47 protein-coding genes, 1 pseudogene and 1 riboswitch are annotated in these 52,488 nt (G+C 54.9%); of the genes and pseudogenes, 20 read left to right on the top strand and 28 right to left on the bottom strand.

Annotated elements, in window-relative coordinates; translation table 11 throughout:
* A pseudogene (locus IBT46_RS24875) lies at positions 1–161 on the bottom strand (Rhs element Vgr protein); the annotation flags it as partial.
* 777 nt (positions 162–938) lie between these two features.
* Here IBT46_RS24875 and IBT46_RS24870 point away from each other — a divergent pair.
* Entirely contained in the window at positions 939–2,054 is a 1,116-nt protein-coding gene (locus IBT46_RS24870) for an ABC transporter substrate-binding protein (protein WP_234480287.1), read from the top strand.
* A 57-nt stretch (positions 2,055–2,111) separates the two neighbouring features.
* Here the strand turns inward: IBT46_RS24870 and IBT46_RS24865 are convergent, their stop codons facing one another.
* Together IBT46_RS24865 and IBT46_RS24860 are read right to left on the bottom strand one after the other, a co-directional pair.
* Positions 2,112–4,103: a TonB-dependent siderophore receptor gene (locus IBT46_RS24865; RefSeq protein WP_234480286.1), complete on the bottom strand. Its 1,992-nt coding sequence runs from the start codon at positions 4,101–4,103 to the stop codon at positions 2,112–2,114.
* A gap of 372 nt (positions 4,104–4,475) precedes the next feature.
* Positions 4,476–4,982 (bottom strand): ATP-binding protein, encoded by a 507-nt coding sequence (locus IBT46_RS24860; RefSeq protein ID WP_200547849.1) that lies wholly within the window; start codon positions 4,980–4,982, stop codon positions 4,476–4,478.
* Between the two features lie 582 nt (positions 4,983–5,564).
* Between IBT46_RS24860 and IBT46_RS24855 the strand changes: the two genes are divergently transcribed.
* Positions 5,565–6,548 carry a DUF1852 domain-containing protein gene (locus IBT46_RS24855; protein ID WP_200547848.1) on the top strand — a complete coding sequence of 328 codons (984 nt, stop codon included), beginning with the start codon at positions 5,565–5,567 and terminating at the stop codon, positions 6,546–6,548.
* 27 nt (positions 6,549–6,575) lie between these two features.
* The gene (locus IBT46_RS24850) at positions 6,576–7,604 is read left to right on the top strand and encodes a methionine synthase (protein WP_200547847.1); all 1,029 of its coding nucleotides are present in this window, start codon (positions 6,576–6,578) and stop codon (positions 7,602–7,604) included.
* A gap of 445 nt (positions 7,605–8,049) precedes the next feature.
* Here the strand turns inward: IBT46_RS24850 and IBT46_RS24845 are convergent, their stop codons facing one another.
* From IBT46_RS24845 to IBT46_RS24820, 6 genes are all read right to left on the bottom strand, one after another.
* Positions 8,050–9,486: an ABC transporter ATP-binding protein gene (locus IBT46_RS24845; RefSeq protein WP_200547846.1), complete on the bottom strand. Its 1,437-nt coding sequence runs from the start codon at positions 9,484–9,486 to the stop codon at positions 8,050–8,052.
* A complete protein-coding gene (locus tag IBT46_RS24840) occupies positions 9,483–10,283 on the bottom strand; it encodes an ABC transporter permease (RefSeq protein ID WP_200547845.1) in 801 nt (266 codons plus the stop codon). The genes IBT46_RS24845 and IBT46_RS24840 overlap by 4 nt, the downstream gene beginning before the upstream one ends.
* The gene (locus IBT46_RS24835; protein ID WP_200547844.1) at positions 10,280–11,215 is read right to left on the bottom strand and encodes an ABC transporter permease; all 936 of its coding nucleotides are present in this window, start codon (positions 11,213–11,215) and stop codon (positions 10,280–10,282) included. Before IBT46_RS24835 ends, IBT46_RS24840 begins: the two co-directional genes overlap by 4 nt.
* Positions 11,212–12,735 (bottom strand): ABC transporter substrate-binding protein, encoded by a 1,524-nt coding sequence (locus IBT46_RS24830; RefSeq protein WP_200547843.1) that lies wholly within the window; start codon positions 12,733–12,735, stop codon positions 11,212–11,214. Before IBT46_RS24830 ends, IBT46_RS24835 begins: the two co-directional genes overlap by 4 nt.
* 124 nt (positions 12,736–12,859) lie before the next feature.
* Positions 12,860–14,341 carry a melibiose:sodium transporter MelB gene (gene melB, locus IBT46_RS24825; protein WP_200547842.1) on the bottom strand — a complete coding sequence of 494 codons (1,482 nt, stop codon included), beginning with the start codon at positions 14,339–14,341 and terminating at the stop codon, positions 12,860–12,862.
* An 87-nt stretch (positions 14,342–14,428) separates the two neighbouring features.
* Complete coding sequence (locus IBT46_RS24820) at positions 14,429–15,742, bottom strand: alpha-glucosidase/alpha-galactosidase (protein WP_200547851.1); 1,314 nt, start codon at positions 15,740–15,742, stop codon at positions 14,429–14,431.
* A gap of 239 nt (positions 15,743–15,981) precedes the next feature.
* Between IBT46_RS24820 and IBT46_RS24815 the strand changes: the two genes are divergently transcribed.
* The gene (locus tag IBT46_RS24815; RefSeq protein WP_200547841.1) at positions 15,982–16,815 is read left to right on the top strand and encodes an AraC family transcriptional regulator; all 834 of its coding nucleotides are present in this window, start codon (positions 15,982–15,984) and stop codon (positions 16,813–16,815) included.
* A gap of 74 nt (positions 16,816–16,889) precedes the next feature.
* Positions 16,890–17,654 (top strand): hypothetical protein, encoded by a 765-nt coding sequence (locus IBT46_RS24810; RefSeq protein ID WP_200547840.1) that lies wholly within the window; start codon positions 16,890–16,892, stop codon positions 17,652–17,654.
* Positions 17,655–18,028: 374 nt separating this feature from the next.
* Here IBT46_RS24810 and IBT46_RS24805 read toward each other — a convergent pair whose 3' ends face one another.
* Positions 18,029–20,044, bottom strand: coding sequence for an AAA family ATPase (locus IBT46_RS24805; RefSeq protein ID WP_200547839.1), 2,016 nt, complete (start codon positions 20,042–20,044; stop codon positions 18,029–18,031).
* A 263-nt stretch (positions 20,045–20,307) separates the two neighbouring features.
* Positions 20,308–20,751 (bottom strand): NUDIX hydrolase, encoded by a 444-nt coding sequence (locus IBT46_RS24800; protein ID WP_200547838.1) that lies wholly within the window; start codon positions 20,749–20,751, stop codon positions 20,308–20,310.
* Between the two features lie 142 nt (positions 20,752–20,893).
* On the opposite strand from IBT46_RS24800, the gene IBT46_RS24795 reads away from it, so the two are divergent.
* The 4 genes from IBT46_RS24795 (at position 20,894) to IBT46_RS24780 (ending at position 24,598) form a co-directional block, all read left to right on the top strand.
* Complete coding sequence (locus IBT46_RS24795; RefSeq protein ID WP_200547837.1) at positions 20,894–21,400, top strand: GrpB family protein; 507 nt, start codon at positions 20,894–20,896, stop codon at positions 21,398–21,400.
* Positions 21,401–21,618: 218 nt separating this feature from the next.
* Entirely contained in the window at positions 21,619–22,260 is a 642-nt protein-coding gene (locus IBT46_RS24790; RefSeq protein WP_200547836.1) for a TetR/AcrR family transcriptional regulator, read from the top strand.
* Between the two features lie 115 nt (positions 22,261–22,375).
* On the top strand, positions 22,376–23,758 hold the full coding sequence (locus IBT46_RS24785; RefSeq protein WP_200547835.1) for a D-arabinono-1,4-lactone oxidase: 1,383 nt from the start codon (positions 22,376–22,378) through the stop codon (positions 23,756–23,758).
* A 12-nt stretch (positions 23,759–23,770) separates the two neighbouring features.
* Entirely contained in the window at positions 23,771–24,598 is an 828-nt protein-coding gene (locus IBT46_RS24780) for a glycosyltransferase family 8 protein (RefSeq protein ID WP_200547834.1), read from the top strand.
* A gap of 125 nt (positions 24,599–24,723) precedes the next feature.
* On the opposite strand, the gene phnE (IBT46_RS24775) is transcribed toward IBT46_RS24780, so the two are convergent.
* The 6 genes from phnE (IBT46_RS24775) to IBT46_RS24750 form a co-directional block, all read right to left on the bottom strand.
* A complete protein-coding gene (phnE, locus tag IBT46_RS24775; protein ID WP_105594887.1) occupies positions 24,724–25,608 on the bottom strand; it encodes a phosphonate ABC transporter, permease protein PhnE in 885 nt (294 codons plus the stop codon).
* A complete protein-coding gene (phnE, locus tag IBT46_RS24770; protein WP_200547833.1) occupies positions 25,605–26,474 on the bottom strand; it encodes a phosphonate ABC transporter, permease protein PhnE in 870 nt (289 codons plus the stop codon). The genes phnE (IBT46_RS24775) and phnE (IBT46_RS24770) overlap by 4 nt, the downstream gene beginning before the upstream one ends.
* A 60-nt stretch (positions 26,475–26,534) precedes the next feature.
* Positions 26,535–27,461, bottom strand: a complete 927-nt coding sequence (phnD, locus tag IBT46_RS24765) for a phosphonate ABC transporter substrate-binding protein (protein ID WP_200547832.1) — start codon at positions 27,459–27,461, stop codon at positions 26,535–26,537.
* A gap of 24 nt (positions 27,462–27,485) precedes the next feature.
* On the bottom strand, positions 27,486–28,319 hold the full coding sequence (gene phnC, locus IBT46_RS24760; protein ID WP_200547831.1) for a phosphonate ABC transporter ATP-binding protein: 834 nt from the start codon (positions 28,317–28,319) through the stop codon (positions 27,486–27,488).
* Between the two features lie 121 nt (positions 28,320–28,440).
* The gene (gene dpiA / locus IBT46_RS24755; RefSeq protein WP_200547830.1) at positions 28,441–29,130 is read right to left on the bottom strand and encodes a two-component response regulator DpiA; all 690 of its coding nucleotides are present in this window, start codon (positions 29,128–29,130) and stop codon (positions 28,441–28,443) included.
* Complete coding sequence (locus IBT46_RS24750) at positions 29,099–30,379, bottom strand: ATP-binding protein (RefSeq protein ID WP_234480285.1); 1,281 nt, start codon at positions 30,377–30,379, stop codon at positions 29,099–29,101. The genes dpiA and IBT46_RS24750 overlap by 32 nt, the downstream gene beginning before the upstream one ends.
* 322 nt (positions 30,380–30,701) lie before the next feature.
* Here IBT46_RS24750 and citC point away from each other — a divergent pair, with 322 nt between their 5' ends.
* Genes citC through IBT46_RS24720 form a run of 6 tightly spaced genes read left to right on the top strand, consistent with a single transcriptional unit; the run spans position 30,702 to position 36,525 of the window.
* On the top strand, positions 30,702–31,760 hold the full coding sequence (citC, locus tag IBT46_RS24745; RefSeq protein ID WP_200547828.1) for a [citrate (pro-3S)-lyase] ligase: 1,059 nt from the start codon (positions 30,702–30,704) through the stop codon (positions 31,758–31,760).
* Positions 31,757–32,053 (top strand): citrate lyase acyl carrier protein, encoded by a 297-nt coding sequence (gene citD, locus IBT46_RS24740; protein ID WP_200547827.1) that lies wholly within the window; start codon positions 31,757–31,759, stop codon positions 32,051–32,053. The genes citC and citD overlap by 4 nt, the downstream gene beginning before the upstream one ends.
* Positions 32,050–32,958 (top strand): aldolase/citrate lyase family protein, encoded by a 909-nt coding sequence (locus IBT46_RS24735; protein ID WP_200547826.1) that lies wholly within the window; start codon positions 32,050–32,052, stop codon positions 32,956–32,958. Before citD ends, IBT46_RS24735 begins: the two co-directional genes overlap by 4 nt.
* Before the next feature lie 9 nt (positions 32,959–32,967).
* Positions 32,968–34,485, top strand: coding sequence for a citrate lyase subunit alpha (gene citF, locus IBT46_RS24730; RefSeq protein WP_200547825.1), 1,518 nt, complete (start codon positions 32,968–32,970; stop codon positions 34,483–34,485).
* A gap of 3 nt (positions 34,486–34,488) precedes the next feature.
* Positions 34,489–35,040 carry a citrate lyase holo-[acyl-carrier protein] synthase gene (citX, locus tag IBT46_RS24725; RefSeq protein WP_200547824.1) on the top strand — a complete coding sequence of 184 codons (552 nt, stop codon included), beginning with the start codon at positions 34,489–34,491 and terminating at the stop codon, positions 35,038–35,040.
* A 21-nt stretch (positions 35,041–35,061) separates the two neighbouring features.
* Positions 35,062–36,525 (top strand): anion permease, encoded by a 1,464-nt coding sequence (locus tag IBT46_RS24720; RefSeq protein ID WP_200547823.1) that lies wholly within the window; start codon positions 35,062–35,064, stop codon positions 36,523–36,525.
* A gap of 99 nt (positions 36,526–36,624) precedes the next feature.
* On the opposite strand, the gene IBT46_RS24715 is transcribed toward IBT46_RS24720, so the two are convergent.
* Together IBT46_RS24715 and IBT46_RS24710 are read right to left on the bottom strand one after the other, a co-directional pair.
* On the bottom strand, positions 36,625–37,284 hold the full coding sequence (locus IBT46_RS24715; RefSeq protein ID WP_200547822.1) for a TenA family protein: 660 nt from the start codon (positions 37,282–37,284) through the stop codon (positions 36,625–36,627).
* Between the two features lie 76 nt (positions 37,285–37,360).
* Positions 37,361–37,474, bottom strand: a riboswitch (TPP riboswitch).
* An 82-nt stretch (positions 37,475–37,556) separates the two neighbouring features.
* The gene (locus IBT46_RS24710) at positions 37,557–38,498 is read right to left on the bottom strand and encodes an Rpn family recombination-promoting nuclease/putative transposase (protein WP_200547821.1); all 942 of its coding nucleotides are present in this window, start codon (positions 38,496–38,498) and stop codon (positions 37,557–37,559) included.
* A 339-nt stretch (positions 38,499–38,837) separates the two neighbouring features.
* Here IBT46_RS24710 and IBT46_RS24705 point away from each other — a divergent pair, with 339 nt between their 5' ends.
* The 3 genes from IBT46_RS24705 to IBT46_RS24695 are packed head-to-tail and all read left to right on the top strand — an operon-like array spanning position 38,838 to position 42,129.
* Entirely contained in the window at positions 38,838–40,229 is a 1,392-nt protein-coding gene (locus tag IBT46_RS24705) for a cytochrome c (RefSeq protein ID WP_200547820.1), read from the top strand.
* Positions 40,230–40,249: 20 nt separating this feature from the next.
* Positions 40,250–40,606: a cytochrome c gene (locus IBT46_RS24700; protein WP_200547819.1), complete on the top strand. Its 357-nt coding sequence runs from the start codon at positions 40,250–40,252 to the stop codon at positions 40,604–40,606.
* Positions 40,607–40,623: 17 nt separating this feature from the next.
* Positions 40,624–42,129 (top strand): FAD-binding oxidoreductase, encoded by a 1,506-nt coding sequence (locus IBT46_RS24695; RefSeq protein ID WP_200547818.1) that lies wholly within the window; start codon positions 40,624–40,626, stop codon positions 42,127–42,129.
* A gap of 179 nt (positions 42,130–42,308) precedes the next feature.
* Here the strand turns inward: IBT46_RS24695 and phnN are convergent, their stop codons facing one another.
* From phnN to phnF, 9 genes are read right to left on the bottom strand one after another with little or no spacing between them, the layout of a single operon-like run.
* Positions 42,309–42,872 carry a ribose 1,5-bisphosphokinase gene (gene phnN, locus IBT46_RS24690; RefSeq protein ID WP_200547817.1) on the bottom strand — a complete coding sequence of 188 codons (564 nt, stop codon included), beginning with the start codon at positions 42,870–42,872 and terminating at the stop codon, positions 42,309–42,311.
* Complete coding sequence (phnM, locus tag IBT46_RS24685; protein ID WP_200547816.1) at positions 42,872–44,008, bottom strand: alpha-D-ribose 1-methylphosphonate 5-triphosphate diphosphatase; 1,137 nt, start codon at positions 44,006–44,008, stop codon at positions 42,872–42,874. The genes phnN and phnM overlap by 1 nt, the downstream gene beginning before the upstream one ends.
* Entirely contained in the window at positions 44,005–44,709 is a 705-nt protein-coding gene (phnL, locus tag IBT46_RS24680) for a phosphonate C-P lyase system protein PhnL (protein ID WP_200547815.1), read from the bottom strand. Before phnL ends, phnM begins: the two co-directional genes overlap by 4 nt.
* 19 nt (positions 44,710–44,728) lie before the next feature.
* Complete coding sequence (phnK, locus tag IBT46_RS24675; RefSeq protein WP_200547814.1) at positions 44,729–45,487, bottom strand: phosphonate C-P lyase system protein PhnK; 759 nt, start codon at positions 45,485–45,487, stop codon at positions 44,729–44,731.
* Positions 45,484–46,326, bottom strand: coding sequence for an alpha-D-ribose 1-methylphosphonate 5-phosphate C-P-lyase PhnJ (locus tag IBT46_RS24670; protein ID WP_105594866.1), 843 nt, complete (start codon positions 46,324–46,326; stop codon positions 45,484–45,486). The genes phnK and IBT46_RS24670 overlap by 4 nt, the downstream gene beginning before the upstream one ends.
* A complete protein-coding gene (locus tag IBT46_RS24665) occupies positions 46,319–47,395 on the bottom strand; it encodes a carbon-phosphorus lyase complex subunit PhnI (protein ID WP_105594865.1) in 1,077 nt (358 codons plus the stop codon). The genes IBT46_RS24670 and IBT46_RS24665 overlap by 8 nt, the downstream gene beginning before the upstream one ends.
* Positions 47,395–47,970 (bottom strand): phosphonate C-P lyase system protein PhnH, encoded by a 576-nt coding sequence (gene phnH / locus IBT46_RS24660; protein WP_200547813.1) that lies wholly within the window; start codon positions 47,968–47,970, stop codon positions 47,395–47,397. Before phnH ends, IBT46_RS24665 begins: the two co-directional genes overlap by 1 nt.
* Complete coding sequence (gene phnG / locus IBT46_RS24655; RefSeq protein ID WP_200547812.1) at positions 47,970–48,410, bottom strand: phosphonate C-P lyase system protein PhnG; 441 nt, start codon at positions 48,408–48,410, stop codon at positions 47,970–47,972. The genes phnH and phnG overlap by 1 nt, the downstream gene beginning before the upstream one ends.
* Positions 48,411–49,130: a phosphonate metabolism transcriptional regulator PhnF gene (gene phnF / locus IBT46_RS24650; protein ID WP_200547811.1), complete on the bottom strand. Its 720-nt coding sequence runs from the start codon at positions 49,128–49,130 to the stop codon at positions 48,411–48,413.
* A 575-nt stretch (positions 49,131–49,705) separates the two neighbouring features.
* Between phnF and IBT46_RS24645 the strand changes: the two genes are divergently transcribed.
* Together IBT46_RS24645 and IBT46_RS24640 are read left to right on the top strand one after the other, a co-directional pair.
* Positions 49,706–50,365 (top strand): O-methyltransferase, encoded by a 660-nt coding sequence (locus IBT46_RS24645; RefSeq protein WP_200547810.1) that lies wholly within the window; start codon positions 49,706–49,708, stop codon positions 50,363–50,365.
* A gap of 467 nt (positions 50,366–50,832) precedes the next feature.
* Positions 50,833–51,918, top strand: a complete 1,086-nt coding sequence (locus tag IBT46_RS24640) for an MBL fold metallo-hydrolase (RefSeq protein WP_200547809.1) — start codon at positions 50,833–50,835, stop codon at positions 51,916–51,918.
* The last annotated feature ends 570 nt before the right edge of the window (positions 51,919–52,488 follow it).

The raw sequence follows: 52,488 nt of genomic DNA, 5'->3' as shown, positions 1-52,488 counted from the left end.
CTGATGGCATGCTGGCTGCTGGTGAACTCAATGCGGTAACTGAACGGCTGGCTTAATGCCTCCCGGCCTTCAAAGACCAGCACGTCCAGATCCGCATCACAGCCGCGTACCGCCAGCAGGTGGTGGCTGTGGCTGAATTTAATCGCGGGATTGCTGCTCATGATTACTCTCCTTGTATTCGGTCTGATTCCAGCCCAGCATCCTCTTTTCACACCATACCGGTCAAAGTGGCTTCAGTTCTTGCGGCCATGTGGGCCAGCAACTGCAGTCTCCTTATCGGCAAAATTTCTTGACTGGCTGTCGACCCTGTTTTTTCATCCACCCTGGCATTAAATATTCATCCCGCGTCGTTTTATTCATGGAAATAAATCCCGCAACTCAGCAATTGATTATTGTTATAGAAATACCACCATTCCAATTAACGTATTTAACCCAAAAAAACCGCCAGCAATTATTAAAAACATGCAAAGCAGCCTCCCACATTGACATGGCATTAATATCGAAAAAATACCCTAAGCATCCAAAACCACCCTCACCCAATCATTCAATACGTCATACTGATTATATTTCTTGATATTTTTTCGTGTTCCCTACCTTGAGGAAGAACACTTCACCAGCATTTTTTAAAATTAGTACGCAACTCAAGGTTGACACCTTGTCCTCACCAGGAATTGCTTATACCCCAGCAATTACTGATGCCCATCCCCTCGCCAACAAACTAAACCTCAGCAAACAAAACGCAGACAGCCAACACTCTTTACAGAAAATTATGTGACCAGGATATGCGAGGCCGAGCGGACAGGGACGTGGCAGCGGGTCCGCGTTCCGGCCGGCCCCGATACGCCGGGAGTGGAAGCTGAAGCTGAAGTGACTGAACCGCATCATACAAACTGCTATTATGTTGAGCAAATTCAGGCCGTAACAAGGGAAACCAATAATTGAACTACATCAGGCTGTTGTTGTTAAATTTAGTGCTATGGCCCCTTCACGGCTGGTCGGCCGCCGTTGAAGTCATCGATATTGCCGGAAGGCACGTTACCGTTAATGCACCGGTTTCGCGAGTGATACTGGCCGACAGCCGTATGCTACTGCCAATGAGCTTACTGCACCCTGGAGATCCCCTAAAAGGCATCGTCGCCTGGGATGATTCACTGAAAACTCGCGCGCCGGATATGGCGCGCTACTTTGCACGCAGCGCGCCAAAGCTGTCGGCTATTCCAACATTTATCAATCCCTATCGCAGCACATTCAGCGTCGAAAATGCCAGTGCACTACAGCCTGACCTTGTCGTGTTTGATATTGGCATTCTTCCCAGGCTACAGAATGAAGGTACTCTGGCGCTGCTGGAAAAAATGGGCATTCCAGCGATTTTCATCGACTTTCGCCAGCAGCCATTAACCAACACGCCTTTAAGTCTGCGCCTGCTCGGGCAGGTGACCGGTGAACAGCAGAACGCCGACAGATTTCTCAACCTTTGGCAAAGTCTGCTGGAACGGACAGCGCAGCGAGTCGCGGCAATACCACAATCACAGTGGCCGGGCGTGGTGTTTGAAAATCATGCCGGGATGACCGGCGACGGCTGCTGTGCCGTGTTCGGGCGTGAAAGCTTTGGTCAGTTTATTCCGGTAGCAGGCGGACGAAACCTGATGGCCGATAAAGTCCCACCGCAGGGCGGAGACATCAGCGCGGAACTGCTGATCGTTGCGCGCCCGGATGTTTATCTGATGAGTGGAGCGGACTGGAGCCAGCGCGGCGGCACGTCGCAGGCCGTGGCGCTAGGCTATGAAGCGACGCGAGCCAGTGCTCTGCCCCGCTTACAATCGCTCATGCAGCGGCAGGGAGTTAGCGTGTTGTCAGCAGATAAATCAATGCGGATCATGGCGATCTATCATCAGTTTTACGATAGTCCGTTTAATGTGATTGCGCTGGAAGCCATGGCCAAACTTTTCCATCCTCAGGCCTTCGCCGATGTCGATCCACAGGCCGATCTCGCCACTGCCTATCGGGAATACGTTGGCCTTCCCTATAGCGGTTTGTTCTTCTTACAGCCATAAAAAAAAGCCAGTTCACTACGAACTGGCTTCCTCAAGCTGGCGTTATTTTACCGTTAATCAGAACTTCAGGCTAAGTCCGGCAGTAACGGAACGACCCGGTGCAGGCTGGCGTCCCCACGGGCTGGTGTCGATACCGCGGAACCAGTAGTCGCGGTTGAACAGGTTATTAACGCCAACATAACCGTTAAGCAGCGTATCGTTAGATTTGTATAGGTCGCGGCTGACCTGTGCATTCCATACCCAGTAGGAAGGGAGTTGCCCAACTGAATCGGCACTGTTTTCTTCACGTGTATTGGCCGCATCAGAATACGATTTACTGAAGTAATAGCCCGCCAGCGAGAAAGTGGTGCCACGCCAGTCATAGCTACCGTCCAGGGTGACCTGAGTGCGTGAAGCATAAGGCACGTCTTTCCCGGCATTCAGACCATTACGTTGCTCAGCCTGCAAGTATGCATAACCGGCGTGCAGTTTAAGATCTTCAACCGCTTCCGGGCTCCAGAACCCTTCCAGCTCCACGCCCTGGTGACGTGTGCGGCCAATGTTCAGGTAGCTGTCGCTGACGCTGTCGTAAGAAATCTGATCTTTATAGTCGATGCGATACAACCCGGCCTGAAGACTGACATTTTTCGTCGGCGTATAGCGCACGCCGCTCTCATAGTTCCACGCCAGTTCGGAACTGACATCGCCCCCCTTCACGATCTGCGTAACCTGTGCCGGGCGCAGACTCTTTTGCATATCGGCATACAGGAACCACGTAGGGGTCAGCTGGTAGCCGACCGTCAAGCCTGGCAGCCACTGATCGTCCGGAGAAGAGAAGTGCTGACCGCTATTTTTATCGGTGTATTTCTCATTCACATGCTCAAAACGCATTCCCGGGGTGATGGTCAGCGCGTCGTCAAACAGTTTTATGGCGTTGCTGATATACCCTGCCCAGGCCCGGTCATCAAAGCTCCAGTCACGAGTGATTGCCGTGGTGCCGGTCGCCAGCGTTTTCTGACGCACCTGATAATCCACTTCTTCACTGACAAAGCGCCCGCCGATGATCCACTGCTGGTTCACGCTGTTGCCATTGATGTCCATGCTCAGGCGTGGTTCCGTGCCCCAGACTTTGAAGCTGCGTGGTGAGTTCTGCACAATGTCGGCAGGTAGCGATGGATTCCAGCTTTGACCAGCGACTTTGCTCATTCCAACGTGGAAATCACGTTTGGATTCATGGCCAAAGAACATCCAGTTAAATTCTGCCTGGTCGATGAATCCAAGGGAACCCAGCTGTTGGTTATAGACTGCACTGTAGCGTTTTGTGTGGCCATCATAGTTATCCCACGGACGGGTATTCTGCCGACGATCGCGGCGATAGTCGTCCGCGGTTAGCGCACCGGCAAGGTCGGCATGAGCATCGTAATACTGATAGGAGAGGTTAAGCGTCGTATCTTCATTGATATTCCACAGGCCGCGCACGCGCAGGTTCTGCACTTCGCTGGCGCTGTCAGCGCGGAATGAGTTCCCTTTTACCTGGTTCGCTTCCACCTGCAGGCCGAAATCATCATTCAGCATGCCGCCGGTACGCAGGTAGGTATCCCAGAGGTTTCGGCCTTTCCCATAGAAGGTTGCGCGCTCGGCGATTTCATTTTCCCACTTCAGTGGAATGGGCTTGCTGATCAGGTTGATGACGCCCCCCACGTTGTTCGGGCCGTACTGTACCGCCGCTCCGCCACGCACCACATCAATTCTATCGATGGTAGCGAAGCTGACCGGGAACAGCGACATGCCTTCCTGACCATACGGAGCCAGTACCAGCGGAATACCATCCTCCAGCAGCTGGGCCCGGCCGCTGCGACTGTCGTAAAGACCACGTACGGAAATCTGCGGAAGAATGCCAGTACCGGTCTCATCCTGAATTTTCACCCCGGGAACGCGCTGTAGCGCATCGTCCAGCGTACGGTTAGCCCCTTTTTGCAACTGATCGTGACTAATGACCGTTCGGCTTCCGGCCCAGGTTTTCACCTCTTCGGCCCGCGAATCTCCAAGAATATTGCCTGAAACGGTCATCGTTTCTTCCGCGGCCCAGGCCATGTTACTGGCCAGAATGAATGTTAAAGCAGTAGCTATTTTTGTGCGTTTCATTGTTCGCTCGGAATATTTCTAGCAATTAGTAATGAGTTTGATAGACATTACCATTATCAATGAAAGCGAAATAGCCAACGGCTGAAAGTAAATTTTTGTCAAGTCACTTAAAAGTCAGGTTTTTCCTTTATTCAAAATGGTCCGAACGGCTGGAGAGCAGGCCAGGCAACGGATGGGATAAAACTCAGATTGTTATTCAAATAAAATGAATATCTTGGTGAAATATATTAACAATGAGAAAGATCCCACCCTGTGCCAGCCAATAAAACATATCAAGCAGGGGCAAAGGAGAAGGACTTAACGGTATTCAATCACCTCGAAACCTTCATCCACTCCGGGTTCGGCGAAATAGCGGGTGATTAATTCAAACTGTGCATCCGTCGCCGCAAAATCGTGTGAACCTTCCGCATTACGAGCACACAAACGCGCTTTGCATACCTCATCAGAAACCTTCAGATAGTGCAGCCGATTATCTGCACCGGATGTCTCAACAATGCTCATCATCCAGTCGCGATTCGCCCGGGTATTTGCCGGAAAATCCAGCACCACCGAAACGCCGCCCTGAAGTAAGGAAACCAGGTGCGGTTTCATCGCCTCTTTGAGCTTCGCGGCGCAGCGCACATAGTCGGCGACGGAATGCATTTCACCGGCATAAAGTGCAGCAAGCCAGCGATCTTCACTGATGATCATAGTACCGGGAGAGGCGGATAGTTTGTCAGCCAACGTAGATTTACCGGAGGCGATTTTTCCACACAGCAGGTGGAGCGTGGCTTTTTCTGTCTTTGCTGGCGTATTGCTATTCATAACTGACCTCACTGGTTGATTACCGGTAAGGCCCGCCTTACCGGCGGGAAAATGACGTGCGTTATCCCACCTGAGTATAGGAGGTGATAATAATGATCGCTGAGTGGGATGACGCTGAGAAAATGTTGTTCATTGTTTTAACTTAGCAGAGCATGAAGGAGAAAGCAGCGGGTTTTTAGGCTGCAACTCAGAAACATGCAGGCAATCGGGGATGGGCGGATAAACGGGTCCATGGCCACCTGGACGTGCGAGGCCGAGCGGAAGGGGTTCAGTTCAGTGGCAGCAGGTCCGTGTTCGGACAACCCCGATACGCCATGCCCGCAGACTGAAGCTACCGAAGCCAGACGTTGAATCTGCCCAACATGTCCAAAACCGCATCGCTCCCACGCGATCATGAAATTTCTTCATGTTCGGTGAAATTAAATCACTTTTCCTCACGCAAATAGTCTGGCATAAAATGTGCATTAATTACTATAGACAATCATGAAGATTGCTGAAGTGAAAAGCCAGAAGAACATTGCAAATTTGAGAAGGCAATAAATAAATTCAGCTTTAATTCAGAAATCAAGACGGCAGGTTACCATGACTCAAGAATTTAATTTTTCGATTAAAAAAACGCGTTTCGATGAGAACTACAATCCATCCGAAAATACGCGCATCACCACCAACTTTGCTAACCTGGCCCGCGGTGAAACCCGCCAGCAAAACCTGCGCAATGCCCTGGTGATGATGAATAATCGCCTCAATAACCTGGCGCACTGGGATAATCCCAAAAGCGATCGTTACGCTATCGAACTTGATATTATTTCGGTTGATTTAAATATTACTGGCGAAAATCACAATAGTGCTTTCCCGGTGATTGAAATTTTAAAAACCAATATCATTGATAAAGAAACCAACGAACGCATTGAAGGTATTGTCGGCAATAACTTCTCCTCCTACGTTCGTGATTATGATTTCAGCGTGCTGCTGTCAGAGCATAATAAAGGTAAAACGGGATTCAGCACGCCGGAGAATTTCGGCGATCTGCACGGCAACATTTTTAAATGCTTCGTGAAGTCCGAAACGTATAAAGCGCACTTCTCCAAGCAGCCAGTTATCTGCCTGAGCGTCTCCAGCAAAAACGTCTACACCCGCACGGGGAATGTCCATCCGGTGCTGGGTATTGAATATCAGCAGGACGAACCGTCCCTGACCGATCACTATTTCGCCAAGATGGGCCTGCATGCGCGTTACTTCATGCCTGCAAATAGCGCTGCGCCGCTGGCCTTCTATTTCACCGGCGACCTGCTGAGCGATTACACCAATATGGAGCTGATTGCGACCATCAGCACCATGGAAACGTTCCAGAAAATTTACCGCCCTGAGATTTACAACGCGAACTCGGCGGCCGGGCAGTGCTATCAGCCAAGCCTGAATCATCAGGATCACTCATTAACTCTGATTGTTTACGATCGAGTAGAACGTAGCCAGCTAGCCGTTGAGCAAGGCAAGTTCACCGAGCTGCACTTTATCAAACCTTATCAGGCCGTTCTTGAAGAATGGTCCGCTGATTACGCTATTTGATCCACCCAATATACAAGGTCATTTTTCATGAAAATTTTGTTACCTACGTCAACCGCTGGCAGCTTACCGAAACCAACATGGCTGGCACAGCCGGAGACGCTTTGGTCACCGTGGAAATTAGAAGGCGATGAGTTAATTGCGGGTAAACAGGATGCTTTACGCCTGACGCTGGATAATCAGGTTCGTGCAGGGATTGATATTGTCAGCGACGGCGAGCAAACCCGTCAGCACTTCGTGACCACGTTTATTGAACACCTGAGCGGCGTTGATTTTGAAAAGCGCGAAATCGTTCGTATCCGTAATCGTTACGATGCCAGCGTGCCGTCGGTCATTGGTGAAGTAGTACGTAAAAAACCCGTTTTCGTGGAAGATGCGAAGTTTTTACGTAAGCTGACCGATAAGCAGATTAAGTGGGCGCTGCCGGGTCCAATGACCATGATCGACACGCTGTATGATGGTCACTACAAAAGCCGTGAAAAGCTGGCGTGGGAATTCGCTAAGATCCTGAACCAGGAAGCGAAAGAGCTGGAAGCGGCCGGTGTCGATATCATTCAGTTCGATGAGCCAGCCTTCAACGTCTTCTTCGACGAGGTGAACGACTGGGGCATCGCCGCTCTGGAACGTGCCGTTGAAGGTCTGAAGTGCGAAACGGCTGTGCATATCTGCTACGGCTATGGCATCAAAGCCAATACCGACTGGAAAAAAACGCTGGGCACAGAGTGGCGCCAGTATGAAGAGGTGTTCCCGAAACTGCAGAAATCCAGCATCGATATCGTTTCACTGGAGTGCATGAACTCCCGCGTACCGATGGATCTGATCGAGCTGATTCGCGGTAAAAAAGTGATGGTCGGCGCGATCGATGTGGCCACAAATACCGTCGAGACGCCTGAACAGGTTGCCGATGTGCTGCGTAAAGCGCTGCAGTTCGTGGATGCCGATAAGCTTTATCCATCAACCAACTGCGGTATGACACCGTTATCTCGTCAGGTTGCAACCGGCAAACTGGAAGCCCTGAGTGCGGGTGCAGAGATCGTTCGTAAAGAGCTTTCTGCCTGATAAACGGATTGTTCAGGCACAGGGATGTGCTGCCTTCGCTATTTCGCTGAAAGATCGGTGAACGGGGCGACCGTTTCGGGCAGATCGCCGGGTCGCCGTGAATCCTCCCTGGAGGCTTGGCTGCCGCATCCATGCGGCAGACACCCGGCTAACCTGTCCCGTAACGGTTCCCCTTCCAATCATTGCGTTGCTGCCAGAAGAAATCAGTTATTCAAGCAGCAACGCCAAAGCACTCAGGCAATCGGGGCTGGACGGATAAGCGGACCGTCCGAGCACAGGGAAGTGCGAGGTCGAGCGGACATGGACGTGACAGCGGGTCCGTGTTCCGGCCAGCCCCGATACGCCAGACGCTGTACATGCAGCACCTAACCAGCCCGTTCGAGTCCAGGAATGTACTCCCTCCGGCAGCAACGCCAAAGCATGCAGCACCTTAATTTAACGGCCGTCAAACGGGCTGCGCTATCGCCGACCGCCCCATCTCCTGAACCACTTCCTCACCGCCAAAACGAATCCGCCGATGGCTAATCCGATCGATTAACGCCTCATCGTGACTCACCACCAGCAGAGCGCAGTTCTGCTCCGCCGCCACCTCGACCATCAGCTCCACCGTCTGCTGCTGGGTCAACACATCGAGGCGTGAGGTCGGTTCGTCGGCAAAAAGAAACACCGGATCGAGCAGCAGCACGCGCAGCAGCGCAAAGCGCTGAAGTTCACCGCCGGAAATCTCACCGGGCAAACGATCCAGCAGCACAGGCTGCAGCTTTAACCGCGCCATCAGCGGTGCAATACGCCCGGCATCCAGCTTATGGTGGCGTACCACATCCGCCAGCGCCTGGCGCAGCGTCACCCGGGGCGCAAAGGCCGATGGCGGGTCCTGGAAGATTTTCTGATACTTCACCGCCGCCAGCTGGCGATCGCGCTGAACCTCACCGCCGTCGGCGGCCAGCAGCCCAAGCAGGATATCGCCAAAACTGCTTTTACCGCAGCCGCTCGGCCCGGTGATACCAATCACCTCTCCGGCATGCACCCTCAGCGACTGACCGGAAAAAAGCTGCCTGCCGCCGCGCGTTTTGCTCAGGTTTTTTGCCTCCAGCACCACCTGACCGCCGTACGGCCTGTGTTCGCGCAGCGGCCAGCGGCTCGGATCGGCGGCCAACAGCTGGCGGGTATACGGATGCTGAGGATGATCCAGCACCTGATCCGCCCTGCCGCGTTCGATAATCTTACCGTGCAGCATCACCGCCACTTCGCCGCCAATCTGCCGCGCCAGTTCGATGTCGTGGGTGATGGTGAACAGCCCGCCGCCCGCGCGCACCTCCTGCATCAGCAGCGCGATAACCTCATCGCGGCGCGCCACGTCCAGCCCCTTGGTCGGCTCATCGGCGACGATAATCTGCGCTCCGCCCGCCCGCGCGGCGGCGAAGGCCACGCGCTGGGCCATGCCGCCGGACAGCGCCTGCGGCAGGCGAGCCGCTGCGTGCCCCACGCCCAGCGCGTCCAGATCGTCCCTTGCCGCCCGCAGCGCCGGGCTTTTTTCCATACCACACACGTAGCGATAACCTTCCGCCACCTGCTGTTCAGCCCGCATGGTCGGATCAAGCGCCAGCCACGGCTCCTGCGGTAGTATCCCCAACCGGTGCCCCCACAGCGCCATCGCCGGACGGCCAGCCAGATCGTGCGCTTCACCGTCAATTCGCAGCGTGCCGCTGGCAGCCAGTCCGGTCGGCAGCGTGCCGATCACCGCCTGAGCCAGCAGGCTTTTCCCCGAACCGGTTTCGCCCAACAGGGTAAAGGGTTCACCGGGATTCAGCACAAATGTCAACGGTTCAACCACCACGCCGTCACCGCTGACTGCGGCATTTTCAATCTCCAGCAGGCTCATGCTTTCTCCTTCCCTGCCAGCAGCAGCAGGCTTAATACCAGTAAAAATACCACCGCCACCGGCTGCAGCAGTGCGTACGGCGCTTCGTCATAGTACGGCAGCATTTCGGTCATCATCAGCCCCAGCTCCGGGGTGGGCGGACGCACGCCGACACTGACAAAGCCCAGCGCGGCAATCGCCATAATCGCGCTGGCGGCACCGAAGGCACCGACGGTCAGCACCATGGGTGCCATTTCCGGCCACAGGTGGCGGCGGAAAATCGTCAACGGACCAAAGCCCAGCAGGCGTGAGGCCTGTACCGCCGGTGAGTTCAGTATCGGCCGGGCAATCGCACGGCTCAGACAAAAATACTCCACCCACAGCAGCAGCGAGATGCCGACATACAGCATCAGCGCCGAATCCGGCACCAGCGCGGTAAGCAGCAGCACCAACAGCAGCCCCGGCAGCGCAAGAAACGTATCCGACAGCAGGCCGATGCCGCGATCGACTATTCCGCCTCGCAACGCCGCCAGCACGCCCAGCAGGATGCCGGGAATCATCGCACTCAGCACGCTGACCAGCGCCAGGCCCAGCGACAGCCGAATGGCCGACGTCAGGCGGGCAAACAGCGAGCGGCCAAGGTGATCGTAGCCAAACGGCGACTGCCATTCCGGCCACTGTAGCGCCAGCATCAGCTGCTGACGCACCGGGTCCTGCGGCCAGATTAACGGCAGCACAAAAGCAAAGATCAGCAGGAGCAGGAGGATCGCCGCCCCAGCCAGCTGAGCGCGTGAGGCTTTTCGTAACAGCGTCATCATACGGTTTTTCTCCGTGGGTCCAACAGGTAGCACAGGCCGTCGCTCAACGCATTAAGCAACACAAACATCAGCCCCATAATCAGCGCGGTCCCCTGAATCATCGGCACGTCGCGGTGGAAAATGGCATGCACCAGCGCGTGACCAATTCCGGGCCAGGCGAACAGGGTTTCCACCACGATCACCCCTTCAACCAGATAGATGAACTGCACGCTCAGATAAGTGACCACCGGTACGCTGACGTTGCGCAGGCCGTGCCGCCAGAACAGCGTGCCCGGCTTCAGGCCTTTGGTGCGGCCAAAGCTGTACCACTGTGATTCCGTCACCTGACGCATAGCATTTCGCGCCACCCGGCTGGAAACCGCAGCCAGCCCGAGCGCCAGCGTCAGCGCGGGCAGCAGCACGTGCTCAGCATCGCCGTATCCGGCGGCGGGCAGCAGACCAAGCCCCAGCGCGAAGATCAAGACCAGGATCAGCCCCAGCACGAAGTGCGGCAGCGCACGCAGCGTGGTGGAGATCGCCAGCAGCAGGCGATCCAGCTTACCGCCGGGGGACAGCCCGGCAATAATGCCCAGCGGCGGCCCCATCAGCAGCGACAGCAGCAGGGCCACCGCCGCCAGATGCATTGTCTGCCCCAGCTGATGGGCAATCTCGCCCATCACCGGCTCGCCGGAGACCAGCGAATTACCAGGATTAAAGCGCAGCAGCTGCATAAACCAGTCGGCCAGTGCCTGCCAGGCCGGGCGATCCAGCCCCAGCTCCTGCTGTACGGCCTGCGCGGCAGCGGCATCGACGCGGTCGTAACCGTAGCGTCCGGCGGCGATGCGATAGGCGACATCACCGGGCAGCATACGCATCAGCACGAAAGTCAGACCGCCCACCAGCAGCGCCACCAGTCCGGCCTGCAGCAGACGGAAACCGAGCAGACGGATCATTCACGCCACCTCATTTTTTCCAGCCCGAAGGTGCGTTCAAACGGATCGAGCGCGGCACCGCTCAGGCGCGATGACACCGCCGCCGTTTGCTGATACCACGCCACCGGAATGGTCGGTAGCTCGGTTTGCAGAATGCGCGTCAGCTGTTGACGTTCTGCGTCGCTCTCTTGCGGATTACTGCCACGCACCAGCTGGGCCAGGGTTTGATTGAAGGTGGCGTCAGACCAGTTCATCGCGCCCCAGTCACCGCCCTGTGGCGGGTAGTCCTGTAGCAGCGTGCCGAGCGGGTCCGGCGTCAGCGCAAAGTTACGCGCCACCAGCCCCAGCTCCATCGAGCCATCGTGATGTTTTAAGGCGATTTCGCCGGAGTTGGTCGAGTTAATGGTCAACTGCACGCCGATTTCGCGCAGCTGCTGCTGGATCGCGGCGGCAATCAGCGGCAGCTCGGGGCGATCGGGATAGGTGGTCAGCGTCAGCGAGAACGGCTTGCCGTCGCGTTGCAGAATACCGTCAGCGCCCGGCTGCCAGCCCAGCTGCGCCAGCAGTTCGCGCGCGCGAGCAGTATCGGTGGTCAGCGGTGCCAGGCTGGCGTTATGCCACTGTGCCACCGACGGCGGGAACAGCTGACCGGCCGCGGCCGGGTAGCGCAGGATGGCGCGGGCAATCCCTTCGCGATCGATCGCCAGGCTCAGCGCCTGACGCACGCGGACATCGTTCAGCAGCGGATGCCCGGCGTTAACTTTTACCAGCACGGTGCGCGGAATGGACACCGCCAGCAGGGTCAGCTTAGGATTTTTCTTCAGCCTGGCGCGGCTGGCGGGATCGAGGTTAAATACCATATCGGCATCGCTGCTCTCGGCCATCAGCGCGCGGGTTTCCGCACGGCTCGCCGACATATAGCTGGCCTGTTCAATGGCCGGCTTATCGCCCCAGTAGCCGTCATAGCGGCTGACGGTCAGCTTCTGCGGCGCCTGTAATGAGGTCAGGCGGTACGGTCCGCTGCCGATCACCTGCACCACTTTATGTTCGGCATTATAGGATGCGGGGGCGAGGATCTGCGCGCGGTTCTCGGTCAGTAGCCCCAGCAGCGGAGTGAACGGCTGGCTGAGCGCAATCACCACCTCCCCCGTTTCGGCGCGGATGGCGGTAATCGGAGCCTTATCCAGCAGGCCCGGCTGGCTGCGCGCCACTTCCAGCGCGTTAACCACGCTGTCGGCGGTCAGCGGGCTGCCGTCGTGAAAGGTCACGCCGGAACGCAGGGCAAAGCGCCACGTCAGGCCATCGTCACTGACCTTCCAGCTGCTGGCCAGGCCAGGCAGCGGTTTCCCGGCGGCATCGGCATTAATCAGCGTTTCAACAATCGACATTTTCAGGAAGATGTCACCCGAAAGCGTGGGGTCGGTGCCTTTAATTTCAAACGGGGCCACCAGCTTCGCCACGCGCGGAGCATCCGCGAAGGCACCCGCCGAAACGGCAGTCAGCATCAGCGCCAGCAGCGGCGATAAAACAGTTTTGCGCATCAGAATATCAATCCTTAATCCAGAGAAAATGGAACAGCGCAGACAAACGCCTGCGCCGGGGATGATATACGTTACCTTATAACATTACAATTGGAAATCAGCGGTTACATTTCGCCATGCGGATTCAGCTGCGTGGCACCTCGGCCGCGCTGGCCGGGGAGTAATTATCGCTCTTTGCTGTAGATGGCGCTGCGCCCGTCGGGTAATCATCTGCCAGGGTGCCAGCCTGCGGCGCGGTTACGCTGGCGTGGCCATCATATTTCTGCTGCAGCGCGCGCTGCATGCGGTGCAGCAGCTCGCCATCCAGCTTGTAGTGGCGCAGGTAAATCCACAGGGTCAGCATAAAGAACATCAGCGGCAGGCCGATCATAATCCCCTGCATACCGAGCAGCGTGCTGGCCGACTGCTGTGCGCCCGGCACGTAGCCGACGACACCGAGCATCACACCGATCAGCAGTCCGGCAAACGCCGCTCCGGCTTTCACCACCATGGTCTGCACCGAGAAGGCGATACTTTCAATGCGCACGCCGAGGGCGTAATCGCCGTAGTCCACGGTGTCGGCGACCATAATCACCAGCATCACCCAGAAGAAGGCCCCGCCAACGTTGACCAGAATACCGGACAGCGAGATAAGCGTGGCGCTGCCCGGGGCAAACATCCCCACCGCCAGCAGCAGCAGGCAGCTAAGCACCGGCAGCACCGAGGCGCTGATCCAGATAGCTCGGCGCGAGAAGCGAGCGACCAGTTTCGGGAACAGCAGAATGGCGATCAGGTTGGCAATCCCGGCGTACATCATGTACCACGGGAACAGCTCGGCGCGGCCAACGACGTAGGTAAAGTAGTAGATGGCAAACGCGGTGATCACATTGTGCGCCAGGTTCCACGCCAGCGCCATCAGCAGCAGGGCAAACAGCGGGCGGTTGCGGAAGATCATGCTCAGCACCGCTTTAATCGTGGTGTACTCCGCCGCGTTCGGGGTGGCGGAAGAGGAGTATTTCTCTTCTATATTGCACAGGGTAATGATCGCCGAGAGGATAAAGAACACCACCAGTATCAGCGAGAACAGCATAAAGCCCTGCCCCTTATCACCACCGCCCAGGTACGCCACCAGCGGCAGGCCGATCACTCCGGTGGTGTAGCCCGCCAGGCTGGCAAAGAAGCGCGGCCATGGGATCAGCGCTTCGCGTTCGCGTTTGTCGATAGTGATACACGGCACCAGCGACCAGAACGGTACGTCCATCAGCGTATAGGTAAAGCCCCACAGCAGATAGGTGGCCCAGATCCAGGCAATCAGCGCCGCGCCTTCAAAGTAGTGCGCGCAGAACACCGACACCAGCACCACCGAGTTGGTCAGCGTGCCGATCAGTATCCACGGCTTAAATTTCCCCCAGCGGCTGCGGGTGCGTTCAACGATCCAGCCCATCACCGGGTCGAAAAACGCATCCAGAATACGCGCCACCAGGAACAGTGAGGCCACCATGCTGACCGAAACGCCAACCACATCGGTGTAGTAGTACATCAGGTACATATAGATAATGCCAATAGCGAAATCTTTGCCAAAGGCACCCAGCCCGTAGCTGACCTTTGTTTTCAGCGAAACGCTCATCGTGATACCCCAGAGTTGGTGTTCTCCGGCCGTGGCACCCTGCCCGGCCATGTGGGCGAACCGTCGTGGCTCGCCCGTTTATCGGGATTAATGCAGGGAGGGCAGCCAGTCGCCGTGCGCGGCGATCAGCTCGTCGCACAGCCTGACGGTGTCATCAATCGACAGTTCGGCCGAAGTATGCGGATCGAGCAGCGCGGCATGATAGACGTGCTCTTTCTTGCCGGTGATAGCCGCCTCGATGGTCAGCAGCTGGGTATTGATATTGGTACGGTTCAGCGCGGCCAGCTGCGGCGGCAGGTTGCCAACGTAGCACGGGGTGATCCCCTGCCCGTCCACCAGGCACGGCACTTCCACGCAGGCTTCTTTCGGCAGATTGGTGATCAGGCCGTGATTCAGCACGTTGCCGCCGATTTTGTACGGCACGTCGGTTTCCATCGCCTCAATCATCCACGAGGCATATTCGTGGCTGCGGGTGTGGCTGAGATTGTCGTTCTGCGTCAGGCGGTCGCGCTGCTGCTGCCAGCGGTCAATTTGCTCAATGCAGCGGCGCGGATACTCGTCCAGCGGAATGTTAAAGCGCTCAATCAGCTCCGGGTAGTTGCGCTTGATCCAGTAAGGCATGTACTCGGCGTTGTGCTCGGAGGATTCGGTAACGTAGTAGCCGAACACCCGCATAATTTCGTGGCGCACCATATCATCGTGCGTCGCCTGCTGCAGCGCGAGGGAGCGGCGCTTAATTTCCGGGTAAAGATCTTCCCCGTCGCGGGTAATGTTCAATAGCCAGGCCATGTGGTTGATCCCGGCGATTTGCCATTTCACCCCCTCGGTAGACATATCCACGGATTTCAGCAGCGTTTCGGCGCAGACCTGCACGCTATGGCACAGGCCGACGGTTTTAATGCCGGTATGCTGGAGCATCGCGCCGGTCAACGAGGCCATCGGGTTGGTGTAGTTCAGCAGCCACGCATCCGGGCACACTGCTTCCATATCGCGGGCGAAGTCCATCATCACTGGGATGGTGCGCAGCGCGCGGAAGATGCCGCCGATGCCCAGCGTATCGGCGATGGTCTGCCGCAGGCCGAATTTTTTGGCAATCTCAAAGTCGGTAATGGTGCAGGGATCGTAGCCGCCCACCTGAATCGCATTGATGACGTAGTTCGCACCGCGAAGCGCATTCAGCCGCTGTTCCACACCGGAATATTTCTCAATCCGCGCCTTTCCCTGACGAAGGTTGGCGTTGAGGTTATTTAGCATTCTCCAGGAGTCGTCCAGGCGCTGTGCATCGATATCATAAAGCGCTATTTCCACCTGCTGTAGCGCCGGGGTAGCCAGAATATCCCCCAGCACATTTTTCGCGAATACCGTACTGCCCGCACCTAAAAGGTAATTTTCATTGTCGATTCCTTGTTACGTCATGAGGAGAAGTCGACTCAACTCTAGGCAAGCCGGCGGCCGCTGCCTATGTCATTTTTTGACATTGATATGGTGAAAAATGACCGCCACAGTGAAGTGTGATCCGGCTCGCTAATTGCGCCGATGACGAAGGAGTTTTATGTTGTGACATCACACTATTTTCAGGGCATCACGCAGCCCGTTCGAAAAACATGCTGTAATAACATGAATTAAAACGGGAAATAATCGTGCAAAAAGATATCAACCCCGATGACATCACCCAGTTTGGCCTGAATATCTATCAGTACGGCCACGAAGTTTGTGCCAGCCGTCACAGTTATGGCCCGGCTGTTCGGCAGCATTATCTTTTACATTATGTGATAACCGGCAGCGGCACGCTGTATACCGAAAAACAGCGCTGGCCGGTGGTAAAAGGCGAAGCGTTTCTGATTCATCCACACGAGATCACCACCTACACGGCCGATAAACAGACGCCGTGGGAATATATGTGGATCGAACTGGATGGTCTGATCGCCGCCAGAAGTTTTGAAAAATGCGGGTTACGCCGTGAAATGCCGATCTGGCGGCCAAAAGACCCGCTTTTACCGGCCATAGAGTCGCAGCTACTTCAACAGCTGATTGCAGAAGATCCGCAGTATTCGCTGCGCATTACCGGCCTGACCTGCCTGCTGCTGGATGCGCTGATCGCCAATGCCGCCGCTGGCCGCCGCTTTGATGCCGCAAGCGGGGGCAATCGTCACCTGGACGCGGCGGTTAACTACCTTGAGCGCCACTATCACCGCAGCGTGACGATGAGCGAAGTGGCCGCCTTTTGTAATATCGACCGCAGCTACCTCAGCCGCCTTTTTCAGCAGCAGTTTGGCTACGGCCCTAAGCAATATCTGTTACAGCTGCGGATGAATGCCGCCACCTCTCTGCTTGAGGATCGCAGCCTGCCAATAAAAATCATCGCTTATTCAGTGGGATACAGCAGCCAGATGCAGTTTGCCAAAGTGTTTCATCAGTGCTTCAACTGCTCGCCCAGCGCCTGGCGTCTGGCAAAAGCAGGTTCCGGCTGTTGAGCAGAGAATAATCTGCCATACTCTGTGGCACTATCCGGCCTGAAGGCTGCGGTTTCGTCTCTGCGAGGATTCTGATGAATACAGTTCTCAGCCTGTCTCCGGCTTACGATCGGCTCCACTCTTCCCTGCTGGAACAGCGTTCACAGGTGCAGTCTGCGGAGGTTATCCAGCTGGTTAACCGCGCTCTGCTGGCGGGTGAACGCGTCAGTGCGGCCTTTTACGATCTCAGCCAGCTCAAGCTGTTACAACAGCGTAAAAGCCTGCCGCTGCGGACGCCCAAGGCGGAAAAAGAGATTGGGAAGTTTCTCGATGAGCTGAACACGGTCACCCCGAAAAAGTTGCTCGACAAAGCGCAGTTCTCCGCATTACAGAAGCAGGTTTCGCGCCTGATCGACAAGTTTCCCTGGAAGCACGCCAGCCCGATCCTGGTGCAGAATGCGCTGTTTAATCACACCTATCATCAGTGGCAGCAGGCGCTGGAAGCGCTGTTCAGCGAAGGCAATGGCGCTGACGTTTTCGACGATCTGCAACGTATTCTCAACGACTCCGCCAGAAAAATTCCGGTGCTGGGCGACACGGTTAGCCTGTTTAAACAGCTGACGAAGCTGGCTGCCGAATGCCGTGAAAAGTCGGCCCTGAGCGGTCTGGAAGAGAACGTGATGGCGGGCTATATCGCCGCCGCCGATATCGCCACCCGCGGCATTATTATTTTCGGCTCTACCGCCGAAGCCGTACTGCGCGGCGGTCCGCTCCCCGACGCCGAGCGGCAGGAAAAGCTGATTAAAGAACACTATCAGCAGGTCGTAGAGCGCATGCATCCGTGGTTTACTGCGGTGTGATCTTTGATGGGGCGCGGCGGTTAGAGACGCCGCGATTGTTGATGTGATGCAAAACGATAGCTTCACTGTGGGGCTGGAGTTTTTTTGAGTTGCTTGGTGGTTTATGGCGGGTAAGTACCAGAAGCGGAAGTACAGCATTTAGGTCCATAGTAATAAGGAACTATAGAATGTTAATTGTTAGATGAATTTCGAATTTATAGATAAATCATATAAGCCCACATTAAAAATAATGTAGTTAACCGAATAATTTAAATTTAAAAACACCTTATCTTTATCCGATGCATTAAGAGTTCTGAGCCGCTTTTCAACTTTAGAGTGAATAGTAAATTTTAGTATACCAGTCGGTGTCAATACACCGACTGTAACTTCATGAGTTATTTTAAAGAATTATTTATTTCTTTGAAAAGCTCCGTAAATCGAATTATAGTGTCGTCTGACAAGCTTTCAGGTGTGTGAGTTGCAAAAGCGGCAGCAACGGTATAATGATTATACCCACCAGATGGTCTTATTTTCACACTGTTATTTGAAAGATATTTTTCGATACGCTGAACAATGCGATCCCCTGCGGGAATATCATCATTATCAATCACAACGCCGCCCAGTTCTTTTTGATATACCATAGAGAAAATTTTCAAATAAACATCAGGATCTAGCAAATCTTCGACATCCGTTGGGATACTGTTGCTCCCTATATTAGATATGTCACGGAATTGAGAGAAATTAAATACCGCCTTTTTCTTTAGTAATTTTTGTTGGATTAGTGATTCGAGTTTCTGATCGGGTTTCCCGTTGTAATCATGCAATATTGTGAGGTTTAGGCCATTTGCCCCTAAAAGGGAGACAAATGTTGCGACATTGCTTAAGCCTCCTACTGGAACAATTGTCGCGTTATCAATTAGACCTCTACCACCTTTTATCTCAATAACTTTTGACATGGCTTGCAATATGGAAAGTTCTGATATACCTTCGACAAGTAAATTATATTTTGTGACAAACAAGTTTTGGGCCAAGTTCCATCCTAGAGCTGCTTGTAGGGGAAAGATTGTGCGCGGATCAGAGCCAGATAAATTGTCTGAAATAATCGTTCCAATTTTTACTTTATCTTCCACTACTCTGACTTGGTGTAGTCTGTCTGAATTAACCATAAAAGGTGAGTGGGTTGTATATATTACTTGGTGATCCGTTGAAAGATTATCTATGTAGTTAAGAAAATCTGTTTGAGCCAGTGCGTGCAATGCTAGTGCTGGTTCATCTAGTAACAGAATCAGGTTTTTCTTTGAGTTAGACCCACTCGGATCTATTTGATGTTGAACGCTATCGAACCACACTAAGAAACTGAAGAACCAGATAAAACCTCGGCTTCGCTGATCAAACGGAGTTGATACGCCACGGTGACGCCGGTTCTTAATGCGGAGGTAAATGTTTGGTCCGTTGTTGAAAGGACTGGCATCTGAAGAGTCCGTTCGTATATCTATCTCTACCTCCAGGTCTTCGTTTTGCTTCCAAAATTCAAGAACTTGATCGGTTAAACTTATCGATACTGCCTCAATTTGAGATTTAAGCTCCTCGTAAGAGGTATCGTTATCGAAATCCTCTAACTCAACCTCGGCCATGCGAAGCAGTGCAAGAACAGCCTTATGCTTTGGTTCAATTTGTTTGTGTGCATTTGCAGGGTCTGCATTTGCAGCTTTCAATCGCTGTTTTAAGTCAGTCAGATTGAGCTTGCCAGGTAATATGTCATAGTCACTAAAATATAAGAATTTAGGTATAAATGCCTTGAAGTGATGGTATGCTTCATATGCACATATCTGATCCCACCCTGAAGAGGAGTCTGCTGCAGCTACTCTTTTCGTCAACGATTCAATTAGGCTTTTATCAGCCTCGTTGCTAGTGCTTATAGCCAGCAAATTCGTTAACGCGGACCTAATATCAGCTGCTTTTTTTAATTCTTCCTTTACTTCATCGCTCAGGTTAGAATTTATCGCCATTTTTTTTAATGCTGGGGAGTCCTGCACATTAATAGAAATCGCTCTGCCATTTTTATAATTTACTATCGTTTTGAACGTAAATCCTTTTTGTATTTCTGACCCTACAGATGCATTTACTTTATTTATTTGTGCTTCATTTGGTTCGTAAGTTAACACAACGGCATTATCAGGTTCTTCTTCATGGCGTCGCTTATAAGCGGTGAGATCTTTCCTTGGATAATCATCTGTCACATTGAATGTTTCCTTACCTAAAGCATCACTAGATTTATGCAAGGCTTTCAAGAAAACAGTTTTACCAGCTTCATTCATGCCGACAATTACAGTTACTTCCGAATCAATTGACACTTCTTGAGGTTCATTAATGGAACGAAAGGGCCCTACTTTTGCGGTTACAAGCTTCATAGTTCATGTCCTTCATAATAACCAAGTGATTTTGCCATGCAAAATTGAATGTCAAGCAATTTTTATCTTGAAGGTTAGGTAGCTGGCGACAGTCTAGTCATATAATGACTGTGAGCTCGTAACCTCTCGCATCTAACTTAACATACAATGAAGTTATAAATGTCCGCTTTTCGCTCAAAGCCGCCCCTCAAAGCATGCATTAACCACCTGAGCGCCAAAAGCCCAAAATCAGAAAATGATCTCGCATAACACCGAAAACACCCTCAACCGCCCCCCAGTATTTCCAGGATAATATCGCGAGGGAAGACGGTTTCATGAGTTTGCATAAGTTCTTCTCGCGTCCACCAGCGGTGCCTGCTGATGACTTCCCGTTCATTTCTGCTCCACCTTGAGCAATCGATCTCCGCCTTATCCGTATAAATTAAAAAGAAACGCTCTTCTGCCAGTACGGTTTCACCATCAGGTAGCATCATTGGGAAGGTTCGGGATGCGACGGAGTCTCCAACTGCATGCCTTTCCAGCCCGGTTTCCTCCAGCAATTCGCGTAAGGCCGCCTGCTCGTATGACTCATTGTTTTCCACTCCCCCGCCCGGCGTTGCCCAGTATGACTGGCCGCTTAAGGCATCATTTTTATGGGAAAAATTGAACAGTAAGACGTGGTTTTCCTGCGATAGCACGATCAACCGTGATGATGGACGAGTACGCATCGGCGCTTCCTTTAAAACAGGATGAAAATTATTTCCGGATTATGCATGTAAACATAAAAAAACGATTGAATCTTTATAGCGTGGATTAGATTTGCCGTTAGCGTGATATTCTTGATAGTACAGGCCAATGGAGAGCGTCATTATGCGGACAATTACTGTCGTGCCATACGATAAAAAATGGCCAGAAATGTTTGAAGCGGAACGTTTATTGATTAAGACATTGCTCGGACAGGTGGCCAAAGATATCCATCACATAGGTAGTACTTCAGTTCCCGGTCTTGCAGCCAAGCCTGTAATAGACATACTGCTGGAAGTTTCCGATCTCAGTGCACTGGATAATACCGAAATGAGCCGCGCCGGATATGTTGCGCGTGGTGAGAACGGGATTTCAGGCCGTCGATATTTCATTAAAGGCGCCGATCGGCGTAGCCATCAGGTGCATGCGTTTGCAGTTGGGGATACGCAGGTCTTAAGGCATCTTGCCTTTCGTGATTACCTCATTGAAAATAATGATATTTCTGAACGTTACGCGGATATTAAGCGTGAGGCTGCCTTACTCTGTAATAACGATGCCCAGCGTTATAGTGCATTCAAAGCAAACTTTATTGAGCGCCATCTGCAAATGGCACTGATTGATCGGGAACGATAGTGACTATCCTTTTTTCTCTGAAAGAGATGTTCTCATGTGGCCACTCTGAATCGTAACCAGCCTGCATTCCACTGAGCGCCCCCTGCACTTTGTTAGCGGCTGATGGCAGGAAGTCAGCGGCGGCCGCGAAATCCGGAACTTTCTCTCTTTGTAAATCGCCGCGCCAGACGTTACTCTGGTGACGGTTTCCACGGAAAGATAATGGATATTTACAGGTTATGTCTGCCCCCGCCAAACGTAAGAACGATCCGGAAGGGTTAAAAAAACGCATTATTGCCAGCGCGCTTACCACCTTTGCCGAATTTGGCCTGCAGGGCGCGCGCATGGAACAAATCGCCGATAATGCGGGAACCACCAAACGCATGGTGGTTTACCATTTCAATAATAAAGAGCAGCTTTATATTGCGGTGCTGCATCAGGTCTATCAGCAGATCCGCGAGCATGAAACCGGCCTGAACCTCGCCGAGATGTCACCCTCGCAGGCGATTGCCTGCCTGGCCGAAGCAAGCTTTGATTATCACATCAACCATCCTGATTTTATGCGGCTGATATGCAGTGAAAACCTGATGCGTGGCCGCTATATCAGCCAGTCAGAATCGATCCGCACGCTGAACCAGAGCGCGCTGAACGTGCTGGATGAGGTGTTGAATCGGGGTAAAGAGAGCGGAGAATTCGCCAGCAGCGTCTCAACGGTGGATGTTCACCGATTAATCAGCAGTATCTGCTTCCATAATGTCTCCAACCGCTACACCTTTAACAGCCTATTCGGCAGCGAAGAGACGGAAAGCCAGAGTATTAAGCGCAACCGTAAGCTGGTGGTGGATGCCACTCTGCGTTATCTGCAACCTTCGGGAAGTTAATCTGTACAATAAAATCACGCCTGTACAAATTTCTCCGCCCGTTATCACCAGATAACGGGTTTTTTGTCTACGCTTAATAGTCCACTCTCCCGATCCAGCTTTACAGGAGTTGTCGATGACGCGTAAAAACTCTGATTTTCCTCAGCGCAATACCAGGCTGCCGCCACAGGAACCTCGCCTGTGGAACTGGGCGCAAAATGCGCCACTGGCGGATAAAAAGCAGATACTCCAGCCGGAAAGTGAGCGCCACCTGTGCGAACTGGTAGTCGCTGCGTCTGGCAAGCTGCGGGTGATGGGCAGCCGAATGTCGCCGGGCCGTATGCTGGCGCTGGGAAACGCCGATGACCGGCTAATTGATACCAGCAGGCTGCGCGGCCTGATATCCCACGATGCCAATAGCGCCACCTTCGCCGGCGGCACGCCGCTGCATGAAGTGTATGAACTGCTGACGGCAATGGGACGCATGCTGCCCGCATCGCCCGGCGTTATTGACTCGCAAACGCTGGCAGGCGCCCTGGCGACCGGCACCCACGGCCAGGGGCTGTATCAGAGTTCCATCGGTGATGAGGCGCTGCGCATCCGCATGGTGCTGGCCGACGGCAGCGTTGAAGAATTTGATCGCCAGCATCCGTGGTTCCACGCGGTGCAGCTCGGCCTGGGATGCCTTGGCGTGGTGACCGCCGTGACGCTGCGCACCCGCCCTTCTGCCGTCTATACCTGCTTTAAGAATGCCGTTAGCGGCGACACGCTGGCAGACGATCTGCTGGAGTGGAACCGCAACTATGCGCTGAGCAAAGCCTGGTGGTTCCCCGATGAGAATCAGGTGCACGTGTGGGCAGCACGGGAAGCCACCGACGAAGAGCGCGCACAGTATCACGCTAATCACGGCGATCCGCTTATCCATCAGGAAACCAGCGATGCGATGAATCAGACCATCGATCAGACGCTGGAGCATATGCGTAACGACACGCAGATCCGCGATGAAAACGGCAAGCCGTTTCGTACCGTCACCCGTTTTAAAGATTTTTCGGACGTTACCGGCGATGTCTATCAGGTATTTTGTCGCGGCATTGCCACCCCACAGATCAATGTCGAGATCGCCATTCCGTTGGCCCGCGCGGGCGCGGTTATCGCGCGTATTAAACGCTGGCACGCGGAGAATCAGCCGCATCTGCACTACCCGGTGATCCTGCGCTGTACCGGCGCGTCGGAAAGCTGGCTCAGCCCGGCCTGGCAGCAGGAGAGCTGCTTCTTCGGCTTTGTGGTCTATTACGCCGAAGACGGTTCCCTCTCCGCAGAGGGCGTGGCCTTTCTGCATGAGGTTGAAAAACTGCTGGCGGAAGAAGGCGGCCGCCCGCACTGGGGAAAATACTTTGATGCGGATCTGTACGACTGGTCAACGCTGTATCCGCAAATGGCGGCGTTTCGTGAAGTGCGCGAGGCGCTGGACCCGCAACATAAATTCAGCAACGCGTTCAGTCAACGCCTGCTGGGCTAAGGAGATATCGCCATGATGGCATGGACTACGTTACTGACCCAGCCGGGCTACCTGATTGGCGTGCGCGCGCTGGCAAAATCGCTGCAGGTGAGCGGCAGTCGCTATCTCCTGATGGTGATGGTCACCGGGAATATCGGCGCGGGGGTGCGGGCAACGCTGGAGCAGGATGGCTGCCTGGTGAGAGAGGTGGACCCGGTCAGCCCGGACCCCACGCTGGAAAATCGTTATGCCAATGCGCGTTTTGCCGAAGTGTGGACCAAACTGGCGGCGTGGACGTTCACTGAATTCGAGCGGCTGGTCTTTCTGGATGCGGATATGCTGGTGACGCAGAATATGGACGAGGTTTTTGCCCTGCCGCTGTCAGCGGATCACATTGCAGCCTGTCACGCCTGCCGCTGCAACCCCAATCGCATCGCCAGCTATCCCAGCGACTGGACGCCGGAAAACTGCTTTTACAGCTGGTGCAAGGGAGAGGAGCACGTTGAGCAGCCTGACAAGGTGGATAACTATCTCAACGGCGGCTTTCTGCTGCTGACGCCGGATAAGGCCGTTTTTGACGCGATGATGGCACAGCTGGCGGCGCTGGATGACCTGTCCACCTATCTTTTCGCCGAACAGGATTTCCTGAATCAGTTTTACCGCGATCGCTGGCAACCGCTGCCGTGGGTGTACAACGCGCTGAAGACGCTGCCGCATCAGCATCCCGACATATGGAACGATCGGCGGGTAAAAAACATTCACTACATTATCGATAAGCCATGGGAAAAAACGCCGAAGCCCGGCGATCGGTATTATGAGCTTAACCGTAAGTGGTGGCTGATTGCTGACCAGCTGAACTGATCCCGTGAATGATGCAGACTTTCGTTTCCATTCCGAAAGTCTGCATCAGACTCAATCACAGCTGGCGGTAGTTATACTCGTCAGTCGCGGTCCTGCTTATCTTCGCGCTTAACCACACTGTTCCGCTATTTCTTCGCCTCAAACAGCGGCACAGGCTGGCCCTGAATATAGCGTTTGCGCAGCTTCGCCGAGAGGTAATCCATCGTCATCACGATCACCACCATAATCAGGGTGATAAACATCACCACGTCCCAGTTCCACAGGCGCATGTTTTCGGCATAAACCAGCCCGACGCCACCGGCCCCGACAAAGCCCAGCACCGCCGCCGAACGGGTGTTCGACTCAATCTGATACAGGCTGAGCGCCAGGAAGGCCGGGAAGGACTGGGTGAAGATCCCGAAACGCTGCTTCTGCACCGCCGTGGCACCCAGCGCATTCAGCCCGCGACCCGGCGAGCGCTCTACTGCCTCATGCCCTTCGGCATAGAGTTTCCCGAGCAGCCCGACGTCCTGCATGATAATCGCCAGCACCCCGGCCAGCGGCCCCATGCCAACGGCACGCACGAAGATCAGCCCCCAGATCGCCATATCAATGCCGCGCAGCAGATCCAGCAGTCGGCGAACGATCAGCGAAACCGGGCGCAGCACCGGCGTGTTCATCACGTTGCGGGCGGCGAAGAACGACAGCGGCAGCGCGATCAGCGTGGCGGTCAGCGTTCCGGCGAAGACGATGCCGATGGTGATACCGATCTGGCCGAAGTAGTAGGCAAACGGCCAGTTGGCGACGTCGTGCCAGACAAACATCCGCAGGAAGTAGTGACCCAGCTGCCCCAGACCGATGGTCAGCTGCTGCCAGCTGATGCCAAAGTTGGCAAAGAAGAAAATGTAGTAAAGCAGAATGGCCCCGGCGATCAGGCCGGTTTTGGTCAGATAACGGCGCTGGACGGCAAACAGCGCGCTGTGCTGCTGTCGAATACTGTTCTGCCGTTCGCTGTTGATGGAGACGATCATGCGGATTTCCCCTCTACCACGCGCTTGCGTACCTTGCCGGAGAAGGTATCCAGCAGCGAGACCACCACGATAATCAGCAGCAGCGTCATACTGACCTGATCGTAGCGATCCAGTTTAATATTGGTCATCAGCTCCTGCCCGATACCGCCCGCCCCCACCAGCCCTAGGATGGTCGACTGACGGAAGTTGATTTCCAGGCGCATAAAGCCATAGGAGAGAAACACCGGCTTCACCTGCGGCCACAGGGCGAAGCGCATGCGTTGGAACGACGAGGCCCCCGCCGCGGCCAGACCGCGCACCGGTTTGTCGGACGCGCTTTCGATGGCTTCATAGAACAGCTTGGTCAGGCTGCCGATGGTGTGCAGCGCCAGCGCAAGGAACCCGGGGATCACCCCGATACCGAAGGCCATTACAAACATCACCGCCCACGCCAGTTCCGGCATGGTGCGTAAAAACGCCACCCCGGTACGGATAGCAAAACTGACGCCGCGCGGCGTCTGGGTATTGCCAGCGGCGAGGAAGGCCAGCACCCCGGCCACCATCACCGACAGCACCGTAGCCGCCAGCGCCAGCTGAAGCGTTTCCCAAATCAGCGGCAGCTGAATATGCAGGCGATAGCCCCACCACGCCAGCGAGCCGTCGGTCTTCACATCTTTAAACAGGGCATCAAAACGCAGCGCCGGAATGGTTTCGCGCAGGTAGTCAAAGAAGTGCGGCAGCGACACCCAGACGGTGTGCAGATTGAATTCAGCCAGATGCGCCGAGCCAAGATACAGACCCAGCAGCAGGAGTGACCACAGCAGCGTATCGCGCTTTTGCCTGCCGCGGATCTGCTGGTAGTAACGTTCAAAATCGGGATTTGTCATGCGGACACCTGAATTAAGGGCCGGAAGTCCGGCCCTTACAAACGGGGAGAAAGCGGCGGATTAAGAACGCTTGGAGGTCAGTTCACGTTTCATATCGATAATCGCCTGGTAATCTTTTACCGTGGCCGGGCCGATATGCTGTGCGCCACCAACGGCTTTCACGAAGCAGCTGTGCTGTTCGGTATCCAGCTTTTTGATCGCGGTGATCAGTTTGGCTTTGAAGTCCGCAGGCAGTTTGTTGCTGACCAGAATCGGGCCGTTAGGAATCAGCGGCGATTCCCAGATAATGCGAATTTTCTTCATCAGGTCCGGCTGACCGGCACGGATCATACGGGTGAAGGCACCGCTGGTATAACCGGTATTGTAGTCGCCGATCATTGAAGCCCAGGTCACTGCGCCTTCAAACTGGCCGTTCAGCACGCCCAGCACATCCTGCTCGTGGCCGCCGGAGAAGGTCACGCTGGAGAAGAAGCCGTTGTATTTGTCATCCACGCTGCCGCCGAACTCTTTCTTGAAGCTCTGGTTCGGGATCAGGAAGCCGGAAGTGGAATCCGGGTCGGCCATGCCGAAGGATTTACCTTTCAGGTCGGACAGTTTTTTGTACGGGCTGTCGGCTTTCACCACGACCACAGAGTGGTAGCCGCGTGATTTATCCGCATCGTCCACCACGATACCAACCACGTCAACCGCCTGCGGATCGGCGATGTACACGGAAGCATAAGAGGATGGAGACATGCTCAGTACCATATCCACTTTGTCACCCAGCAGGCCCTGGATCACGCCAGAGTAGTCTGAAGAGTTACGCAGCTTGGTATCAACACTCAGCTCTTTGTCGAAGAAGTCTTTGACGCACTGGTTATCACCGATCTGCTGGGTGGCGTTCTGGCCGCCGAGAATGCCCAAGTTCAGTTCTTTTGGCGCGTCTGCTGCAAAAGCGTTGGCGGCCATAACACTGCTGATTACCGCTGCGAGTAGGTATTTTTTCATTGCTGTGTCCGTATCCCAAAAGTGTTAGTTAAGCTGCGACATCTCTTCGCCATACAGAGTATGAAGAAGGCTGTCGGTCAGCTGCGACGGATGTCCGTCAAAAACAATGCGCCCTTTGGCAATGCCGATAGCGCGCGTGCAGTACTCTTTCACCAGCTCCACCGAGTGCAGGTTAACCATCACGCTGATGCCGTTTTCACTCACCTGGCGCAGTACATCCATAATGCGGCGGGTGTTTTTCGGATCGAGCGAGGCAACCGGTTCGTCGGCGAGCAGAATTTTCGGGTTTTGCATCAGCGCGCGGCAGATCGCCACGCGCTGCATCTGTCCACCGGAGAGGTTCTCGGCGCGCTGTAACGCCTGCGGCAGCATATTCAGCCACTCCAGCAGGCCAATGGCGCGGGCGCGATCCTCGTCCGGGAAAATTTTAAACAGGGATTTCAGCGTCGAGGTCTGGCTCAGACGCCCCAGCAGGACATTGGTCAGCACGTCCAGACGCGGCACCAGGCAGAAATCCTGGAAAATCATGCCGCACTCACTGCGCCACTGGCGCATCTGCCGGGCGTTCAGCTCAACGATATTCTGCTGTTTGCCGTTTTCGGCGAAGTGGCGGATCTCACCCTCGCTGGCCGGGATCGTGCCGTTCAGCACGTGCAGCAGCGTGGATTTCCCCGCGCCGGAACGGCCGATAACCGCCACCAGTTCACCGGCGTGCAGGTCGAAGTTAATGTCGTCCAGCACGCGTGCCTGTGAGCCGTAGGATTTACCCAAACCGTTCACCGCCAGCACTTTGGCGTGGCTGGCCGGATTAGGTATCGCCTGATGCTGTGGGGCAATTTTTAACTGTGCCTGTGCCATTGTTATTTACCGTTGTGGTTAAGCGCGTTCGTCGTTGTGCGCTTATTAACGGCGAGCGCGATGACGCTCATATGACAGGCGGGTGATGAAACGGTGACAGGCGAAAAGAATTATTCCGGCGTTAATTCGGTGACGACGCCCGGTAGATGCGCTGGGGACGCCCGACTTTGCCATAAACAATGTCAGCGCAGATCCGCTGCTGGCCGGCGGCGAATTCCAGATAGCGGCGGGCGGTGGTCCGGCTCAGCTTCAGCTCCTGAGCCACCGTTTCGGCGGTATATCGCGCGTCCGGGTCGGTAAACAAATCGCTGACTTTTGCCAGGGTTAACGCGTCAATACCGGCAGGCAGCGGCACTTCACCGGCAGCGCGGGCGTAGGCATTAAACATCTCGTCGATCTGCCGCTGGCTGGCGGCATCCGGGTTTGCCAGCATCGTTAACCGCTGCTGATAGCGATCCAGCGTTTGCTCCAGCCGCGACCAGGAAACGGGTTTAATCAGATAGTCAAAAACACCGCAGCGGACGGCTTCCGCGACCGTGTCCATATCGCTGGCCGCAGTAGTGAAAACCACGCCGCACGGGCTGTGTGCCGCCGTCAATTCGTGCAGCAGCGTGATGCCATTTCCATCCGGCAGCGCGTTATCAAGCAGGATCAGTGACGGTCTGAAACGCGCAATCATCACCCGCGCCTGGGCTAAATCGCCCGCCAGCCACACCTGGCCGCGGCTGCTGCGCTGGCGAATAAACTCGGCGTGCGTTTCGGCCAGTGCGGTTTCATCTTCAACGATCAATATGCTCAGGGGGTGTGCCATGGGTTGGTTTCACTTTGGGTAAATAAATAGAAAACAGCGTACCGCGAGGGTGATTATCCTCCAGCGTAATCACCCCGCCGCAGCGTGCCACGTAGCCAGCAATCAGATAGAGGCCAATACCATGCTCATCGTGATTATCGGCTTTGCTGCTGACTCCCCGGTTAAATATCGCTTCCCGCTGCGCTTCGGCGATACCGCAGCCCCGGTCGGCTACTTCGATTAACACCTCCACCCCTTCATCACTCAGATACAGCTCCACGTCACGATCTTCCGGCGAAGCGTCGCGGCAGGCCTCAAAGGCGTTGTCCAGCAAATTGCCGACGATAGAGGCAAATTCGCCGCTGTTCAGCCCTGCGGGGAGCTGCGTGAGCTGGCTGCCGTCAGCGACCGCGAGTGTTATTCCCAGCTCGCTCGCCCGCTGCATCTTGCCAAACAGCAGACCGACAAGCTGGCGGTCGGCAAAAGCTCCCAGCAGGCGATCGACCGTCGCCTGTTGCAACTCCGATTCACCGTGCACCATCTCCAGTACCCGATCGTACTCCTTCATTTGCAGCAGACCATTGATCGTCGACATCCAGTTGAGCTGTTCGTGGCGCTGGGTTTGCAGGCCATCAACATACTGCTCCATGCCGCGCATTCGGTGGCGCAGATAGGCGGCAAACAGCCACCACAGCAACAGCAGCAGTAAAAGCATCGCCGCGAACGCACCGGCTACCGGCAGGATAAAGTCCCGCCGCCAGCCCTCTATTTTGCTGGTAAGATAACCGAGTGAAACTACGCCAACCACCTGCCCGTGTCGGTCAAAGACCGGCGTTTTCGCGCGCAGCGCCACGCCAATCGACCCTTCCCCGCTAATAAAATAGCTTTCCCCCTTCTCCAGCGCTCCGGGTTTGGTCCACTGCATCGGGTAGCCAATTTTAGCGGGATTGGGGTGATACAAACGAATCGAATGGCGATCGCCGATCACCAGATAGTCGAAGTCAGAACCGCTCGCCAGGCGGCGGACGATGGCACGAAGCTGAGCGGTATCTCGCGCCTCTACCGCCGCCACAACGCTGTCGTTGGAGGCGATAATCCGCGCCTGATTCATCGCCATATCACGCACCTGATGGTTCAGATAATCTTCAAATCTGGCGGAAAAATAGTGCCCCAGCGCAGCGATTAACAGTGCGGAAATCAGTAACAGAAACAGGAAGAATCGCAGAGGAAACATTCGACGATCGAACAGGCGTAAACAGTTTGTATTCATTTTATTTACCATTGCTTAATTCCCTGCTTCGCCCGATCGATTCCATTATTGTCAATAAAATTCAAACACACTGCATCAGTGAAAATAAAACCCTGCCAGTATCCGTCACAAAATTAATTAAGCAAATAAAAACCATTAAGCTCTTTTAAATCAGGTCGCAGTTTATGAAACAAATCAAAAAAAACGGCACGCCTTGCACGTAATATCGCCGCATTAGTCAGTCACCGAACGCATTCATGCAATGAATGTTATTGATTTGAAAAAATTTATCATCCTCTACGTTGCCTTAACGGAAACGTGAAGAGGTGGAAAAAGTTCAGATATGTTATCCCATTGTGTTTTTTCCCAGGTAAAACGCGCTGAAAACCGAAAGATGGCCGCCATTATTCAGTTTTTACGCCAAAACGATTTGAACATCGACACGTCGGTAGAGGTATTTATTACCGTCACCCGCGATGAGCAGCTGATTGCCTGCGGGGGCATTGCCGGAAATATTATTAAATGCGTTGCCATCAGCGAGTCCGCACGCGGGGAAGGCCTGGCGCTAACGCTGGCGACGGAATTAATCAACCTCGCCTATGAACGGCAGTGCACGCACTTATTTATTTACACGAAAAGTGAAAATGAGGCGTTATTTAAGCAGTGCGGCTTTTACCCTCTCGCCCGCGTTGCCGGCGTTATGGTGCTGATGGAAAATGATGCCACCCGCCTGGAGCGCTACGCCAGTTTTCTCACCACCCTGCGTCGCGGCGGCAGCAAAACCGGCTGCATCGTGATGAATGCCAATCCGTTCACCCTCGGCCACCGCTATCTGATCCAACAGGCCGCTGCCCGGTGTGACTGGCTGCACGTGTTCCTGGTGAAGGAAGATACCTCGCGCTTCCCGTATGAAGATCGCCTGGCGCTGGTGCGTGCCGGGACCGCAGACATTCAGGGCCTGACGGTGCATCGCGGCTCGGAATACCTGATCTCCCGTGCCACCTTCCCCTGCTACTTCATCAAAGAACAGGGAGTGATCGATCACTGCTACACCGAAATCGATCTGCAAATCTTTCGCCAGCACATTGCCCCGGCGCTGGGAATTACCCACCGCTTTGTCGGCAGCGAACCGTTTTGCGCGGTGACCGCTGATTACAACCGCGATATGCGCCGCTGCCTGAGCGATCCGGCGATGGACGCGCCACCGATTGAGCTGGTTGAAATTGAGCGCGTGCAGTATCAGGGCAAAGCCATTTCCGCTTCCTGGGTCCGCCAGCTGCTGGTGAAGCAGCAGATCGCCACGATCGAACATCTGGTGCCGCCCACCACCTTCGACTATCTGCAGCAAATGCTCCCTGCCGGGAAACAACCCCATTCTGAATCAGTAACAGGTGAAACATGAAAATAATCCATGCAGCCGTTGCCGGCACTCTGGAATCAGGCGATGTGATGATCCGCATCGCGCCTGCCGACGGGCAGGAAATCGATCTGCAAATTAACAGCAGGGTTGAAAAGCAGTTTGGTGAGGCGATCCGCACCACCATTGCGCAGACGCTGCGTCACTACGGCGTACAGGGCGTGCAGCTGATCGTCGACGATAAAGGCGCGCTGGACTGCATCCTGCGCGCCCGTCTGGAAACCCTGCTGGCCCGCGCCGCTGGCCTCGCCGCCCTGCCCTGGGAGAACGCAAAATGAGCACGCCACATAATGAAGCGCGGCGCTCGCGCATCCGCCGCAGCATGCTGTTTGTTCCCGGCGCTAACGCCGCGATGGTCAGTAACGCATTTATTTATCGCGCCGACGCGCTGATGTTTGACCTTGAAGACTCGGTGATCCTGCGCGAGAAAGACGCCGCCCGCCGTCTGGTTTATCACGCACTCCAGCATCCCCTTTACCGGGACGTCGAAACCATTGTGCGCGTCAATGCCCTGGATTCCGCCTTCGGTCTGGACGATCTGGAGGCCGTGGTGCGCGGCGGCGCGGATATCGTGCGCCTGCCGAAAACCGACACCGCGCAGGACGTTATTGATATTGAGACTGAAATCAGCCGCATCGAAGCGCAGTGCGGCCGCGAGCCCGGCAGTACCGGATTACTGGCGGCCATCGAATCCGCTCAGGGGATTACCCAGGCGGTGGCAATTGCCCACGCGTCACCGCGTTTAATCGGCATCGCGCTGGGGGCGGAAGACTACGTGCGCGATCTGCGCACCGAGCGCTCCCCGGAAGGCGTAGAGCTGCTGTTTGCCCGCTGCTCGATTCTGCAGGCTGCACGTTCGGCGGGCATTCAGGCGTTCGACACCGTCTATTCCGATGCCAACAACGATGCCGGTTTCCTGCATGAAGCGGCGCATATCCACCAGCTGGGTTTCGACGGTAAATCGCTGATTAACCCGCGCCAGATCGATTTGCTGCACAACCTCTATGCCCCCACGCGCAAGGCCTTTAATCAGGCTCAACAAATTGTCGAGGCTGCCGAAACGGCGGCGCTTGAAGGGCGCGGCGTGGTGTCCCTCAACGGAAAAATGGTCGACAGCCCGGTCATTGAGCGCGCCCGCCTGGTGCTTTCCCGCGCGGTGCTTTCCGGAATTCGTGATGAATAAGGACAGACTATGACTCAGCATCAACAGCAGGAACACAGCAGCGAGCAGCGCCGGTCAGCGTTTGACTATCCGGCGTATCAACCGGTTTCGAAACTCAATTTGCAGGCACAGAAACCCCGGGATGGCAAACTGTGCGCCACTCTCGAAGAGGCCGTTCGCCGTTCTGGGCTCAAAGACGGTATGACCGTTTCTTTCCATCACGCTTTTCGCGGTGGCGATCTGACGCTTAATGCGGTGATGGAAACCCTGGCCCGTATGGGATTTAAAAACCTGACGCTGGCCTCCAGTTCACTGAACGACTGCCACGCGCCGCTGGTCGATCACATCCGCAATAACGTGGTCAGCCGCATTTACACCTCCGGCCTGCGTGGCCCACTGGCGGAAGCCATATCACGCGGGCTGCTTGCCGAACCGGTACAAATCCACTCACACGGCGGCCGAGTAGAGCTGGTTGAGCGCGGCGAACTGAGCATCGATGTCGCTTTTCTTGGCGTACCGGCCTGCGACCCGGCGGGGAACGCCAATGGCCGCATCGGACGCGCCTGCTGCGGCTCATTAGGCTATGCCAAAGTCGATGCCGATTACGCCCATAAGGTGGTGCTGCTGACTGAAGAAATCGTCAGCTACCCGCACGCACCGGCCAGCATTGCGCAGGATCGGGTCGATCTGATTGTTCAGGTCGATCGGGTGGGCGATGCCGACAAAATCGGCGCGGATGCCACCCGCATGACCACGAATCCTCGTGAGCTACTGATCGCCCGCAGCGCCGCCGAAGTGGTAGTTAATTCTGGTTACTTCAGGAACGGATTCTCGCTGCAAACCGGCACCGGCGGTGCCTCACTGGCGGTGACCCGTTTCCTGGAGGACAGCATGCGCCGCCGCGATGTTCACGCCGCGTTTGCCCTGGGCGGCATTACCGCCGCGATGGTCGACCTGCACGAAAAGGGGCTGATCGGCAAGCTGATCGACGTGCAAAGCTTTGACCGCCACGCGGCGGAATCGCTGGCGCGCAACCCAAACCATATTGAGATCAGCGCCAACCAGTACGCCAACTGGAGTTCAAAAGGTGCCTCGGTCGATCGCCTGGATGTGGTGATCCTCAGCGCGTTGGAGGTGGACACCAGTTTTAACGTCAACGTGCTGACCGGTTCCGACGGCGTACTGCGGGGAGCTTCAGGCGGCCACTGTGACACGGCGGTTGCCGCCGCGCTGTCGATTATCGTTGCTCCGCTGGTTCGGGGCCGTATCCCAACGCTGGTTGATAAGGTCACCACCTGCGTGACGCCGGGTTCCAGCATCGACATTTTGGTTACCGATCACGGTATTGCCGTTAATCCGGCCCGCCCCGAACTGGCCGATCGGCTGAAGGAGGCTGGTATGAAGGTGGTGCCGATTGAATGGCTGCGCGAGCGGGCCGAACTGCTGACCGGCAAGCCTCGGCCGATTGCCTTTACCGATCGAACTATTGCGGTGGTGCGCTACCGCGACGGCTCGGTGATTGATGTCGTTCGTCAGGTCAGGGAGTGAATCATGCCGCTATATATCACCTCGGCCACCCGCGCCGTTATCACCGTGGAGCAGCTGCTGACCAGCCGGGATGCACGCCGCGCACGTCAGCAGGAATGGCTGGCGCACGATGCCAGTACGTTAATTTCCTTCACCGTTCTGGCACCGGGATCGGTAAAAGACAGCCCGCTCACACGGCACATTTTCAATCGCGGCCTGCGGGCGTTACGGCAGTTGCTGGAAGCGTCCGGCTGGGAAATTAACCGCCAGCGTTGCGTTGCGCTACCCAGCGGCCCGGAAGGTCTGCTGGCGGTTAGCGCTCCCGCCGAACGGGTGAAGCGCGCGATGATCGATCTCGAGCAGGCTTCGCCGCTGGGCAGGCTGTGGGATTTTGACGTGCTCACGCCGCAGGGAACCCTTCTGTCGCGCAAAGACTTCAACCTGCCTCCCCGCACCTGTCTGCTGTGTCAGCAGGAGGCCTCGGTGTGCGCCCGCAATCGCGCACATCCGATGACCGACCTGCTCCGCCAGATGGACGCACTGCTCCAGCAGGCTGATGCCATTAACCATCATTAAATCCCTGATAGAGGATCGATTATGTCCATTGCGAAAGATAAGATATGGAAATCTCTGGCACCGCTGATTGTTCTCGCCATTATGCTGCTGATCCCGGTGCCTGACGGCATGCCGCCGCAGGCCTGGCACTATTTTGCGGTATTTGTGGCAATGATTGTTGGGATGATCCTTGAACCTATCCCGGCAACCGCCATCAGTTTTATTGCCATGACGGTCTGCGTTATCGGCAGTCACTACGTGTTGTTTGATGCCGCCGAGCTGGCAGACCCGGAATTTAACGCCGGGAAACAGGCGCTGAAATGGGGGCTGGCAGGCTTTTCCAGCTCGACGGTCTGGCTGGTATTTGGCGCCTTTATCTTTGCGCTGGGCTATGAAGTCACCGGTCTGGGTCGGCGTATCGCGCTGTTTATGGTTAAGTTTATGGGCAAGCGCACGCTGACGCTGGGCTACGCCATCGTGATCATCGACGTTATGCTGGCACCGTTTACCCCTTCCAATACCGCACGCACCGGCGGCACGGTGTTCCCGGTGATCAAAAACCTGCCGCCGCTGTTTAAATCGTTCCCCAACGATCCCTCGTCAAAGCGCATCGGCGGCTACCTGATGTGGATGATGGTGATAGGCACCAGCCTCAGCTCATCGATGTTTATTACCGGTGCCGCGCCTAACGTGCTGGGCCTGGAGTTTGTGGGTAAAATTGCCGGTATTCATATCAGCTGGCTGCAGTGGTTCCTCAGCTTCCTGCCGGTGGGGATTATCCTGCTGATCGTGGCACCCTGGCTGTCCTATATTCTCTATAAACCAGAGATCACCCACAGCGAGGAAGTCTCAAACTGGGCGGGTGGCGCGCTAAAAGAGATGGGTCGCCTGACGCGCCAGGAGATGACGCTGATTGGTCTGGTGCTGCTGAGTCTGTCTTTGTGGGTATTTGGCGGCAAAATTATTAACGCCACGGCGGTCGGCCTGCTGGCGGTATCCCTGATGCTGGCGCTGCACGTGGTGCCGTGGAAGGACATCACCAAATATCACAGCGCCTGGAATACTCTGGTTAACCTCGCCACGCTGGTGGTGATGGCGAATGGCCTGACCCGCTCCGGCTTTATCGACTGGTTTGCCAACACCATGAGTCGCCATCTGGAGGGATTCTCCCCCAGCGGTACGGTGGTGGCGCTGGTGCTGGTGTTCTACTTTGCCCACTATCTGTTTGCCAGCCTGTCGGCCCACACCGCCACCATGCTGCCGATGATCCTTGCCGTGGGTAAAGGCATTCCCGGCGTGCCGATGGAGCACCTGTGTATCCTGCTGGTGCTGTCTATTGGGATTATGGGCTGCCTGACGCCGTATGCCACCGGTCCCGGCGTGATTATCTACGGCTGCGGCTACGTTAAGTCGAAAGATTACTGGCGGCTGGGTGCGATATTCGGCGTGGTATTTATTTCGCTACTTCTGCTGGTCGGCTGGCCAATTCTGGCGCTGTGGAGCTGATTTTTCGGGGCAGTTTTTTTGGGGCAGACTGCGCTGGCTTTCTGCCCCTTCTTTATGACGCTCCGGATGCCCGAGTTTCTCGGGCAACTCGTATTGGCATTACTCCGCTTTCAGCGTGATTTTCGCATAAGCCGCATCAAAGAACGCCTTCTCAAGCCCCACTGCACGGCGGAAAAGATCCTCACACTGCAAGGCTTCTGCTGGCCCAACGCGATCCAGTTCCTCGCGGATAAACGCCACAAACGCGTTGAAATCCGGATTATCGTGCAGCGTGACCCACTCGGCGTAGACGAAATTCTCCGGCAGCGGTCGGGCTGCCTGAGTCGCCCAATCATAATACAGCCATTCAGCCACGTTCAGCACGGTGAGGATCGCCGCATAGCTGCGAGTGGCCGCCGCTTCACGCATGATGGCTTTGAAACCGGCCGTCGGCGCGGTATCCGGCTGTTCGTTGCGTAGCTGTTCACTGACGCCCAGTGCGGTAAACGAACGCAGGAAATAGGTGTTTTCTTCGGAGGAAACCATCCCGGCAAAGCGGCCAAAACGCAGGCGTGCTTCGGTGGTATCCGCACTGGCCATTGCCGCACCAACCAGGATCAGGAAGCTGTCGAGGAAGCGGTGATCCTGAATCAGATAATTGATCATCACGCGGTCGTCAACGGTGCCAGTCACCAGCTCCTCAACGAAACGGTGATTAACGGCAGCCGACCAGGTTGGCAGATTCTGGTTACGCAGGATTTCGGTAAAACGTTCGGTCATCGTGTTGTCCTGTAAAGTAAAGACAGCGCGACTGAATGTGGATACTCTGGCCGTCTCGATCGGAGGCAGGCAAAAGTCAGACAGGTTGCGCCATCCCTTCGCCGGCATTATCCGGATCAGGTATTAAGGGTCTTTGCACCGTTGCATGTGCAAACTCTCAGCCCGCTGGTGGGCTCCCCCTGGAAAGGTTCGGCAAGAAACATAACCTGTCAGTTCAGATGTTGTAAACAAAAACTCTAAGACTTAAAAACTGTACAGCGGACGAAATAAAATCAATTCGGTATCTTTGCAAGGTCATCTTCACTCAAACCGGTTATCTTCATCACCGTGATCGGATCCAGTCCATTGTGCAGCATCATTCGCGCAATTCTCAGCGTAGCTGAACGTTCGCCGCGCTGCTCCCCGAGCAGAATCCCTTTTTTCATTCCTTTCTTTTCAAGCTGCTCTGCAAGAGTCATTAGCTGATCCTTATGCGACGGCACGCGCAGTGCCAGTTTACGGATAAAAACCTCTGCATCGGACAATTCCGCGGTGTGCGCAAAATAGTTTATCAGCGTAACCAACTGCTGTCCCGTCATGTGTTTTGCCAAAATCAGGGTTGCCAACCGGTCCAACAGCCCGGCGAGATCGCGCTGATGGATATGTTTCTGCAACAGGGTCAGTGCCGCCATACTCCGATGCTGCATAATTTCATCATCCGAAATCACCGTTACATCGACCAGCGTGAAAGTGCCTCCGTATATTTTCTCAGCCAGTGCCGGATCGTCAAACTCATCCAGCCAGCGGGTCGACCAGGGATACGGACTGCGTTTTCCCGCATAGAACAGCACCGGGATGACGAGCGGTAGTTTTTTATGCCCGGCTTCAAGATGGCGCTGCATCGCCGCCACCGCGTAACGCATCAACCGGAAGGCCATATGTTTATCTGGTGTTGACTGGTGTTCAATAAGAACGTGGACGTATGCATCACCGCTAATGGTTTTCATGCTATAGAGCACATCGCTGAAGTAGGCACGCAGGCTTTCCTCGATAAAACTCCCTGACTGTAGCTTGAGCGTGCTGAAATCACATATTTTTTGCAGCGCAGGTGGCAGATGCAGCCGCATAAAATCGCGAGCGGTATCGGGATGATTCAGAAACTGTTTAAATGCCAGATCGTGCGGCGTATGGGATGAGCTTTTCTTCTCTTCAACGACCCTGTTTTCTGTTGCCATGTCCACTCCCTGGAGCAGTAGCGATAAGGTCTGATTAAGATTACCGAATTATAATTAACGATGCGGATAAAAGCCTGAGTATTGCCTCGCATAAATAAATGTAAATTATATGCAATGACCAGTATGTCTTCATAAAAAATCGAATTTACCCGCTTCGGCATTTTTGGTTTAAAAAATTGACCGACACTGGAACATACTCACCTCGTTTTTAAGCCTGAGAAAATAATTAAAAAACTCAGGCACTGTCCTCTCGAGTTATTTCAACAATTAATACCCGTATTGCTAATCAACGAGCACCAAATAGCGAAAAAATAATTCACATTCAAGGCATCAAAACCGATGAAAAATGGCCAGGGAAAGACCAAAAATCACACCCAATGTTCGACCACATCCCGGCTATGCCGCTGGACCAGCGGGATCGTTGCCTGTGTGGCTGTGGCTGCCGTGCTTGCCTGGTTAGCCACTCTTATCATCCCCAAACCTGGCTATCCCAACGCTAAAATATCCTCGCCGATGGATGAACAACAGGTTGCACGCGGTGAATATCTGGCTCGCGTGGGTGACTGTGTTGCCTGTCATACGGCCCCCGGTAAACCGGCATTTAGTGGCGGTTTACCCATCGCCTCCCCGATTGGTGGCATGATCCCGCCGAACATCACGCCGGATAAGAAAACCGGCATTGGTAACTATTCGTTTGGTGACTTTGAACGTGCGGTCAGATACGGCATTGCTCCTTCAGGTGACACGTTATACCCCGCCATGCCGTGGACCTCTTACTCGCGTATTACTGACAACGACATGGCAGCGCTTTATGCCTATTTCATGCATGGTGTCACGCCTGTCGCGGCTCCCCGCGAGCACAACACCATTCCCTGGCCGCTCTCGCTGCACTGGCCCATGACCTGGTGGCGCTGGCTTTTTGCTCCAAAACCGCTGCCTCCGGGTCCGTTGCCGAAGGAACCGGTTGCGCTGGGTGCTTATTATGTCACCGGTCTCGGCCACTGCGGTGCCTGCCATACGCCCCGCGCCATCACGCTGCAGGAAGTCGTTTTTGATAACAGCAAAGGCACCCAGTATTTGTCCGGCGCTCAGGTCATTGATGGCTATTCGGTGCCCTCATTACGCGGCGAGCAGCGCTCAGGGATGGGGCAAACTCACGCTGATGAAATCGTTGCGCTACTGAAAACCGGCCGTTCAGATAAAACCGCCACTTTCGGCCCGATGTCCGATGTTGTCACCCACTCCACACAATATATGTCGGACAGCGATCTCTCGGCCATCGCCGCTTATCTGCGTTCGTTACAGCCGAATATCATACAGGATAAACCCTATTACGATTTAACAACCCTGAATCAATTATCGCGAGGAGAGGCATTAAGTCCCGGAGCAAAACAGTATTTATCCCACTGCGAAGGCTGCCATTTATCTAACGGACTGGGCTACAAAAATAAATTCCCGGCGCTGGCATTAAACACCATGGTTAATAATCCCGACCCGGCCAGTTTAATAAAAATTGTGCTGGAAGGCGCAACCAATGCCGAAACAAAACACAGCAACACGCTTTATTCTATGCCCGCTTATGCCGATTCACTCAGTGACGGAAATATCGCCGATATATTGAATTTCATTCGTTCGTCATGGGGCAATCAGGCACCTGAAGTGTCCGCTTCAGCGGTGGCCGAGGTGCGGAAAAATATAACAACGCGGAGCGCTAACAGCGTACGCGACTAATGAGAACTGACGGAGTGGGTATGAAAAACAGCAATCGCCGCTTACTGATATGGCTTTTCCTGACCAGCATGGCGATTTTCGCTGCGCCGCAGGCACTGGCGATGTCGGATGGCACGGATGGTAAAAGCCAGGAATTTGCGCAGTCCGAAACGGCCAGCCGCTGCATGAGCTGTCATGGTCCGGGCGGTATAAGCCAGAATCCGGAGTGGCCCAATCTGGCCGGGCAAAAAGCACCCTATTTGCGCAGTCAGCTCCAGGCCTTTCGTGACGGCAGTCGTAAAAACGGCATGATGCAGAACGTTGTTAACGGTCTGACGGACACCGACATCAGCCAGCTTTCTCATTACTTTAGCCAGTTGCCTTCCGCCAACCCGTAATCTGACAAGGAGCTTTTGTGCAGACGTTATTACTGGCACGCAGACATTTTCTCAAGGCCGCAGCGGCCGTTGGCACACTGTTTTCCGGCCTGCTTCGCCCGGTAGCCAGTTTTGCTGCCGGCAGCGATACTGTTCGACCGACAGACTTCAAAGGGCCCTTTATCAGCCACGCCGACCCGCGCTATTTTCGCTGGTTCTGGGCGATGACCTGGTACAATAAAAAACCGAAACGATTCCCTGATGTGATTGCTCAGCCGCTGGACGCTGAAGATATAAAAATCCTGCTGATCTATGCAAAGCAGACGGGGCGTCGAGTTGCACTGCGCAGCTCCGGGCATAACATCACGCTGGCCCCGTTACGCAACGGGGCAGTGACCATCGACATGTCGCGTTTTAACAGTATTGAGCTGGACCCACAGACCAAAACCGCCTGGGCCGGGCCCGGGGTTCTTAGCCAGGAACTGAACGAAGCCTCCTTTGATAAAGGGCTGGTATTCCCCGGGGCGCATACCGGATTCGTTACCCTCGGTGGATTTTTGTTAGGCGGTGGCATGGGCTGGAATATGCCCGCCTATGGTATGGCGTGCGGATCGATTCTTGCGGCAGAGGTGATGTTAGCGGACGGTTCCATCGTTATGGCCTCGCCGGATGAAAACCCGGATCTCTACTGGGCAATGCGCGGCGTTGGTCCGGGATTTTTCGCCGTGGTGCTGCGCTACAGGCTTCAGCTGCACGATGCGCCCACCGCGATTATGAACAGTTTTTACTTTCCCGTTACGGACCTGCGCCCCGCGCTGGATGAAATCATGACGCTGCTGCCGGCCAATGCGAAGCGCTCGGAGATCCTCGGCGCGCTGGGCAAGTTCTCCCCTCCGGGCACACCGCCGTCAGAACAGCGCTGGCATCTGGCGCTTAACGTGATTTCATTTGGCAGTACGGAGGCAGAAGCACGGGAAGTGGCCGACATTTTCAATAACAGCAAACTCCCGGATTTGTGCACCCTGCAAAGCGTGCATAATCGCTCCCTGACCTATCTGGATCTGTTCCAGGCGTTGGGCGCAACGGATGCCTACAGCACCAGCAGAACCAGCGAAACGGCCTTTTTCACCGATCGGCCAGAGCTGGCACTGCCGGTTGTTGCCGAACTGCTGGAAAACGAAGCCGTTGATTCGCGTTCGTTTGGTTTTTCGGTGATTGATACCAATCCGACGGTGCCGGAACCGTGCAGCTTTACCTACTGGGCACCGCACTATATCTCCTGGTATCTGATCGGCTCAACGGAAGAAGAAATTGAGGCGAACAGGAAGCTGATGCTGAAACTTAACGCGGCGATCAAACCGTACGCGAAAGGTTACTACATTAACGAAATCGATTTGGATGTCGCTCCGGAGATGGTGAATCAGTGTTTTTCTACCGAGAAATGGCAGAAGCTGAACCAGGTTCGGGAGATGTACGATCCGGAAAAACGCTTTTACAGCTATATCAAACAGGAAAAGAACGGGGTTGTTGTCTCTGACCTGTGAGGGACCGGTGGCAGTCTGCGGCATGCTTTGCGCGTCAATTGCAGCATATGGCAACAGATAATGGCTCATTGTAATCAGTCATCAATTTTTGATTTCTTAGTTTGGCTTTGAAAAAGTCACTTTGACCTTCATTCAGGCAGCCATTGTGCGCAAGTGCACAATGGCTGGCCGTAGTACGGTTACCTGCTGTTCTGTTGCGTATCCCGGCACGGTACTTCCGCCAGCAACAGCGAAAAATCTTTTAGCGTCCGTTCCAGTGTCCCGTCGTTATTCAGGGTCACGCATCCCATTGAGATCGGCTCTGCCGCACGCTGCATCCGCCGGGCAATTTCGCTTTCGTCCTCGCGTCCGCGCTGGCGCAGCCGCTTCGCCAGCACCTCCGGCGAAACCTGCAGGCACACCGGCAGCAGACGGTCGCCGTAGCGCTGCTGTGCAACAGTCAGATGGCGGCGCGAACCGTTGACCACCACGTCCAGTCCGCTGGCCAGCCACAGATCGATCTCGCTGCCCAGCGCGTAGTAAAACTGGTGCGCCTGCCACTCAATGGCAAACATGCCGAATTCGCTGCGGCGCAGGAACTCATGCTCGCTGAGCGCAATATGATTTTCCCCTCCGGCAGAGGCGCTGCGGGTAATATAGCGGTGCGCCACTACCACCCGATCGGGAGCGCTTTCGCGCAGCGCCAGCAGCAGGCTGTCCTTGCCGGAGCCGGATGCCCCCATCAGCCAGATTAACCGCGCCATCAGAACACCATCCGGCCTTTCGCCCAGACGTTTTTGATATAGACCTGTTCCCTTGGCTGATGAACCAGCACCAGATCCGCACGTTTTCCTTCGGCGATCACGCCGCGATCGGTCAGCCCGATGGCGTGCGCCGGGTTACGGGTGACCAGCGCAACGGCGGCAGGCAGATCCATCGCGATCTCATCATCAGCAGCCAGACGGAAGGCGGCATCCAGCAGGCTTGCCGGATAGTAATCCGAGGAAAGGATATCCAGCAGCCCCTTTGAGGCCAGGTCGCGTGCCGCCACGTTGCCGGAGTGCGATCCACCGCGAACGATATTCGGCGCGCCCATCAGCACCTGTAGCCCCATCTCGCGCGATGAACGTGCGGCCTCTTCGGTGGTCGGGAACTCGGCGACCGTGCTGCCGACACCTTTCGACTCCAGCACGTGGTCATGGGTGGCGTCATCATGGCTGGCCAGCGGAATATGATACTGGCGGCACCAGGCGGAGATCGCCTCACGATTTGGCGTTGACCAGCGCGCGGCAAGGCGCAGCTGATCGGCCTGATAGGCATCCAGCTGCTCGTCGTTCATCTGGTATTTGCCGCCAAAATAGGTACGCCACGCGTCCAGCGAAACGTACTGGCGCTGGCCCGGCGAATGGTCCATCAGCGACACCAGCGACAGCGCCGGATTGCACATCAGCTGTTCAAACAGCGGCAGCGTGGAGTCGTGCGGCAGCTCGCAGCGCAGATGCAGGCGATGCTCGGCGCGGTTCAGGCCGTGCTTTTCACTGTGGCGGATGGCGTTAATCATCTTGTTGAGATTTTCCATACGGTGGCCGCCGTCGCGCACGTCGCCCACGCCGATGGCATCCAGCACCGTGGTGATCCCGCTGGCAATAATCAGCGCATCGTGGCTGCTCATTGCCGAATGCGCGGGCCAGTCCACCTTCGGGCGCGGTGTAAAGAATTTATCCAGATTGTCGGTATGCAGCTCGACCATACCTGGCATCAGCCAGCCGCCCTCGCCGTCGATGGCGCCCGGCAGCTGACTTGGGGTTTCGGCATAGGCGGTAATGATGCCGTTATCACAGGCCAGCGAGCCGCTGACCACTTCCCGTTCGAGGATAAGCTTTACGTTGTTAATGATCATACGGCGTGCTCCGGGGTAACAGACTGCATCACATGCAGACGATCGGCGACGCGTTCGCGCACCGCATTATCATGAAAAATTCCGACGATGGCGGCACCGCGGGCGCGCGCCTGTTCAATCAGTGAAACCACTGCTGCGCAGTTAACGCTGTCCAGCGAGGCGGTGGGTTCATCCAGCAGCAGAATCGGTGATTCGGCGATAAAACCGCGCGCGATATTGACCCGCTGCTGCTCACCGCCGGAGAAAGTTGACGGCGGCAGCGACCACAGACGCGACGGCACGTTCAGATGCCCCAACAGCGCCTGCGCCCGCTCCTCGCTTTCCGCCCGATCCACGCCGCGCTCCAGCAGCGGCTGCATCACCACCTCCAGCGTGCTGATACGCGGGATCACCCGCAGAAACTGGCTGACCCAGCCAATCGTATCGCGGCGCAGCGCGAGGATCTGCCTGGCCGGGGCGCTGACCAGATCCACCCAGTGCTGATGATGTTCAACCCAGATATGGCCGCTGTCCGGCAGATAGTTACCGTACAGCGAACGCAGCAGTGTGGATTTACCGCTGCCGGAATGCCCGTGCAGCACCACGCATTCGCCAGCAGCCACCTGAAGGGACGCGTTATTCAGCACCGGAAGCCTTGCGCCGTGCTGATTGTGCATGACGAAGGTTTTAGACAGATTCTCGATGCGCAGTTTGAGGTTCATAGCGGTTTCTCAACATGGGTTACAGAATGGATGACACCAGCAGCTGGGTATAGGGATGATGCGGATCGTCGAGCACCCTGTCGGTCAGACCGCTCTCCACCACCTGTCCCTGCTTCATCACCAGCAAACGATGGGCCAGCAGACGCGCCACGCCGAGGTCGTGGGTGACAATCACCACCGCCAGATTGAGATCGCGCACCAGGTTACGCAGCAGATCCAGCAGCCTCGCCTGCACCGACACATCCAGTCCGCCGGTCGGTTCATCCATAAATACCAGCTTCGGCCCGGTGACCAGGTTACGGGCGATCTGCAAACGCTGCTGCATACCACCGGAGAAAGTGCCCGGCAGGTCATCGATGCGCGCCAGCGGGATCTCCACATCTTCCAGCCACTGGCCGGCCTTCTCGCGGATCTGCCCGTAGTGGCGCTCGCCGACCGCCATCAATCGCTCGCCGATATTGCCACCAGCTGATACCTGCGCGCGTAATCCGTCCATCGGATACTGATGCACCACGCCCCACTGGGTGCGCAGCAGGCGGCGGCGTTCACTTTCGCTCATCGCATAAAGGTCATTACCCTGATAGATAATTTCGCCCTGCTGCGGTGGCAGACGGGCCGAAATCGCCTTCAACAGAGTGGTCTTCCCGGAGCCGGATTCCCCGACGATCCCCAGCACTTCACCCGGGTAAAGTTCAAATGACACATCGCTGAACCCCTTCCCCGGCGCGTAGAGATGGGTGAGCTGATTGACCGTCAGCAGCGGCGACTCAATGTTCATGACTGGCTTTCCTGTTGCTGATGGCAGTAATCGGTATCGGAGCAGACAAACATCCTGGTGCCGCTGTCGTCCATCACCACCTCATCCAGATAGCTCGTGCGCGATCCGCAGATGGCGCAGGGCTGGTCCCACTGCTGGACGGTGAACGGGTGATCGTCGAAGTCGAGGCTTTCCACTTTGGTATACGGCGGCAGCGCGTAGATGCGCTTTTCACGCCCGGCACCAAACAGCTGTAGCGCGGGCATCATATGCATTTTCGGGTTGTCGAATTTCGGGATCGGTGACGGGTCCATCACGTAGCGATCGTTGACCTTAACCGGATAGGCATAGGTGGTGGCGATATGACCGTAGCGGGCAATATCCTCATACAGCTTCACCTGCATGATGCCGTACTCTTCCAGCGCGTGCATGGTGCGGGTTTCGGTTTCGCGCGGCTCAATAAAACGCAGCGGTTCGGGGATCGGCACCTGATAAATCAGCACCTGATCTTCGGTCAGCGGAGTCTCGGGAATGCGGTGGCGGGTCTGGATCAGCGTAGCATCTACGGTACGCTCGGTTACCGCTGCGCCGCTAACCCGCTGGAAAAATCGGCGGATAGAAACCGCATTGGTCGTATCGTCGGCCCCCTGATCGATCACCTTCAGCACGTCGTGTTCGCCGATCATACTGGCGGTCAGCTGGATGCCGCCGGTTCCCCAGCCGTAGGGCATCGGCATTTCACGCCCGCCGAACGGAACCTGATAACCGGGGATCGCCACCGCCTTGAGGATCGCCCGGCGGATAGTGCGTTTGCTTTGCTCATCCAGATAGCCCGGATTGTAACCATGCAGTTCAGCCACGTTGCTTCTCCTGATACTCCGCGCGCAGGCGCTTTAACAGTTCCAGCTCGGCCTGGAAATCGACGTAGTGCGGCAGCTTGAGGTGCGAAACAAAGCCCGCCGCCTCAACGTTATCCGCGTGCGACAGAACAAATTCCTCGTCCTGTGCCGGGCTGGTGATGCGCTCGCCGTATTCATCGGTTTGCAGAGCGCGATCCACCAGCGCCATCGCCATCGCTTTACGCTCGGCACGGCCAAAGACCAGACCGTAGCCGCGGGTGAAATGCGGTGCAGCATCGGCAGGGGTGGTAAAGCCGTTGACCATTTCACACTCGGTCAGCAGGATTTCACCGATCTCCAGCGGGAAGCCCAGCTCCTCGGGCGCGATTTCCACCGTGACGTAGCCGGTACGGATCTCACCGGCAAACGGGTGGGTGCGGCCGTAGCCGCGCTGGGTGGAATAGCCCAGCGCCAGCAGGAATCCCTCATCGCCGCGCACCAGCTGCTGTAGCTTCGCCGAACGCGGCAGCGGATAAGAAGGCGGATCGCGGGTAATATCCAGCGGTTCACTGCCGTCATCCTCTTCGGCTATCGCCAGCCCCTCACGGGTCATCAGGTCAAACATATGCGGGCAGCGCTCGTCCAGCGGCTGTTCAGCACGCTGCGCGGGCGGCGTTTTTCCCTCGGCCAGCAGGGTAAAATCCAGCAGGCGGTGGGTGTAATCGTAGGTTGGCCCCAGCAGCTGTCCGCCGGGCAGGTCTTTATAAACGGCGGAGATCCGTCGCTCTACGCGCATCTTTCCGCTCTCCAGCGGCAGGCTGTCGGCGAGGCGCGGCAGCGTGGTGCGATAGGCGCGCAGCAGGAAAATCGCCTCCACCAGATCGCCACTGGCCTGCTTGATAGCCAGCGCGGCCAGCTCGCGGTCGTGGATGCCGCCTTCGGTCATCACCCTGTCCACCGCCAGGCCCAGCTGCTGGTCAATCTGCTGACACTGCAACTCCGCCTCGCTGCGGTCGCCGCGTCGCAGATCTTCCTGTAGCCGGTGGGCGGCGGCTATCGCCTTCTCGCCCCCTTTCACCGCAACGTACATCAGCACACCTCCACGTTGGTGGTGCGCGGCAGGGCCATCATGTTTTCACCACAGGTGAAGATCAGATCGATACCCTGAGGGAAGGTATGCGCTCGTTTACGCAGGAATTTCAGCACGCTTTCCGGCAGCTGCGGCGCAATCGCCCGGGTTTCCATCAGTCCGGGACCGCGCAGGCGCAGCGTCAGCCCGCCGCTCAGCCCGGCGACATCAATAATCAGCGTGCTGCTTTTCTCCGGCGAGACGTTATCGCCCGGCGAGAAGCTGGCGATATCAACGGCAGATTTGGCATGCAGCAGGGCAAACGGCGCGTCGGTACGATCGGTAACCGGCGCACCGGTGTGAAAACGCAGATTGTTCAGCAGCGCCTCATCATGAAAGCGCTCATCGATCCACAGCGGCGTTTCACGATCCACCAACGTCATCAGCACCGCCGTTGCCGCCACCGAGGTACGACCCCAGGCGGGCAGCGACGGCAGAGAAACCATCACGCCCGGCTCGCTCATGGCTTTAAGGATACGACGGAAGGCGTGCTGGGCATCGGCAACCGGATGGCTGAAACTGGCGAGTAGAGTCATTAATTGTCTCCCCTGACGAGGGTGAAGAAGTCAACGCGACTGCTGGCAACTTCGCGGGAACGCAGCAACAGCTGTTCCTGACGTGCGGCGGCCAGCGGCGCAATAATCTGTTGGTGAAGTGTCTGTGCGCTGTCGCCCTGTAGCAGGGCATCCAGCAGCGCGCAGCGTTCCGCGTGGGCTTTATCGCGCCCGATAATATAGCTGTAGCCGCAGGTGCCATTTTCCAGCTGGACCACCGCGCGGGTGACGGTGGTATCACCGAGAATAAAGCGTCGCCCGGTTCCCCCCATTCGCGCCTGGAGACGGGTCAGCCCGGTTTCCGGCGCGCGCAGCAGTTGGTACTGCGGTTGCAGCGTTGATGGCCAGTGCGCCAGCAGCTGTTGCGGGCTGCTGTGGGCCAGTACTGAGAGCCAGTGCTGGCGGGCCTTATGTGCTTCCATTTAATGCTCCAGCGTGAGTTCAATCATGTCGGCACGCGTCAGGCTGACGGAGTATTCCGCCATCGCGCCGCTGCCGTTACGGGTATTCAGGGTGCGCACGCACAGCAGCGGTGCATGCAGCGTGACTTCCAGCAGCCGGCTCTCTTTCGCCTGTGCGCGGCGGGCGGCGATGCGCGTCTGCTTGCGCGTCAGATCTTCGCCCAGCTGCTGGCTGATGAAGTCGTGCAGCGATCCGCTGGTAAACTTTTGCAGCTGCGGCCACCAGTCCAGATCGGGCAGATAGTGATTAATCACGCACACCGGTACGCCGTTAACCCGGCGAAGAGTGCGCAGGTGGATCACCGTATCGCCCTCGTTACAGGCCAGCGCGGCGGCCACCTCGGCGTTGCAGGGGCGTAACACGGCCAGCAGGCGTTCGCTGGTGGGATGGCTCCCCTGCTCCATCAGGTTCTGGCTGAACCGCGCCTGTGCGTGCAGCGGGTAGTCGTACGGGCGCATCAGCACCAGAATGCCAACGCCCTGACGGCGCTGAACCAGTCCTTTATCAACCAGTTCATCCACCGCGCGGCGCAGGGTATGACGGTTGACCTCATAGTGTGCGGCCAGCTGTTTTTCCGACGGCAGATATTCGCCGCAGCGATAGCGGCTGCGCAGTTCATCTTCCAGCCGGGCGGCGATGGCCTGATATAAAGTGGTCGGATGTCTGGATAAGTTGAGCATTAAAAAAATCTCCACAGCGTCATACCCGGCGGGAAGCTGTTGTCTGCTAATTGCTGCTTCCTGCCACCGATGGCCGTTACTTTGCCGGGGTTGTGTGACACTGCGGTTAAGGGGAGATGACGTTTGTGAAATGCTGCTAAAGCAGAGGATTCGCTGGCCGTCAGGTGCTCAGGTTGACCGTTACAGGCAGATCGCCGAGACGCCGTTAATCCCTCCCTGTAGCCCTGGCTGCCGCATCCTTGCGGCAGCCAGGGCTAACCTGTCCCGTAACGGTCATCCTCTCTACATGGGTGTTGCTGCCATCTCATGTCAGATTATCCGGCAGCGATACCAAAGCATTGAGGCAATCGGGGCTGGACGGATTAGCGGACCGTCCGAGCACATGGATGTGCGAGGCCGAGCGGACAAGGACGTGACAGCGGGTCCGCGTTCCGGCCAGCCCCGATACGCCAGTCGCGAAACATACAGCTACACCAAATCCCAAACTGATAAGCCAGCCTCTCAGCTTTCAGAGACCACACCTATTCAAAACTGACTTATAGTTATTACCTCTGCCCCAAAACAGGAAACGCAAAATGGATCAACAACGCTGGGCCACCGTCGACAATTATCTGATTGAACAACTCGTCCCGCAGGATGAGGCCCTGCTGGCCGCACTGGATGCCAACAAAAACGCCGGACTGCCGCCGATTGACGTGGCCCCTAATCAGGGAAAGTTACTCTATCTGTTCGCCAAAATGATCGGTGCCAGACGCATTCTGGAAATCGGCACGCTGGGTGGGTACAGCACGATCTGGCTGGCACGCGCGCTGCCGGAGGATGGCAAAGTGATCACCCTTGAGTATCAGCCGCGCCACGCCGAAATCGCCAGTCACAACATTCGCCGCGCCGGGCTGGAAAGCAAAGTGACTATTCTCGTCGGTGCCGCACGGGATACGCTGCCAACCCTCGAAGGTTCCGCCCCGTTCGATATGATCTTTATCGATGCCGATAAGCAAAATAACCCGATCTATCTGGAGTGGGCGCTGAAATACTCGCGCTCCGGTACGGTAATCATCGGCGACAACGTGGTACGCAGCGGGAAAATTACCGATGCCGAAGATGCCGATCCGAATCTCCAGGGGCTGCGGGAATTTCTCAGTCTGGTGGGCAACGACGATCGGCTGGAAGCCACGGCGGTTCAAACCGTCGGGGCCAAAGGGTGGGATGGACTGGCGATGGCGCGGGTGAAATAGGATAAGTTTGAACCCGGCGACCGTTATGTGGCCCATCTATGACGTCCCGTTCCAGCCTTTCTGGCTTCTGTGTCGCTGTTTTTAAAACCGGGCGGTGGTCGCCGGGGTAGGTCCGAGCGTTACAAAGAACGATGCTAGCCATGAGGACATCCCCGAGTGGGGATGTGCACTCATCTGACCATACATTTGCATTTTACCTGCCTGTTTGCGTTTCATTTGGACATCTGCAACAACAAAATCAAAATAAGTCATTTACTGAACTGACTGACGGCTTTGAGCGAAAAGCGGATATAAAAACTTGCTGGCTCATAGTAGTTGCATGCTCAAGCTAATATATTTAATTTAAGTGCCTTTCCAATAATACTGACCAACTAAAAATATTTAAATTTATAGCACTTGCATTTCCATGAGATATAAGTACTATAAATTCAACGCAATCGATTTTATATCACAAAGGTGGGGTTATAATGATTAGAACTTTTCATTCGATAGGGCAAGGCGCTTTTTATACAGAAGAGTTTGATGAGTTTAGGTTTGTATATGATTGTGGAACCGATACCGATGGAAAAAAAAGAATCGAAAAATATATAAAAAATCACTTTAAAGAAAACGACATCATTAATGCTTTATTTATATCGCATTTTCACAGAGATCATATTAATGGATTGGAATATTTGCTTTCAAACTTCGAAGTTGAGAAAGTGTTCATCCCCCAATACGAGGTATATGAACATGTGCTTGATTTTATGTATACTGATGGCAATCTAAATTCATTTGATACGAAATTAACAATAAACCCTGTCGAAACGATAAAATCAACCTCACCCCAGACAAAAGTTATTTTAGTAAAAAAACACATGTTTGGGGATGATCCAGATGAGATAAATATCGATGCTTTGGATGATGGTGATGTTATTAATAGCGGTACTTTATTGCATTCATGCATTCCTAACTGGATTTTCATTCCGATAAACTATGACAATAGCAATCGCTCTTCAATTTTCAAGCGATTTTTAAAGAATCATAATATTGAATTTAATTTCCCGGAAGATTTCATTACTGCATGGAATTCAAAAAAAACAAAAAGAGAAATAAAACAAGCATTTGATAAGCTACCAAAAAATCAAAATGAAAACTCAATGGTTGTTTATTCAGGACCTAATTCGGATGAAAAATATAGACAATACATGCAGTTGTCGTTACCTTTTCATTTTCATTTTCAACACTTTATGCCATTACTTTCGATAGATGCTGGCTGTATATATTTTGGAGACTATGAGACTCATGATGATGCATGGACGGAAACAGATCGTATTCTTAATAAATATTACAGTTTAACTGGAGTTATACAGATTCCGCATCATGGCTCATCAGAGAACTATAGGGATGAAATTAACATGAAGAGGTTCCTATATTCAGTTATATCATACGGAACCACTAATAAACACGGGCATCCAGGTTCTTTTACCACTGCATCGATCACAAAAAACCATGGAATTTTATTAGAGGTTACAGAGAATCCATATACAAGGGTACATTTCTTTGTAGAATAAAAATTCTACACACTTCCCATTAAATAAGCAATTAGATTATTAAAAAGAAAACCCAATCATTTACATTAATCAGTATAACAATGTAAATGTTCTGTTTTTAGACTCACAAGTCATCCTACCAGAAGATAAAAAATATAATTATTTTAATTTTTGTTATTGTGTTTTCATGTTCTAACAACCGCCATCAGTATTTACCCCATAGCCCCTCTATTTATATGAGCATTGAAAACAACACATTAATATAATTCCAAATGAATAGTAAGAACAAGTTTCGTTTACAAAGTCCGGTCCTGGCACACAGCAAATATTCAAATATTCAAATATTCAAATATTCAAATATTCAAATATTCAAAATATGTACAATCAGATTTTGCTGGCGATGGTCGAGAAAAATGCAAACGGGTAGTAAGACCGGATGCAGTTGCTCACACAAGGCTGAACCGATCCTGATGTTTTTCAGGCAGCACCGAAGAAAACAGCAGGCTGGCCGTGCACCCGGGAGGGACATCCGCAGCGCTGAACGCAGAAAGGAAGCCAGGATTCCCCCGCATGGACGCGGGGGAAAGGCGC

Origin of the sequence: Erwinia sp. S38, assembly GCF_016624545.1 — a bacterium.
Lineage (GTDB): Bacteria > Pseudomonadota > Gammaproteobacteria > Enterobacterales > Enterobacteriaceae > Erwinia > Erwinia coffeiphila.
The sequence above is the reverse complement of the archived record's forward strand: the minus strand, read 5'-3'. Positions and strand labels throughout refer to the sequence as shown.

Coding starts and splice junctions, on each gene's coding strand:
- IBT46_RS24865 (WP_234480286.1), bottom strand. CDS start 4,103: ATGACCGTTTCAGGCAATATTCTTGGAGATTCGCGGGCCGAAGAGGTG.
- IBT46_RS24860 (WP_200547849.1), bottom strand. CDS start 4,982: ATGAATAGCAATACGCCAGCAAAGACAGAAAAAGCCACGCTCCACCTG.
- IBT46_RS24855 (WP_200547848.1), top strand. CDS start 5,565: ATGACTCAAGAATTTAATTTTTCGATTAAAAAAACGCGTTTCGATGAG.
- IBT46_RS24850 (WP_200547847.1), top strand. CDS start 6,576: ATGAAAATTTTGTTACCTACGTCAACCGCTGGCAGCTTACCGAAACCA.
- IBT46_RS24845 (WP_200547846.1), bottom strand. CDS start 9,486: ATGAGCCTGCTGGAGATTGAAAATGCCGCAGTCAGCGGTGACGGCGTG.
- IBT46_RS24840 (WP_200547845.1), bottom strand. CDS start 10,283: ATGATGACGCTGTTACGAAAAGCCTCACGCGCTCAGCTGGCTGGGGCG.
- IBT46_RS24835 (WP_200547844.1), bottom strand. CDS start 11,215: ATGATCCGTCTGCTCGGTTTCCGTCTGCTGCAGGCCGGACTGGTGGCG.
- IBT46_RS24830 (WP_200547843.1), bottom strand. CDS start 12,735: ATGCGCAAAACTGTTTTATCGCCGCTGCTGGCGCTGATGCTGACTGCC.
- melB (WP_200547842.1), bottom strand. CDS start 14,341: ATGAGCGTTTCGCTGAAAACAAAGGTCAGCTACGGGCTGGGTGCCTTT.
- IBT46_RS24810 (WP_200547840.1), top strand. CDS start 16,890: ATGAATACAGTTCTCAGCCTGTCTCCGGCTTACGATCGGCTCCACTCT.
- IBT46_RS24805 (WP_200547839.1), bottom strand. CDS start 20,044: ATGAAGCTTGTAACCGCAAAAGTAGGGCCCTTTCGTTCCATTAATGAA.
- IBT46_RS24800 (WP_200547838.1), bottom strand. CDS start 20,751: ATGCGTACTCGTCCATCATCACGGTTGATCGTGCTATCGCAGGAAAAC.
- IBT46_RS24795 (WP_200547837.1), top strand. CDS start 20,894: ATGCGGACAATTACTGTCGTGCCATACGATAAAAAATGGCCAGAAATG.
- IBT46_RS24790 (WP_200547836.1), top strand. CDS start 21,619: ATGTCTGCCCCCGCCAAACGTAAGAACGATCCGGAAGGGTTAAAAAAA.
- IBT46_RS24785 (WP_200547835.1), top strand. CDS start 22,376: ATGACGCGTAAAAACTCTGATTTTCCTCAGCGCAATACCAGGCTGCCG.
- IBT46_RS24780 (WP_200547834.1), top strand. CDS start 23,771: ATGATGGCATGGACTACGTTACTGACCCAGCCGGGCTACCTGATTGGC.
- phnE (WP_105594887.1), bottom strand. CDS start 25,608: ATGATCGTCTCCATCAACAGCGAACGGCAGAACAGTATTCGACAGCAG.
- phnE (WP_200547833.1), bottom strand. CDS start 26,474: ATGACAAATCCCGATTTTGAACGTTACTACCAGCAGATCCGCGGCAGG.
- phnD (WP_200547832.1), bottom strand. CDS start 27,461: ATGAAAAAATACCTACTCGCAGCGGTAATCAGCAGTGTTATGGCCGCC.
- phnC (WP_200547831.1), bottom strand. CDS start 28,319: ATGGCACAGGCACAGTTAAAAATTGCCCCACAGCATCAGGCGATACCT.
- dpiA (WP_200547830.1), bottom strand. CDS start 29,130: ATGGCACACCCCCTGAGCATATTGATCGTTGAAGATGAAACCGCACTG.
- IBT46_RS24750 (WP_234480285.1), bottom strand. CDS start 30,379: ATGAATACAAACTGTTTACGCCTGTTCGATCGTCGAATGTTTCCTCTG.
- citC (WP_200547828.1), top strand. CDS start 30,702: ATGTTATCCCATTGTGTTTTTTCCCAGGTAAAACGCGCTGAAAACCGA.
- citD (WP_200547827.1), top strand. CDS start 31,757: ATGAAAATAATCCATGCAGCCGTTGCCGGCACTCTGGAATCAGGCGAT.
- IBT46_RS24735 (WP_200547826.1), top strand. CDS start 32,050: ATGAGCACGCCACATAATGAAGCGCGGCGCTCGCGCATCCGCCGCAGC.
- citF (WP_200547825.1), top strand. CDS start 32,968: ATGACTCAGCATCAACAGCAGGAACACAGCAGCGAGCAGCGCCGGTCA.
- citX (WP_200547824.1), top strand. CDS start 34,489: ATGCCGCTATATATCACCTCGGCCACCCGCGCCGTTATCACCGTGGAG.
- IBT46_RS24720 (WP_200547823.1), top strand. CDS start 35,062: ATGTCCATTGCGAAAGATAAGATATGGAAATCTCTGGCACCGCTGATT.
- IBT46_RS24715 (WP_200547822.1), bottom strand. CDS start 37,284: ATGACCGAACGTTTTACCGAAATCCTGCGTAACCAGAATCTGCCAACC.
- IBT46_RS24710 (WP_200547821.1), bottom strand. CDS start 38,498: ATGGCAACAGAAAACAGGGTCGTTGAAGAGAAGAAAAGCTCATCCCAT.
- IBT46_RS24705 (WP_200547820.1), top strand. CDS start 38,838: ATGAAAAATGGCCAGGGAAAGACCAAAAATCACACCCAATGTTCGACC.
- IBT46_RS24700 (WP_200547819.1), top strand. CDS start 40,250: ATGAAAAACAGCAATCGCCGCTTACTGATATGGCTTTTCCTGACCAGC.
- phnN (WP_200547817.1), bottom strand. CDS start 42,872: ATGGCGCGGTTAATCTGGCTGATGGGGGCATCCGGCTCCGGCAAGGAC.
- phnM (WP_200547816.1), bottom strand. CDS start 44,008: ATGATCATTAACAACGTAAAGCTTATCCTCGAACGGGAAGTGGTCAGC.
- phnL (WP_200547815.1), bottom strand. CDS start 44,709: ATGAACCTCAAACTGCGCATCGAGAATCTGTCTAAAACCTTCGTCATG.
- phnK (WP_200547814.1), bottom strand. CDS start 45,487: ATGAACATTGAGTCGCCGCTGCTGACGGTCAATCAGCTCACCCATCTC.
- IBT46_RS24665 (WP_105594865.1), bottom strand. CDS start 47,395: ATGTACGTTGCGGTGAAAGGGGGCGAGAAGGCGATAGCCGCCGCCCAC.
- phnH (WP_200547813.1), bottom strand. CDS start 47,970: ATGACTCTACTCGCCAGTTTCAGCCATCCGGTTGCCGATGCCCAGCAC.
- phnG (WP_200547812.1), bottom strand. CDS start 48,410: ATGGAAGCACATAAGGCCCGCCAGCACTGGCTCTCAGTACTGGCCCAC.
- phnF (WP_200547811.1), bottom strand. CDS start 49,130: ATGCTCAACTTATCCAGACATCCGACCACTTTATATCAGGCCATCGCC.
- IBT46_RS24645 (WP_200547810.1), top strand. CDS start 49,706: ATGGATCAACAACGCTGGGCCACCGTCGACAATTATCTGATTGAACAA.
- IBT46_RS24640 (WP_200547809.1), top strand. CDS start 50,833: ATGATTAGAACTTTTCATTCGATAGGGCAAGGCGCTTTTTATACAGAA.